We start from the raw sequence: 56688 nt of genomic DNA on the forward strand, positions 1-56688 counted from the left end.
GAACCGCCGCCGTGGCCATGCAGTTCTACGCCTCGCCCGAGCAGATCATGCGCGACCGCTCCGAGCTGGCCCGCAAGGGCATCGCCCGGGGACGCAGCGCGGTGGTCCTGAGTTACCAGGGCGGGGTGCTCTTCGTCGCGGAGAACCTCTCCAGCGCCCTGCACAAGGTCAGTGAGATCTACGACCGGATCGGCTTCGCCGCCGTCGGCCGGTACAACGAGTTCGAGAACCTGCGCCGCGCGGGCGTGCGGATGGCCGACCTGAACGGCCTGAGCTACGACCGGCGCGACGTCACCGGCCGGGCCCTGGCCAACGCCTTCGCGCAGACCCTCGGCGCGATCTTCACCGAGCAGTCCAAGCCGTTCGAGGTGGAGATCTGCGTGGCGCAGGTCGGCGCCACCGCCGCGGACGACGAGATCTACCGGCTCACCTACGACGGCTCGGTCAACGACGAGCCGGGCCGGATGGCGATGGGCGGCCAGGCGGAGGCGATCACCAACGTGCTCAAGGCCGACCACTCGGCGGAGATGTCGTTGAGCGACGCGGTGAAGCTGTCGGTGCGGGCGCTGAGCAGCGTCGGCGGCGAGGGCGGCGCGGCCCGGACCATCGCGGCCGACCAGTTGGAGGTGGCGGTGCTGGACCGCCGCCGGGTCGGCCGGACGTTCCGGCGGATCACCGGGGCGGCGCTGACCGCGCTGCTGGACGGCGGCGCGGCCAAGGCCGAGGAGCCGGCCGCCGCGGGTGGGCCGACGACGCCGACCACGCCGACCGAGGAGGCGCACAAGCCGACCAGCTCCGCCGGGTCCGCGGACCTGGAGGACAAGCCGGGCCAGCCGGCCGACGAGTAGTCCCGTCGCGGTGCGCCGGGGTCCGGGCTTTCCGGGCCCCGGCGTACCCGTTCGCGCGGGTTGCCGCGTCGCGTGGCGGCCGGCTCAGCGGCCGGCCGGATGGGACCCGGGCCGGCCCGGCGGCAGCGCGGTGGGCTGGTCAGGCCCGGCGCAGCAGCGGCCGGACCAGCGCCCAGTAGCCAGCGGCGATGACGTTGAAGATGCCCATCCCGGGCGGCGCCTCGACGTTGGACGGGTCGACCTTCGCGGTCATCATGGCCGCGATGACGCCGTCGGGCACGGTCCGCTCCGCTTGCAGACGGCGGCGGCGGGCGCCTACCCAGGCCCGGTTGGTCCACAGCCAGCGCCAGCCGCGGACCTTCTCCTTCGACCAGCCGCCGAGCAGCGCGGCGGCGAGCATGGCGGCCTCGGAGAGCAGCAGCATCGGTGCTAGCAGCGCCAGCGTCCGCCCCTCGTACGCGGTGAGCAGCGAGAGCAGCCGGTTCCGCTCGACCAGGTAGACCTTGAGCGAGTTGCGGGAGAACTCGTAGTGGTGAACGACCACGGCGTCCGGCACGTACTGCGGGCGCAGTCCGCGCTGCCAGAGGCGGAGGCTGAGTTCGGTGTCCTCGTGGTAGGCGAAGTACTCGGCGGGGAAGCCGTCCAGCTCCTGCCAGAGCTGGCGGGCGATGACGAAGCAGCAGCCGCTCAGCGAGGGCACGGTCGTGCGTACGGCGTGGGCGCTGGCCGGCTCGCCGTTGCCGCCGGCCCAGGAGAGCCCGATGAAGTGCAGCGGGTTGCCGGAGGTGTTGATCAGCTCCGGGTTCTCGGCGAGCCGGATGGAGGCCATGGCGGCGCCGACGCCGGGCTCCCCGGCGACCGCGACGACCTTGGCCAGCGCGTCCGGGGCGACGATCGCGTCGGAGTTGACGAAGGCGAGCCACTCGCTGGTGGCCTCGGCCGCGCCGACCCGGCAGCCGCCGGCGTACCCGGTGTTGGTCTCGGGGCGGACCACCCGGACGCCGGGGAAGCCCTTGACCACGTCGATGCCGTCGCCGGTGCAGCCGTTGTCGACCACGATCAGCTCGATCTCGACGTCAGTGCTGGCCAGCACGGCCCGGGCGGCGTCGACCAGGTACGGCTCGGCGCCGTAGGCCAGCATCACCGCGGAGACCTGGGGGCGGGTCATCGGATGCCTCCGGATACGCCAGTCGCCACGGCGTCGTCGATCGGCCGGGCCGGGGTGGGGACGGGACGGGCGCCGCCGCGCAGCAGCAGCGCCATGGTGCCGGCGACCACGACGGAGCCGACGGCGTAGGCGAGCTCGACACGGAGCGCGACCGGTGCGGGGGCCAGGGTCACCGCGAGCAGGGCGACCACGCCGAGCGTCCACGCGGTGGCCTGGGCCCGGTGCCGGTTCAGGGCGAGCAGGGCCTGGCCGAGCACCATCGCCCAGAGGTAGGCGAGGGTGCCCGCGGCGAGCCAGCCGAAGTCCACCTGGTCGAGCACGTCGGGGGCGTCGAAGAGGGCGCCGACCAGCCACGGGCCGAGCAGCACCGCGCCGACCGCGCCGATCAGCCCGAGCGCGGTGACCACGCCCAGCGACCGGCGGAGCAGGCCGTGGAAGGCGGCCTGGTCGCCGGTGGTGGCGGTGGCGGCGAGGCCGGGCAGCAGCGACGCCTGCATGGAGCCGAACACGAAGAGCGGGATCCGCACCAGCACCAGCGCGGACAGCAGCGCGCCGGCGGTGGCCACGTCGTCCGGGGCGAGCAGCCGGACGTTGATCACGCCGACGTTCACCACGACCTGGGAGAGCAGGCTGGAAACGGTGAGCAGCCCGAGGCCGCGCAGCAGCGCGCCCCACGGCACCGGCGCGCCGCCGCCCACGGCGCGCAGCACCGGGGGCAGGGTGAACAGCACGCTGGCCAGCGGGGCGATCACCAGCACCACCCCGTACCACAGCGGGGAGCTGACGCCGGCGAGCCCGAGCAGCGCGACCATGACGATGCGCAGCCCGCCGTCGACGCCGAGTTGGCCGCCGTACCAGGGGAACAGCGACAGGCCGGAGAGGACGCCGCGGGTGGTGTAGGCGATCGCCATGGCGACCAGCGACCCGATCAGCACCAGCACCATGTCGCCGTCGCCGGCGAAGAGCCGGTCGGCGAGCACGCGGTAGCCGGCGACGGTGGCGAGCACCATCACGGCGAGCACCGCGGCGGCGAGGGCGGCGCCCCGGGCCAGCACCGGGCCGGGCGGCAGCCCTTGGGTGCGGCGGGCGGCGACGACCCGGGCGACCTCCTGCTCGACCGGGATGAACACGCCGATGCCGACGGTGAACACGATCGACCAGAGCACCGACAGCGAGCTGTAGTCGGCCTCGGTGAGGCTGTGGCCGGCGACCGCGAGGTGGACGTAGGAGGCCAGCCCGAGCAGCGCCAGCCCGGCACCGACGGCCACGGTGCCGGGCGGGACGAGGGCGAGCAGGCGCCGCATCACTGGCGGATGAGCGCCAGCGTGAGCACCACGAACGCCCGGCCCAGGTAGACCATCGCCTTGGCGGGGGAGTGGCTGGGTGTGCCGGCCATCCGCTTGCGCATGGCCACCGGCACCTGCCGGATCTTGTAGCCGCGGCGCGCGGTGTGCACCAGCGTCTCGACGGTGTCGCCGAGGTACTCGGCCGGGTACCAGCGGGCGAACATCTCGATCACCCGTCGGTTGGCGGCGCGGAAGCCGGAGGTGGTGTCGGTGAGCTTGGTGCGGGCCACCCGGGACAGCACCACGGAGAGCATGACCATCGCCCAGCGGCGCGGGCCGCGGACGGAGTAGTCGCCCTCGCCGGCGAACCGGGCGCCGATCACCAGGTCGTTGTCGTCGAGCAGGTCGACCAGCTTCGGCACGTAGCGGGGGTCGTGCTGGCCGTCGGCGTCGATCTGGATGGCGACGTCGTAGCCGTGGTCGCGGGCGTACCGGTAGCCGAGCCGCATGGCCCCGCCGACACCGAGGTTGTACGGCAGCTGGGCGACCCGGGCGCCGGCGGCGGCGGCGACGGCGGCGGTGCGGTCGGTGGAGCCGTCGTCGACCACCAGCACGTCGACGCCGGGCAGTTCGCCGCGCACCTCGCCGACGACGTCGGCGATCGAACCGGACTCGTTGAGCGCCGGGATGATGATCAGGACGCGCTTGCCGTTAACCATCGTTGGACACCAGTTCGTCTCGGGCGGCCCGCTCGGCGGCGATCTCGGCGCGCAGCAGGGCGAAGTCTTCGGCCAGGGTGCGGGTCTCCTCCTCCAGGGCGCTGACCTCCCAGCTCAGGTGCACACAGACCAGGAGCAGGAAGACGATGCCGAGGAAGAGCACGAGGCTGACGCCGGAGGCGACGCCGAGCATCCCGGCGACGCTGTCCAGCAGTCGGGGGAAGAGCGACAGCGGGATGACGACCAGCAGCACGCCGAGCCACAGCATGCCGTACTTCTCCCGGAGCTGACGGCGGCGTAGCAGCTCGACGATGGTGCCGAGCAGCAGCAGTCCGGTCAGACCGGTGACGAGGGTGAGCTTCATGCGACCTTCCACGGGGCGGGTGGAGCGGCGGAGGCGAACGCGTCGGCCAGGGTGGTGTGCCAGTCCGGAAGCGGTGGCAGACCCGCGGCGGCCCAACGGCCGTGCCCTAGCACACTGTACGCCGGTCTGGGGGCGGGACGACGAAACCGATCGCTGGTGGTGGGTCGGATCCGGTCCGGGTCGAGCCCGCGCAGCGCGAACACCGCGCGGGCCAGCCCGTACCAGGTGGTCTGGCCGGAGCAGGTGCCGTGGTAGACCCCGGCGGGGGCCCGGGCGGCCAGCGCCGCGTCGCCGAGCGCCACCAGCTGCGCGGCGAGGGCGTACGACCAGGTGGGCTGGCCGTGCTGGTCGTCGACCACGTCGAGGTGCTCGCGCTGCTCGGCCAGCCGGAGCATGGTGGCGACGAAGTTGGGCCCGTGCGCGCCGTAGAGCCAGGCGGTGCGCACCACGTAGCCGGTTTCGGGGAGAAATCGGGCGACGGCCCGCTCCCCGGCCAGCTTCGAGCGGCCGTACGCGTTGACCGGCGCGGTGGGCGCGTCCTCGGCGTACGGGGTGGTGCCGTCGCCGGGGAAGACGTAGTCGGTGGAGACGTGCACCAGCCGGGCGCCGGTGGCCGCGCAGGCCGCGGCGAGGTGTCCGACGGCGTCGCCGTTGACCGCGGTGGCGGCCGCCTCCTGCTCCTCGGCCCCGTCCACGTCGGTCCACGCCGCGGTGTTGACCACCAGGTCGTGCCCGGCGACGGCGGCCCGGACGGCGGCGGCGTCGGTGATGTCGACCTCGGCCCGGGTGGCGGCGGTCACCTTCAGGTCGGGCCGGCTGCCGAGCACCGCGAGCAGGTCCCGGCCGAGCATCCCGCCCGCCCCGGTGACGAGCACCCGGCTCATGTCGGCACTCCGCTGCGCCGAACGTTCCGAGCCCCGGACGCGTCGGTGGATGTCGCAGCATCGACACGGCCTCGGCCGGGGGTCGGAGTGTGAGCAGTGCCGCCATGAGGCACCGTGGCGCTGCGTTGACGATTCGCTCGCTGACGCTCGCTCATGCGGCGGGTGCGGACTTCAGGGGCTCCCACCAGGCGCGGTTCTCGCGGTACCAGCGCACGGTGTCGGCGAGCCCGCGGTCCAGGTCGATGCTCGGGGCGTACCCCAGCTCCTCGCTGATCTTGGTGATGTCCAGCGAGTAGCGGCGGTCGTGGCCCTTGCGGTCGGCGACCGGGACGACCCGGTCCCAGCCGGCGCCGCAGGCCTCCAGCAGCCGCCCGGTGAGCTCCTTGTTGGTCAGCTCGGTGCCGCCGCCGATGTTGTAGACCTCACCGGCGCGGCCCTTCTGCTGCACCAGCGCGATGCCCCGGCAGTGGTCGTGCACGTGCAGCCAGTCCCGCACGTTGCCGCCGTCGCCGTAGAGCGGCACCGTCCCGCCGTCGAGCAGGTTGGTGACGAACAGCGGGATGACCTTCTCCGGGAACTGGTACGGCCCGTAGTTGTTGGAGCAGCGGGTGACCACCACGTCCATGCCGTGGGTGCGGTGGTAGGCCAGGGCGAGCAGGTCGGAGCCGGCCTTGGAGGCCGAGTACGGCGAGTTCGGCGCCAGCGGCCAGGTCTCGGTCCAGGACCCCTCGTCGATCGAGCCGTACACCTCGTCGGTGGAGACGTGCACGAACCGGCCGGTGCCGTGGCGCAGCGCGGCGTCGAGCAGGGTCTGGGTGCCCAGCACGTTGGTGGTGACGAACGGCGCGGCGCCGGCGATCGACCGGTCGACGTGCGATTCGGCGGCGAAGTGCACGATCACGTCGTGACCGGGCACCACCTCGTCGACCAGGGCCGGGTCGCAGATGTCGCCCTGCACGAAGCGGAACCGGGGGTCGTCGCGCACCGGCGCGAGGTTGGCCAGGTTGCCGGAGTAGGTCAGCTTGTCCAGCACGGTCACCGCGGCGGGCTCGACCGCGGGCACACCCGTGGCGCTGCCGAGGGGCACGCCCAGCAGCATGCGGACGTACTCCGACCCGATGAATCCGGCTCCGCCGGTGACGAGGATCCTCACGGGTCCGGAAGTGTACGCGACGTGCCGGCGGGGCCGGGGGACGCGGACCCGGCTGTCCGGTTCGGCCCGGTCCCGGTAGGCTCCCCCGGTGCGCGGAATCCTACTCGCCGGTGGCACCGGATCCCGGCTCTGGCCGATCACCCGGGCAGTGTCCAAGCAGCTGATGCCGGTCTTCGACAAGCCGATGATCTACTACCCGCTCTCCACGCTGGTGATGTCCGGCGTGCGGGAGATCCTGGTGATCACCACGCCGGAGGACCAGAGCCAGTTCCAGCGGTTGCTGGGTGACGGCAGCCAGTGGGGGCTGCGGCTGGAGTACGTCGTCCAGGCCCGCCCGGAGGGCATCGCCCAGGCGTTCGTGCTCGGCGCGGACTTCATCGGCGACGAGGCGGTGGCGCTGATCCTGGGCGACAACATCTTCCACGGCGTGGGCCTGGGCCGGCAGCTCGCCGCGCACGGCGACCTGGTCGGCGGCCGGGTGTTCGCCTACCCGGTGGCCAACCCGGAGGCGTACGGGGTGGTCGAGTTCGACGCCGACGGCAAGGTGCTCTCGATCGAGGAGAAGCCGGCCCGGCCCAAGTCCCGGTACGCGGTGCCGGGGCTGTACTTCTACGACAACCGGGTGGTCGACATCTCCCGCAAGCTCACCCCGAGCGCCCGTGGCGAGCTGGAGATCACCGCCGTCAACGAGGCGTACCGGGAGACCGGCGAGCTGTCGGTGACCGTGCTCGACCGGGGCACCGCGTGGCTGGACACCGGCACGTTCACCTCGATGATGCAGGCCGCCGAGTTCGTCCGGGTGATCGAGGAGCGGCAGGGTATGAAGATCGGCTGTGTCGAGGAGGTGGCCTGGCGGGCCGGCCTGATCGACGACGCGCAGCTGCGCGCGCTGGCCGAGCCGCTGACCAAGAGCGGCTACGGCGACTACCTGCTCGGGCTGCTCGCCGAGCGGGACGGCCAGGCGGTGCCGCGGTGAACGCGGGGAGCGCGAAGCAGCGGCGGGCGGGGGTGGCCCGGTGAAGATCCGGCCGTTGGGCATCGAGGGTGCCTGGGAGATCACCCCGCAGCAGCACGGCGACCCGCGCGGGCTGTTCATGGAGTGGTACCGGTTCGATCGGCTCGCCGAGGCGGTGGGGCACCCGCTGCGGCTGGCCCAGGGCAACCTGTCGGTCTCGGCCCGCGGGGTGGTGCGCGGCATCCACTTCGCCGACGTGCCGCCCGGCCAGGCCAAGTACGTCACCTGCGTCCGCGGCGCGGTGCTCGACGTGGTGGTCGACCTGCGGGTCGGCTCGCCCACGTTCGGGCGCTGGGAGGGCGTCCGGCTGGACGACGTGGACCGTCGCGCGGTGTACCTCAGCGAAGGGCTGGGGCACGGGTTCTGCGCGCTGACCGACGACGCGACGCTGAGCTACCTCTGCTCCACCACTTACAACCCGACCGGCGAGCACGCGGTGCACCCGCTGGATCCGGACCTGGGCATCGAGTGGCCGGTCGACGAGCCGCAGCTGTCCGCCCGCGACGCCGCCGCGCCGAGCCTGGCGCGGGCGCGGGAGAGCGGCCTGCTGCCCGATCACGCGACCTGCCGGTCGTACGTGGCGAGGCTGGGGCCGGACGGTATGCCGCAATCGGCCGGGAATTGACGGTCCCGCGGACCACGACCTGTGGTGTGACAGTGACGAACGGGCCCTCCGGGCGGCTAATGTCTCATCATGGAGCGGCGAATCTTCGGCCTCGAGACCGAGTACGGCGTCACCTGCACCTATCGGGGGCAGCGGCGGCTCTCCCCTGACGAGGTCGCCCGGTACCTCTTCCGCCGGGTGGTGTCCTGGGGCCGGTCGAGCAACGTGTTCCTGCGCAACGGCGCCCGGCTCTACCTCGACGTCGGCTCGCACCCGGAGTACGCCACCCCGGAGTGCGACTCGGTGGTCGACCTGGTCGCCCACGACCGGGCCGGCGAGCGGATCCTGGAGGGGCTGCTCGTCGACGCGGAGAAGCGGCTGCACGACGAGGGCATCGCGGGTGAGATCTACCTGTTCAAGAACAACACCGACTCGGCCGGCAACTCGTACGGCTGCCACGAGAACTACCTGGTCTCCCGGCACGGCGAGTTCGGCCGGCTGGCCGACGTGCTGATCCCGTTCCTGGTCACCCGGCAGCTGATCTGCGGCGCCGGCAAGGTGTTGCAGACCCCGCGCGGCGCGGTCTACTGCCTGTCCCAGCGCGCCGAGCACATCTGGGAGGGCGTCTCCTCGGCGACCACCCGCAGCCGGCCGATCATCAACACCCGGGACGAGCCGCACGCCGACGCCGAGCGCTACCGCCGGCTGCACGTCATCGTCGGCGACTCCAACATGAACGAGGTCACCACGCTGCTGAAGGTCGGCACCGCCGACATCGTGCTGCGGATGATCGAGGCCGGGGTGGTGATGCGCGACCTCACCCTGGAGAACCCGATCCGGGCGATCCGCGAGGTGTCGCACGACATCACCGGCCGGCGCAAGGTGCGGCTCGCCTCCGGCAAGGAGGTCAGCGCGCTGGAGATCCAGCAGGAATACCTGGCCAAGGCGACCGAGTTCGTCGAGCGGCGCGGCGGCGACCAGACCGCCAAGCGGGTGGTGGAGCTGTGGGGCCGGGTGCTGCGCGCGGTGGAGACCGGCGACCTGGAGCCGGTGGCCCGGGAGATCGACTGGGTGACCAAGCTGCGGCTGATCGAGCGCTACCAGCGCAAGCACGACCTGCCGCTGTCGCACCCCCGGGTCGCGCAGATGGACCTCGCCTACCACGACCTGCGCCGCGGCCGGGGCCTCTACGGGCTGCTGGAGCGGCGCGGCGAGGTGGACCGGGTGGCCACCGACCCGGAGATCTTCGAGGCCAAGGAGACCCCGCCGCAGACCACCCGGGCCCGGCTGCGCGGCGAGTTCATCCGGCACGCCCAGGAGAAGCGGCGCGACTTCACCGTCGACTGGGTGCACCTGAAGCTCAACGACCAGGCGCAGCGCACCGTGCTCTGCAAGGACCCGTTCCGGGCGTACGACGAGCGGGTCGAGCGGCTGATCGCCAGCATGTGACGGCGCGCCCGAGCCCCGGTGGCGGTCACCGCCGCCGGGGCGGGGCGGCCGGGTAGGCTGACCGCGCCATGACGACTTCCGAACCTGACGAGAGCGGCCGGCAGCGGCAGAACTTCATCGAGCGCCGCCGCGAGAAGATCCGCGAGGAGATCGCGCGCAACCGGCGCGGCGAGTACACCGTGCCGACCTGGGTGCTCGCGGTAGCGCTGGTGGTGATCGTCGGCGCCTGGCTGGGCCTGATCTTCCTCGCCTGAGCGCCGCCTCCGCCTCCCAGCGCCGCCTCCGCCTCCCACTGAGCCCGCTGGCTTCGCTGCCCGCTGGCGCCGCCGGCGGCTCCGCCAGCCACTGACCCTGCTGACCTGCCGCCGCTGGCCCACCGCCGGCGCCGCCAACCGGTGACCCCGTCGGGCCAGCGGTTGGCCCGACCGGGTCGGGCCGACGGGTACCCGCCGGCCGCCGACGTGGCCGGCCCGGTGCCGCGCCACGCGGCCCGCGACGCCCGCCGGGCGCGGCGCGGACCGGCCGACCGGGAGAGGCGAGGCATGGGCGAGGAACGGCTGCCACGACCGCAGCGGGGCGTACGGGGCGGCGACGACCCCGGACCGCGGGACGTCGTGCGGGACCGGGAGAACCCGGACCTGCTGACCCCGCCGCCCACGGACGCGGGGACCGTGCCGAACCTGCGGTTCTCGTTCTCTGACGCGCACAACCGGATCGAGCGGGGTGGCTGGACCCGCGAGGTCACCCAGCGGGAGCTGCCGATCGCCACCGAACTCAGCGGTGTGGACATGCGCCTGGAGCCGGGCGCCTACCGGGAACTGCACTGGCACAAGCAGTCCGAGTGGGCGTACGTGCTGCGGGGCAGTTGCCGGATCAGCGCCGTCGACCAGGAGGGGCGCACCTTCCTCGACGACGTCCGCTCCGGCGACCTGTGGTTCTTCCCGCGCGGGGTGCCGCACCACATCCAGGCCCTCGACGAGGGGGTGGAATTCCTGCTGGTCTTCGACGACGGCGCGTTCTCCGAGGGTGACGTGGGCTACGTGCCGTTCGCGTACGGGCACTACATCGAGAACCTGGGCAGCGAGCCGCTGGTCTTCCTGGAGATGTTCCGCAGGCCGCGGTTCGCCGACATCTCACTGGCCCAGTGGATGGCGAACACCCCGCACCAGGTGGTCGCCGACACCTTGAACCTGCCCCGCGAGCTGATCGAGGCGCTGCCCCGCGACAAGCGGCCGGTCGTCCGCTGAGCGCGGCCGTGGCGGGGGCGTCCGGTGCACCCGGACGCGGCGGCCTGGGTCCAATGAGCGCGGCCGCGGCCTGGGTCCGGTGAGCGCGGGGGCGGCGGCCGTCCGGTCCGGGGGTCGGGTCAGGCCGCCAGGCGGGCGGCGTGCCGGCCGGCCGCGGCGGCGGCCAGGAAGTACGCGTGGTCGGCGTCCAGGCCACGGCCCATCGTGGACAGCCGGACCGGGGTGGCGCGCAGCGCGGCGTCCAGCCCGTCGGTGGGCACCCGGACGATCCGGTGCCGCGCCGCCAGCGGGGCGAGGGCCGCGTCGACCTCGGCGGCCAGCGCCGGGTCGAGGCCGTCGGGCACCACCAGCTCGGCGGCGGCGAGCGCGACCCGGCCGTACGCGGTGAGGCTGTGGTGTGACACCCCACGGTGCCGGGGACGCGGGTCGGCGGCGGAGATGCGCAGCGACCCGACGGCCCGCCCGCCCAGCGCGGCGACCGCGTTGACCGCCTCGCCGACGGCCACCCCGGAAAAGCCCCAGCGGGTGCCGGTGCCCAGGTTGCCCGGCCCCTGGGCGACGATCGCCAGGTCGGCGCCGAGCACGTGCCGGGCGGCGAGCAGCCCGCTGTGCAGGGTGGCGGCCTCCAGGTCGCCGCCGAACGCCTGCCCGACGCTGATCGTGCCGACCAGGTCGTCCCGCAGCCCGGCGAGGGTGCGGGAGAACCACGCGGGCAGCGCCCCACCATCGGTGAGCAGGTACGCCACCCGCGCGTCGGGGGCGTCGGCGTGGATCCCGGCCAGGATCGCCGGCAGCGCCGAGTGCAGGTCGGCGGTGACCACGGGCAGGCCGGCGACGTCCTCGGCGGCCGCGAGCACCGCCCGGTGCGGCGAGGCCTCCTCGTCCACGCCGAGCAGGATCGGCTGCAACGGGGTGTAGCGGGCCTTGACCAGGTGACCGGCGTCGCGGTTGTCCAGCGCCTGCGGCGGGTCCGGCGGCAGCCGGTCGGGCAGCGCCACCACCAGTGCGTACCCGCCGGTGCCGAGCCCCATCAGCAGCGCGCCGGCGTTGAGCAGCACCCGGTCGCCGGGCTCCGGCCGGCCGACCAGGTCGGGGTAGGCCAGCGCCCGCATGGTGGTGCCGTCCGGCAGGTCGACGTCGAGCTCGACCGCCCCGGCCCACTGCCGCCGCAGCGCGCTCACCGTTCCCGACCGCCATCGCACCATGCCCGGCACGGTATCGGGCCGGGCATCCGGCACCGGGGCGGGGACCCGCCCGGCGTGACGCCCGGCGGCCGGCACGGGGCTTGGCCCGCCGTGCCGCGCCCGGCCGGCCAGCGCGAAGCCGCACGTGGTGTCCGTCCGGCCATACCGGGTGGGCATCACGCCGGCGGCCGGATCGGTTCCGGATCGAGCCGCCGGCCGTCGGACCGGCCCGGCGCCGCCCGGTGCTCCGCCGGCCTCGGCCGGGCCGGACGGACGCCCGCGCCGTCAGTCCGGATCGGTGCCGCCCGGTGCTCCGCCGGCCTCGGCCGGGCCGGACGGGTCGGGGGGAGCGTCGCGGGCGGTGGCCCGGGTCGGGTCGAGGAAGACGTAGCGGATCTCCGGGTAGCGGGCGGTCAGCCGCCGCTCGGCGGCGTCGGCGGCGGCCTCGATCTGCGCGCCGGTGGCCGTGTCGTCGAAGTCGACCTTGGCGGCGACCAGGATGTCGGCCGGGCCGAGCTGCATGGTCAGCAGCGTGTCGACCCGCCGCACGGCGGGCAGGTCGGTCAGCTCGCGGTCGATCTCCCGGCGCAGCCGGGCCGGCACCGACCGCCCCACCAGCAGCGACAGGTTGCGCAGCGCCAGCGTCACGGCGACCACCAGGAGCAGCACGCCGATCAGGATCGAGGCGATCCCGTCGTACAGCTCGTCGCCGGTCAGCTCGGACAGCGCGACCCCGGCGGCGGCCAGCACCAGCCCGACGAGGGCCGCGCTGTCCTCCAGGAAGACCGCCTTCACGGTGGTGTCCGCGGTCAGCCGCAGGTAGCGGCGCGGGGTGGTGCGCCAGCGCCGGGACTGGGCGCGGACCTGGCGCGCGGCCCGGGCCAGGGAGACCGACTCGATCACGAACGAGACCGCCAGCACGACGTACGAGACCAGGTAGTCGCCGCTGTGCTCGTGCACGAGGATCGTGGTGACGCCGTGGGTGACGGCGAAGCCGGCCCCGGCGACGAAGGTGAACACGGCGGCCAGGAACGCCCAGACGTAGCTCTCCTTGCCGTAGCCGAACGGGCGGCGGGCGTCCGCCGGCCGGGCCCCACGGCGCAGCGCCAGGTAGAGCAGCGCCTCGGTGGTGGTGTCGGCGACCGAGTGGACCGCCTCGGAGAGCATCGCCGCCGAACCGGAGATCAGCCCGGCGACCAGCTTCGCCGCCGCGATGGCGAGGTTGGCGGCGCCGGCGACGACGACCGTGCCGACGCTCTCGGTCCGGACGGTCGGCGCGGTCACCAGGTCACCCTATGGGCGTCGACGACCTCCCGCCGGGCGATGCGGCGGTGGCCGGCGGAGCTCCCCGGCGCGTGGGTGCGCGTCGCGGACGCGCGGGCTGCTAGCGTTACCGCGTGTCGCGGACCCGCACCGAGCGCCTGGTCAACCTGGTGATCTGCCTGCTGTCCACGCGACGGTTCCTGACCGCCGCGCAGATCGCCGCGACCGTGCCCGGGTACGAGCACGACCCGGACGACGCCCGCGACCACGAGGCGTTCCAGCGCAAGTTCGAGCGGGACAAGGCCGAGCTGCGCGAGCTGGGCGTGCCGCTGGAGACCGGGACGGCGAGCGTCTTCGACGCCGAGCCCGGCTACCGGATCGCCCGCCGGGAGTACGCCCTGCCCGACATCCCCCTCGAACCGGACGAGGCCGCCGCGGTGGGCATCGCCGCCCGGCTGTGGCAGCACGCCGGCCTGGCCGCCGCCGCCTCCTCCGGGCTGGCCAAGCTGCGCGCCGCCGGTGTCGACGTGGACCCGCAGGCCACCCTCGGCCTGGAGCCGATGGTCACGGTCGACCCGGCGTTCGCGCCGCTCACCGCCGCCGCGCGGGACCGCCGCGAGGTCAGCTTCGACTACCGGGTGCCCGACCGGGACGCGCCGAGCCGGCGCCGGCTCCAGCCGTGGGGCGTGGTCTGCTGGCGCGGCCGGTGGTACGTGGTCGGGCACGACCTGGACCGGGCGGCCACACGCTGCTTCCGGCTCTCCCGGGTGGTCGGCGCGGTCCGGGTGACCGGCGAGCCGGGCGGCTACCAGCCGCCGGCCGGGGTCGACCTGATCAGCCACGTGGCCCGCTGGTCGGGTCCGGTGGAGCGGGCCGGCCGGGCCACCGTGCTGGTCACTCCCGGGCGCGCCGCGGGGCTGCGCCGCTGGGCGGTGAGCGTCACCGCCACCGGCGGCGACGCCGACCGGCTGGTGCTGCCGTACGCCGACCCGGACTCGCTCGCCGGCCAGCTGGTCGGCTACGGCCCGGACGTGCGGGTGCTCGACCCGCCGGAGGTGCGCGAGGCGGTCATCCAGCGGCTCAAGGAGATCGCCACCCGGCACGACGAGCTGGCCGGCGCCGGAGGTGCCCGATGACCCGCCCCGCCGCCAGGGGCGGCTCCCGGGCCTCGGCCGACCGGCTCGCCCGGCTGCTCAACCTGGTGCCCTACCTGCTGGCCCGCCCCGGCATCGAGATCGCCGAGGCGGCCGGTGACCTGGGCGTCACCGAGCGGCAGCTGCGCGAGGACCTGGAACTGCTCTGGGTCTGCGGGCTGCCCGGCTACGGGCCCGGCGACCTGATCGACATGGCCTTCGACGGCGACCGGGTCACCATCACCTACGACGCCGGCATCGACCGGCCGCTGCGGCTCACCCCGGACGAGGCGCTGGCCCTGGTGGTGGCGCTGCGGATGCTCGCCGAGACGCCCGGGGTGGCCAACCGGGAGGCGGTGGAGCGGGCGCTCGCCAAGATCGAGAACGCGGCGGGTGACCTGGTGGCCGCGCCGGTCGAGGTCCGGCTGCCCGCCGACACCCGCCAGGTGCAGGAGCTGCGGACCGCGGTGGAGAGCGGCCGGGCGCTGCGGATCACCTACTACACGGCCGCCCGGGACGAGACCACCGAACGGGTGGTCGACCCGCTGCGGATGCTGATGGTCGGCGGGCGCGCGTACGTGGAGGCGTGGTGCCGCCGGGCGGAGGCGGTGCGGCTGTTCCGCTCCGACCGCATCGACGCGGTCACCGAGCTGGACGAGCCGGCCGTGGTGCCGCCGCAGGCCCGCCCGCACGACCTCACCGACGGGGTGTTCCGCCCCTCGCCGGACCTGCCGCTGATCACCCTGCGGGTGGGCCGCAGCGAGCGGTGGATCACCGAGTACTACCCGTGCGAGTCGGTGGCGGCCGGCGACGGCGACCAGTGGCTGGTCTCGCTGCGGGTCACCGACCTCGGCTGGGCCCGCCGGTTCGTGCTCGGGCTCGGTCCGGAGGTCACCGTGGTCGCCCCGGTCGAGCTCGCCGAACAGGTACGCGCGGCGGCCGCCGCCGCGCTCGACGCGTACGCCGCACCGGCGCCGAGCCCCGCGCCCGCGCAGCCGGCGGGCGGACCCGACACGCCCCCGGCGCCGTCCGCCGGTCCGGCGGTGACGGCGGGCGCCCAGTAGGCTGACCGCCGTGGTGACGTGGATCGTGCTCGCGCTGGTGCTGGTCGCGCTCGTCGGGTTCGCCCTGGCCGTCCGGACGGTGCTGGCCCGGCTGCCCCGGCTGCGCCGCGCGGCGCTGGCCCTGCAACGGCGGGCGACCGAGGCGGAGGCGCTGCGGGAGAGCGCGGAGAGCCTCCAGCAGCGCGCCGAGACGCTGCAGGAGCAGCTCGACACCGCCCAGCGGCGGTTGGAACTGATCAAGGCGAAGCGCGGCGACTGATCGACCATCGTTGTCGTCCCTGCGCGATCCGGCCGGGTTGCGCGCAGGAACGATCGGGCGGGGGCGGTTGACGGGACACTCGGGGTTGGTCAACACTTCACCGGCCGGGACGAACCACCACCGCCCGGCGGGTGGCAACGGCCTTCGGCGCACGTACGATGGGCTGCGACACACCCCTTGCCAGACACACAGAGCGACTGGAGCTTCCCATGGGTGCCCTCAAGCCGTGGCACATCGCCGTACTCGTGGTCGTGCTGATCCTGCTCTTCGGCGCGAAGCGGCTCCCCGACGCGGCCCGTTCGCTGGGCCGTTCGCTGCGGATCATCAAGGCCGAGACCAAGAGCCTGCACGACGACGACCGCGACCTGGCCGAGAAGGCCGACGCGCAGGCCGGCTACCAGCCGCTGCCGCCGCACGCCGGGCAGCAGGCCCCGCAGCAGGCGCCCTACCAGGCCCCGCCGCAGCAGCAGCCGGGCGTTGACCCGGTGCACCGCGTCCGCGACAACTGACCGAAGGGCCCGCAACCGTGGCCTTCGGTCTCCGTAAGCGCGGTCCGAGCAGCTTCCAGCGGGCCGCCGACGGCTCGATGACCCTGATCGAGCACGTCCGCGAGCTGCGCAACCGCCTGTTCAAGGCGTCGCTGGCGATCGTGGTCGGCTTCGGCTTCGGCATCTGGCTCGCCGGCCCGGTGCTGAACGTGCTGAAGCGGCCGTACTGCGACCTGCCGCAGGCGCAGACGACCAACGGCGCCTGCGACTTCGTCCAGCTCGGGCCGGCCGACCTGTTCCTGCTCAACCTCAAGATCGGGCTCTGGGTCGGGCTGATCCTCGCCGCGCCGGTCTGGCTCTACCAGCTCTGGGCGTTCATCGCGCCGGGCCTGCACCGGCACGAGCGGCGCTACGCGTACGTCTTCACCGGGCTGGCGGCGCCGCTGTTCGCCGCCGGCGCGGTGCTGGCCTACTTCGTCACCGCGAAGGGCCTGGAGTTCCTGCTGGACATTTCCGGCAGCGAGATCAACACCACCCTGGACATCACCCGGTACGTCTCGTTCGTCACCAACCTCATCCTGCTCTTCGGGGTGGCGTTCGAGTTCCCGCTGCTGGTGCTGATGCTCAATTTCGTCGGCATCGCCAGTGCCAGGCGGTTGCTGGGCTGGTGGCGGGTGGCGGTCTTCGTCTTCTTCGCCTTCTCCGCGGTGGTCACCCCCACCCCGGACCCGTTCGGGATGACGGCGCTGGCCATCTGCCTCTGCGCGCTCTACTTCGCCGCCGTCGGTGTCGCGTTCCTCAACGACAAGCGCCGGGGACGCGGCAAGGAGGTCTACGCCGGCCTCGCCGACGACGAGGTGTCGCCGCTGGAGTTCGACCGGGAGCCGGTGGAGGCGGGGGAGCGGGTGGACGGCACCGCGCCGATCACCGCCCCGGAGCCGATCGCCGCGCCGGCGCCGATCGACCGCCGCTACGACGACATGACCTGACCCGGGTCGCAGCCACGACGGAAGCCGCCCCCGGTGGGCGGCTTCCGTCGTCTCGTACCGGGGTCAGCGTTGGCGGGCCCGTTCCCGCGCCAACCGGTGCGCCACCCGGGGCATCCGCAGGAACGCGACCAGACCCACCCCGCCCACGATGTTGCCGAACACCGACCAGGCGAGCGCGCCGAGCCAGTCCAGGTAGCCGAAGGGCGCCCGGCCGGCGGTGAGCGCGGCGAACATGAAGATCGAGTCGAGCACGCTGTGGAAGAGTTGCCCCGCGGCGAGCAGGGCGCCGAACAGCAGCGCCGCGACCAGCCGGACGCCGAGGCTCTCGGTGGCGTACTGCATCCGGGTCATCAGGGTGATCACCATGCCGGCGAGCACCGCCAGGGCGAACGAGCGCAGGTTGACGCCGAGCCGCGCGTAGTGGGTGGCGGTGCTGATCGCGGTGTCCCGCAGCTCCGGGTAGCCGCGGGTGATCAGCCAGGCGACCAGCCAACCGCCGGCCAGGTTGCCGGCGAGCGCGACGGACCAGAGCCGGAGCAGGGCGCGCGGGCGGCCGTGCCGGGCGGCCACCGCGGTCACCGGCACCAGGAAGTTCTCGGTGAACAGTTCGCTGCGGGCCAGCAGCAGCGCGGCGAAGCCGATGCTGAACGCGGCGCCGGCCAGCAGCGGCTCCCCGGTGACCCGCGCGACGAGCAGGTACGCCAGCACGCCGGTGCCGACGTCCACGCCGCCGAGCAGGCCCGTGACGGCCAGGGACGGCCAGGGCCGGGCCAGCCGTACCGCGCCCTCCGCGACGAGCCGGCCGAAGGCCTCCTCGACCTCCGGCTCCGGCCGGGCGGGCTCCGGGAACCGGTTGGGGCGCTCGTCGGGCATGCCGGCGTGTCCCCGGTGGCCTGACCGTTAAGCGTGGCGTCGGTGACACCGTCCGGACAGCCGGTGACGACCTGCCGGCCGAGGCCGGCGGGGTTGCCGGTGGCGGTACGGTGCTCGCCGTGACCGCTGACGATCACCCCTCCGTGGCCCCCGACGGTCCCGTCGCCGTGCTGGCCAACCCGACCGCCGGCCGGGGCCGGCACCGCGGGCTGCTGCCCGGGCTGCTGGACCGGCTCGCCGCCACCGGCCGGCCGGTGCGGCTGCTCGAGGCGCACAGCGCCGACCAGGCCGAGGCGGCCTGCCACGCGGCCGTCGCCGACGGGGTGGCCGCGCTGGTCGCGGTGGGCGGCGACGGCACCGTGCACCGGGCGTTGCAGGCGGTCGCCGGGACGCCGGTCCCGTTCGGTCCGGTGCCGGCCGGCACCGGCAACGACTTCGCGGTGGACACCGGGTTCCCGGCCGACCCGCTGGCCGCCGTCGAGGTGATCGCCGACGCGCTGCGCGCCGGCCGCACCCGTCCGGTCGACCTGGCCCGGCTGACCGGCGCCGACGGCACCCGGCGTTGGTACGGGGCGGTGCTGGCAGCCGGCTTCGACGCGATCGTCAACGAGCGGGCCAACCGGATGCGCTGGCCGCGCGGCCCCCGCCGGTACGACCTGGCGATCCTGGTGGAGCTGGCCCGGCTGCGGCCACGCCGGTACAAGCTGCGCCTCGACGGCGAACCGCAGGAGGTGGACGCGGTGCTGGTGGCGGTGGGCAACGCGCCCAGCTACGGCGGCGGCATGCGGATCTGCCCGGACGCGGACCTCACCGACGGGTTGCTCGACGTGGTGGTCGGCGGGCGGTTCGACCGGCTCACCCTGATGCGCGTCAAGCCGAGCATCTACCAGGGCACCCACGTGCGGCACCCGCTGGTGCGCAGCTACCGGGTGCGCGAGGTGGAGCTGGCCGCCGAGGGCATCACCACGTACGCCGACGGGGAGCGGGTGCTGGACCTGCCGGTCACCGTCACGGCTGTGCCGGCGGCGCTGCGGCTGCTGCGCTGACCCGCACCGCGCCGACGCTGGCCGCGATCACCAGCCCGATCGCCAGCACCTCCGGCACCGTGAGCGCCTGATCCAGCACCAGCCAGCCGGCCAGCGCGGCGATGGCCGGGCCGAGGCTCATCAGCACGGCGAAGGTGTGCGTGGGCAGCCGGCGCAGGGCGAGCAGTTCGAGGGTGTACGGCAGCACCGAGGAGAGCACGGCGACGGTGGCGCCCAGCGCCAGCACCGTCGGGTCCAGCAGCGCCGTCCCCGAGCCGAGCAGCCCGGCCGGCAGGGTGAGCAGCGCGGCGACGGCCAGCGCCAGGGCCAGCCCGTCGGCGCCCGGGAAGCGCTGCCCGACCCGGGCGCTGAGGACGATGTACGCCGCCCACATCGCGCCGGCGGCCAGTGCCAGCCCGGCGCCGACCGGGTTGAGCCGGTCGAAGCCGCCCTGCCCGAGCAGGGCCACCCCGGCGGCGGCGAGCCCCGCCCAGCACCAGCTGGCCAGCCGGCGGGCGGCCAGCACCGACAAGGTCAGCGGACCGAGCACCTCCAGGGTCACCGCCGGGCCCAGCGGGATGCGCTCGATGGCCTGGTAGAACAGCGAGTTCATGCCGGCCAGGGCGACCCCGAACGCGGCGGCGGCCGCCCAGTCCCCGGGGCGGTGGCCGCGCAGCCGAGGCCGACACACCGCCAGCAGCAGTACGGCGCCGATGGTCAGCCGCAGCGTGACCGCCCCGGCCACCCCGGAGCGCGGGAAGAGCAGGGCGGCCACGGCCGAGCCGAACTGCACCGACAGCGCCCCGCCGAGCACCAGGCCCACCGCCCGCAGGCCGCCGCGCGGGCGCGGCGCCGCGGCGGCGGGAGCGGGCGGCCCGGAGCGCAGGGTGTCGGTCACGTTCCCCAACGCTAGGAGGTCGCCGCGCGGCGCGGAAATGCCGGTTCGCCCGCGCTTATGCTTGGCGGTCATGACCGTGGAGCTGCGCCACCTGCGGGCCTTCCTGGCCATCGCCGAGGAGGGCAGCATCACCCGGGCCGCGGCCCGGCTGCGGCTCACCCAGCCCGCCCTCTCCCGCACGCTGCGCCAGCTGGAGAACCACCTCGGGGTACGCCTCGCCGACCGCTCCACGCACCACCTGGCGCTCACCCCCGCCGGTCGGGCGCTGCGCGACCGCGCCGCCGCGGCGGTGGCCGCGGTCGACGACGTGCTCGACCCGGCCCACCTGGGCGGCCGGGCGATCCGGCTGGGGCACGCCTGGTCGGCGCTGGGCGGGCACACCGTGACCCTGTTGCGTCGCTGGCGGCAGCAGCACCCGCACACCCCGCTGGAACTGCTGCGCATCGACGAACGCACCGCCGGGCTGGCCCGGGGCCGGGTCGACGTGGCGGTGCTGCGTCAGCCGGTCGACCTGCCCGGGATCCGCACCCAGCGGCTGCTCGACGAGCCGCGGCTGGCTACCGTGCCCGCCGACAGCCCGCTCGCCGGCCGGGCCGCGCTCACCCTGGCCGACCTGGTCGACCAGCCGATCGCGGTGAACGCCGCGACCGGCACCACCACCCTGGAGTTGTGGCCCGCCGGTCGGGCGCCGGCCACGGTGGTGCCGGTGGCCAATACCGACGACTGGCTGGCGGCGATCAGCGCCGGCCGGGCGGTCGGGGTCACCACCGCGGCGACCGCGGCGATGTATCCCAACCCGGCGGTGGCGTACCTGCCGCTGACCGACGCGCCGCCGGTCACCGTGCTGCTGGCCTGGCGCGAGCCGCCCGGCCACCCGGCCGTCGCCGACCTTGTCGCGCTGGCCCGGGACACCGTCCGCGGCTGAGCCGGCGTGCGGGCCGTTGGCGGGGCTGAGCCGCCGCCCGGATCGCGCCGCCGGGGTCGAGCGGCGTGCGGGCGTTCGCGAGGGCCTGAGGCGGCCAGTGGGGTGGGTCAGGCCGGCAGGGCCAGGTCGAGCACGGCGCCCAGGCCGTTCTCCCGACCGGCCTCGGCCGCCGGGAGCACCAGCACGGCGCAGCCGGCCGCCACCGCACCCGCGTCGGCCGGGGTGTCGCCGACCATCAGCGCCTGCTCCGGGTCGACGCCGAGCATCCCGCAGGCGCGCCAGAAGATCGCCGGGTCCGGCTTGCAGCGCCCCACCTCGTACGACAGCACGAACGCGTCGACCAGGTCGGCCAGGCCCCAGGCGGCGAAGTGCGGCCGGATGTCGAAGCCGATGTTGCTGACCACGGCCACCCGTACCCCGGCCTCGCGCAGCGCGCCCAGGGTGGGTCGGGCGTCCGGGTAGGGCACCCAGCCGTCGGGCACCAGCAGCCGCTCGTAGAGTGCCTCGGCGAAGCCGTCGATGCCGGCGTCCACCGTCTCGGCGAGCCCCGTGTACGCGCCGCGGTGGGCGTGCGGGTAGAGGTCGCGGTCGGCCCACAGCTCGGCCAGCCGGGGCGGCACCCGGGCCGGCAGCGGGCCACCCGCCCGACCGGCGGTGAGCAGCCGGTCGGCCAGCGCGGTGGCCCGGGCCCGCTCCAGGGCGACCCCGCAGGTCGCGGCGGCGGCCAGCACCCACTCGCGGGCCTCCTCGACCTGGGCCAGGGTGCCGTGGAAGTCGAACAGGACCGCCTTCACGGGCCGGCGGGACGCCCTCGGACCGGCGGCGGCGCTGCCCGGGGCGGGGGTCTGGGGCGGTTCGGCATGCTCCGGCACGTGCTGCACCCTACCGACCGGCTCCGACGGCCCCGATCGGGCGGCCTTGTCCGGTGTCGGCCGCCGGCACGCATTAATCTTGGTGCCATGTCGAGCCCCGCCGAGCGGTACGCCGCGGCGCGCCGCCGGGCCGCGCAGGCCTCCCAGTTCCCGGCGCTGGACGAGTTCGCCCTTGACCTGGGGTTCGATCTCGACGACTTCCAGCGCGAGGCGTGTCAGGCGTTGGAGCGGGGCAGCGGCGTGCTGGTCTGCGCCCCCACCGGCGCGGGCAAGACAGTGGTGGGGGAGTTCGCCGTGCACCTGGCGCTGCGCGGCACGCCCGGGCAGCCGGCCGAGGGAACCCGGCGCAAGTGCTTCTACACCACGCCGATCAAGGCGCTGTCCAACCAGAAGTACCACGACCTGGTGGACCGCTACGGCGCCGAGCAGGTCGGCCTGCTCACCGGCGACAACGCGATCAACGGCGACGCGCCGGTGGTGGTGATGACCACCGAGGTGCTGCGGAACATGCTCTACGCCGGCTCGGCCACCCTGGAGGGCCTGGCGTACGTGGTGATGGACGAGGTGCACTACCTCGCCGACCGGTTCCGTGGCGGCGTCTGGGAAGAGGTGATCATCCACCTGCCCGCCTCGGTGACGCTGGTCTCCCTGTCGGCCACCGTCTCCAACGCCGAGGAGTTCGCCGACTGGCTGGTCACCGTCCGCGGCGAGACGGCGGTGGTGGTCAGCGAGCACCGGCCGGTGCCGCTGTGGCAGCACATGCTGGTCGGCAAGCGGATGTTCGACCTGTTCCACGACGCCGACGCGGCCCGCAAGCACGACGTGCACCCGGAACTGCTGCGCTACACCCGGGACACCATGCGCCGGCTGGAGCTGGGCGAGGGGCGCAGCGCCGGCCCGGGCGGCGGGCGGCGCGGGCCCCGCTGGCGCGGCCCGATGCGCCCGGACATCGTCGACCGGCTGGACCGGGAGGGGCTGCTGCCGGCGATCCTGTTCATCTTCAGCCGGGCCGGCTGTGACGCCGCTGTGCAGCAGTGCCTGGCCGCCGGGCTGCGGCTCACCTCGCCGGAGGAGCGGGCGGAGATCCGCCGGGTGGTCGAGTCGCGGGTGACCGCGATCCCCGGCGAGGACCTGTCGGTGCTGGGCTACTGGGAGTGGCTCGACGGCTTGGAGCGCGGGCTGGCCGCCCACCACGCGGGCATGCTGCCGGCGTTCAAGGAAGTCGTCGAGGAGCTGTTCGTCCGCGGCCTGGTCAAGGCGGTCTTCGCCACCGAGACGCTCGCGCTGGGCATCAACATGCCGGCCCGCTGCGTGGTGCTGGAGCGGCTGGTCAAGTACAACGGCGAGGCGCACGTCGACCTGACCCCGGGGGAGTACACCCAGCTCACTGGCCGGGCCGGCCGGCGCGGCATCGACGTCGAGGGGCACGCCGTGGTGGTGTGGTCCCCGGAGACCGACCCGCGGCACGTGGCCGGCCTCGCCTCGACCCGCACGTACCCGCTGCGGTCCAGCTTCCGGCCCTCGTACAACATGGCGGTCAACCTGGTCGGCACGGTCGGCGCGGAGCCGGCCCGGGCGCTGCTGGAGTCGTCGTTCGCGCAGTTCCAGGCGGACCGGTCGGTGGTCGGCCTGGCCCGGCAGGTGCAGCGCAACACCGAGAGCATCGAGGCGTACGGCGCCGACGCCGCCTGCCACCACGGCGACTTCGACGAGTACTTCGGGCTGCGGGTGGCCATCGCCGACCGGGAACGCGCGCTCGCCCGGCAGGGGCAGAGCCAGCGCAAGGCCGCCGCGGTGGCGTCGCTGGAGCGGCTGCGGGTGGGTGACGTGATCCGGGTTCCGTCGGGCCGGCGGGCCGGGCTGGCGGTGGTGCTTGACCCGGCGACCGGTGGGTTCGGCGAGCCCCGCCCGCTGGTGCTCACCCAGGACCGCTGGGCCGGGCGGGTCAGCCCCGGCGACTTCACCACCCCGGCGGAGGTGCTCGCCCGGATCCGGGTGCCCAAGCACTTCAACCACCGCTCGCCGGCCGCACGGCGGGATCTCGCCGCCGAGGTCAGCGGCACCGGGCTGGACCGGCACGGCGGGCGCCGCGGCCGGTCCCGGCAGGCGGTCGGCGAGGACCACCGGCTCAGCCAGCTCCGTGCCGAGCTGCGCCGGCACCCCTGCCACGCCTGCCCGGACCGGGAGGAGCACGCCCGCTGGGCGGAGCGGCGGCGCCGGCTGGAGCGCGACACCGAGGAGCTGCGGCAGCGGGTGGCCGGCCGGACCGGCTCGCTGGCGCGTACCTTCGACCGGATCGTCGCGCTGCTCACCGCGCGCGGCTACCTCGCGCCGGACGGCGCGGTGACCGACGCCGGACGGATGCTGGGCCGGATCTGGACCGAGGCCGACCTGCTGGTCGCGGAGTGCCTGCGGCGTGGGGTCTGGGACGGGCTCTCCCCGGCCGAGCTGGCCGCCGCGGTCTCCGTGGTGGTCTTCGAGGCGCGCCGCGACGTCGACGAGCGGGCCTCGCTGCCGCGCGGCGGGGTGTCCGAGGCGGTGGACGCCACGCTGAAGCTGTGGAGCGAGATCGAGGCCGACGAGGCGTCCCGGGGGCTGGCGGTGACCCGCGAGCCCGACCTGGGCTTCGCCTGGCCGATCTACCGTTGGGCCCGGGGTGAGGCGCTGGCCAAGGTGCTGGCCAGCGGCCACGAGATCGACGGGGAGATGCCGGCCGGCGACTTCGTCCGGTGGGCCCGGCAGGTGGTCGACCTGCTCGGCCAGCTCGCCGACTCCGGTGGCGCGTCGGCCGACCTGCGGTCCACCGCCCGGCAGGCGATCGGCGCGGTCAACCGGGGCGTGCTGGCGTACCACGCCGCCGCCTGACCGGCGCGGGGCCCGAGCCGGGTCAGGAACGGCCGGCGAGGGCGTCGACCAACCGGCGGGCGGAGCCGGCCAGGTTCCACCGCTGGGCCAGCTCCAGCAGCCGGTCCGGGTCGGCGGGGGCGGTCGGCAGATCGGTGGGCAGGTCGGGCAGCGGCACGTCGAGCGCGACCTTGACCACCTTCGGCGCCACCGCCAGGTAGTCCCGGGCGGCGGCGAGCTTGGCGCGCAGGCCGGGGGCGAAGCCGGAATCCGGGTCGTCCAGGGCGGCCAGGATGCCGGCGATGTCACCGTAGCGGGTGACCAGCCGGGCGGCGGTCTTCTCGCCGACGCCGGGCACGCCGGGCAGGCCGTCGCTGGGGTCCCCGCGCAGCGCGGCGAAGTCGGCGTACCGGTCGGCCGGCACCCCGTAGCGGGTGCGCACCGCGGCGTCGTCGCAGTCCTCCAGCTTGGCCACGCCCCGCCCGACGTAGAGCAGCCGCACCGGGCGGGCGTCGTCGACCAGCTGGAACAGGTCGCGGTCGCCGGAGACCACCTCGACCGGCGCGGGCTGGGTGACCGACAGCGTGCCGAGCACGTCGTCGGCCTCGTAGCCGGCCGCGCCGACCGTGGTGATGCCGATGGCGTCGAGCACGTCGAGGATGACCGGCACCTGCGGGGTGAGCGTGTCCGGCACCACCTCACCGCCCTCCGGGGCGAGCCGGTGCGCCTTGTACGACGGCAGGAGCGCCACCCGCCAGTCGGGCCGCCAGTCGTGGTCGAGCGCGCAGACCATCCGGTCGGGCCGGCGGGTGCGGATCAGGGTCGCGAGCATGTCGAGGAAGCCGCGCACCGCGTTGACCGGGCTGCCGTCCTCGGCCCGGGCGGCGGACTCGGGGATGCCGAAGTAGGCCCGGAAGTAGAGGCTGGGCGAGTCGACGAGCAGGATCGGGGGTTGCTGTGCCACGTCCGACAGCCTGGCACAACCCACCGACGATCGGGGGGACGGCCCGCCCGGGTCAGCGCCGGTCGTCCGGCCGGTAGACGGTCTCCCGGCGGGCCACGTGCTGCAGGGCGTAGCTCACCACCAGCAGCAGGATCGCGGCGATCACCTCGATCCACGCGGTGGCGCCGTCGGCGACGGTCAGGCCGACGACCAGCAGCAGCAGGCCGACCAGCGCCAGCACCCCGGACCAGAGCAGCCGGCGGCGGCGCGCCGCGGCGCGGTCCCCGTCGTTGGCTGCCACCGGCACCGGTCCTTCCGTCCGTCGGCGCCCGCCCCGGACGCCTGAGCTCAGGCTATCGAGGGTCCGGCGGCGGCACGCCGGAACCGGGATGCGGCCCGGCCGGCGGCGGGCGCAGACTGCTCGACGTGGCATTCCTTCCCGGCCTGAGCCTGGCCCGCCGGTTCCACGACGTGGCGGTGGCCCCGATCCTGCGCCGCCACTGCCCGGGCCTGCGGTACGCGGCCGGACTGCTCGACGGCGGTTCGGAGCTGCTCGGCCTGGACACGGCCCGCTCGACCGACCACGACTGGGGACCCCGGGCCCAACTCTTCGTCGCGGCGCGCGACGCCGGCCGGATCCCCGAGGTACGCGCCGCGCTGGACGCCGAGCTGCCGGCGGAGTTCCTCGGCTGGCCGGCCCGGTTCGTCGGCGCGGACGCCCGGCTGGGGGTCGCCGACCGGGCCGGCACCCGGCACGGGGTGAGCGTCCACGAGCTGGGCGACTGGTGGCACGCCCGGCTGGGGTTCGACCCGGCGGCCGGGGTGGGCGTCGCGGACTGGCTGGCCACCCCCACCCAGCGGCTGGCCGAGCTGACCGGCGGCGCGGTCTTCCACGACGGCCTCGACGGCGCGCTCACCGCGGGCCGGGCGGCCCTGACGTGGTATCCGGACGACGTGTGGCGGCAGGTGCTGCGCGCCGGATGGACCCGGATCGCCCAGGCGGAGCACCTGCCGGGCCGCTGCGCCGAGGTCGGCGACGAGCTGGGCAGCCGGACCGTCACCGCCGGGCTGGCCCGGGACCTGATGCGGCTCGGCCTGCTGACCCGGCGCCGGTGGCCGCCGTACGACAAGTGGCTCGGCACGGTCTTCAGCCGGCTGCCGGACGCGGCGCCGGTGGTCGCGGCGCTGTCCGACGCGCTCGGTCCGGGAGACTGGCCGCGGCGCCAGGACGGGCTGGTGCGCGCCCTGGAGGCGGTGGCCGACTGGACCGACGCCACCGGGCTGGCCGACCCGGTGCGCGCCCGGGCCAGGCAGTTCCACCGCCGGCCCTTCCTGGTGCTGGACGCCGGTCGGGTCGCCGCCGCGCTGCGCGCCGCCATCGTCGATCCGGCGCTGCGGGAGCGTCCGCCGCTCGGCGCGGTCGACCAGTACGTGGACAGCGTCGACGTGCTGACCCATGCCCGCCGGGCCCGCCGGGTGTCCGGCGCGCTGGACTGACCCGGGTGGCGGGTCAGCGGCCGGCCGGAACCGGGACGGCGGGTTGGTCGTCGGTGTCCCGGTCGTGGTCGGTGAGGTCGCGCAGCCGGCGGACCGGGGAGAGCAGCAGCACCAGCGGCGCGCCCACGACCGCGCCGGCGAAGATCAGCAGCGTGGCCCGGGCGCCGAGGCCGACGGCCAGGGCACCGGCGACCAGCCCGCCGACCGGGATCGCGCCCCAGGAGACGAACCGGACCGTGGCCATCACCCGGGAGAGCAGGTCGGGCGGGCTGGCGATCTGCCGGTAGGTCCGGGTGGTCACGCTGAGGACGACCACCCCGACGGAGAAGACCACGTTGCCGACCGCGAAGGCCGCGTACGCCGGCCAGCCGGTGCCCAGCGGGACGACGAACGCGCCGCCAACGGCGACCACGCCGGCGATGACCAGTGCCCGGGCGGTGCCGAGGCGGGCCGTGATCCGAGGGGTGAGCGCGGCGCCGAGCAGCGAGCCGACGCCTTCGACGGCGAGCAGCACGCCGACCAGCCCGGCCGGGGCGTGCAGCTCGCGGACCAGGTAGAGCGGGTAGAGCGCGTGCTGGGCGCCGCAGACGAAGTTGATCGCGGTGGCGGCCCACATGCTGGGGCCCATCACCGGGTGGTGCGCGACGAAGCGCCAGCCCTGCCGGATCAGCTCGCCCATCGGCGGCGACCGGTCCGGCGCGTCCGCGCGGCGGGCGGGCAGGGTCCGCAGCAGCACCGCCGAGACCAGGTAGCTGACCGCGTCCAGCAGCAGGGTCGGCACCGCCCCCAGCGCCTGCACGGCGAGGCCGCCGAGCGAGGGGCCGCTGAGCTGGGAGGCCGCGTAGGTCGCGGAGGTGAGGCTGTTGCGGGCGTGCAGGTCCTCCCGCTCGACGATGCTCGGCAGGAAGGTCGAGTTGGCCACGTCGAAGAGCACGTTGGCGAAGCTGATCACCAGCGCGGTGACCACCAGGTGGGCGACCGTGAGGTGGCCCCACCACCAGGCGAGCGGGATCGACGCGACGGCCGCCGCGCGGGCCAGGTCGGCGCCGACCTGCGCGCCGCGCAGCGGCAGCCGCTGCACGATGACGCCGGCCGGTAGGCCGATCACCAGCCAGGCCACGTAGTTGGCCGCGGCGATCAGGCCCATCTCGAACGCGCTGGCGTCCAGCACGGTGAGCGCGGTCAGTGGCAGCGCCACCGCGCCGACCGCCGACCCGACCTGGCTGGTCGTGCCGGCGGTCCACCAGCGCCAGAACACCCCGGCTCGCTGCCCGACGCCCATGCCGTCCGCCCCCGTTTCAGCCGAGCCAGTGAGTTCCGAACTGAAACGGACTATAGTCGGGGGACGGATACCGGTGAAGGGGTGGGGTGTGCGGCGGGCCGACCTGGCGGACGCGGACTGCGGCATCGCGCAGGCGCTCGGCGTGCTCGGCGACTGGTGGACCTTCCTGATCGTGCGCGACGTCGCCGGCGGGACCACCCGCTTCGACCCGCTCCAGCGGGCGCTCGGGGTGAGCCGGCGGGCCCTGGCGGAGCGGCTGGCCGGGCTGGTCGAGCACGGGGTGCTCCAGCGGCGGGCGTACTCGCAGCACCCGCCGCGCTTCGACTACCTGCTCACCGCCAAGGGCGAGGCGCTGCTGCCGGTGCTGATCGCGTTGCAGAACTGGGGGACCCACCACGTGATGGGCGATGGCGACATCACCGCCACCGCGGCCGCGGACTCGGCCGAGGCGCGGCGGGTGCACGAGTTGGTCGGCCGGCGGTTGCCCGAGGTGCTGCTGCCCGGGCCGGACGGCCGGCCGGTGGCTCCGGCCGGGGACGACCGGTGGACCGTCCTCTACTTCTTCCCCGGCGCGTTCCCACCCGGGGTGCCGGCGCTGCCGCCGGGCTGGGGCGAGATCCCGGGCGCGCCGGGCTGCACGCTGGAGTCGACCACGTACGCCGCCCGGGCCGCCGACTTCCACGCCGAGGGAGCCCGGATCGTCGGGGTGAGTACGCAGCGCCCCGACCAGCTGGCCGACTTCGTGGCGTACGCCCAGCTGCCCTTCCCGCTCCTGTCCGACCAGGACGGCCGGCTCGCGGCCGGGCTGCTGCTGCCCACCTTCCGGGCCGGCGGGGTCGAGCGGTTCAAGCGGCTGACCCTGCTGGTCGACCCGCGGGCGGTGGTGCGCGCGGTGCAGTTCCCGGTGACCGACCCGGCCGGCTCGGTGGACGAGATGCTCGACCTGCTCCGCGGCCGGTCCGCCGCGGCCGGGCCGGCCGACGAGCGGGCGGTCGGGGCGGGCTGACCGCCGCCCGCCGGCGTCCGCCCGTTCCCAGGCCGGTTTGGCGGGGTACCGGGGCCCCGCCGGTGCGCGGGGCCCCGGGCGTCGGTCAGGCGGGCAGGCGCCAGACCTGGTTGGCGCCGCCGAAGCAGTCCCAGATCTGCAGCCGGGTGCCGTCGGCGGAGCTGTTGCCGGTGGCGTCGAGGCACTTGCCGGCCTGCGGGTTGCGCAGCGTGCCGTTGGCCTGGGCCTGCCAGACCTGGGCCCCGGTGCCGTTGCAGTCCCACAGCTGCACCTTGGCGCCGTTGGCGGTGGAGCCGCTGGTCACGTCGGCGCACTTGCCGAGGGCGCGCAGGGTGCCGTCGGCGCCCACCGTCCAGCGCTGCGCGTTGGTGCCGTTGCAGGTCCAGAGCTGGATCGCGGTGCCGTTGGCGGTGTTCGCCGCCGCCACGTCGACGCACTTGCCGGCGATGCCGGTGATCGGGCCGGTCCGTCCGGTCGGCGGCGGGGTGCCGCCCATGACGGTGTCGTAGATGGCGCCGACCAGCGAGGTCGAGTCGTTACGGTCCTGGGACAGCTCCCAGTTCATCATCCCGCCGGCGTTCGCCAGCGCCCACTGGGTCTTCCGCTTGACCGTCGGGACGCCGTTGTAGCACTGCTGCACGCCGCCGACCGTGGTGCAGTCCCGGTTGGCGTTGGCCGGGTCCATGCCCACCAGGGCCGAGTACGTGTGGTAGCCGGGCCGGCTGTAGAAGGGCACCCCGAGCACCGCCTTGGCGGCCGGCAGGCCGCGCGCCTTCCACCCGTTGACGGCGTTGATCGACCAGTCGTAGTTGGCGTGCGGGCTGCCCCCGTCGTACGCCATGATGTTCAGCCAGTCGACGTGGCCGAACACGGCGGTCGGCACGCCCTGCACGTAGTAGCCCTCGGACACCACGGCCGCGGTGAGCAGCTTGCCGCGGGGGCGCAGGGCGCCGCTGAGCTGCTGCATCAGCAGGCTGTAGTTGTTCGCCGACGCGCCCGGGTCGGGGTACTCCCAGTCCATGTCGACGCCGTCCAGGTTGTACTGGTTGACGAAGGTGACCACGTTGTTGACGAACGCGGTGCGGGTGCCGGCGTTGGCGGCGAGCGCCTCGAACGCGGAGTCGTCGCCGTCGTTCCAGCCGCCGATGGCGATCGACACCTTGACGTTGTTGCCATGCCCGAGCGAGACCAGCTGGGACAGCTTGCCCGGGTTCTCCACCGGGCGCAGGCTGCCGTCGGCGTTGGGCAGCACGAACGCGTAGTTGATGTGGGTGAGCTTGGCGTACTGGACGCCGGTGACGCTGCCGCTCCACGACGGCAGGTAGCCGACGCTCTTGAAGTTGTTCGGCAGCACCGCGGCGGCGGCCGGGGACGGTGCGGCGAGGGTCAGGCCGGCGCCGGCGGTGACCAGCGCGAGCAGGCCGGCGGCGAGGGCCGACCGGGGACGGGGACGTGGTGAGGACATCGCGGGCCTTCCCGTGGGCGGGCGGTGGCGACCGTACGCCGTACCGGTGCCCGGCGGGCCGGGCGCCGGCGCGGCGTACGGAAGGGAGGGTGCGCATCCTCGGCGGAGCCCAAATCCTAAAGAGTGTTAACGGATTGCGTCAACGATGGTTCTCGATGAATGAGAGAGCGCTTTCCCGGATGTGGGGCGACTGAGGCGCCGCCCGAACGAGCGTTAAGCTGGCCGGGTGGGAACCGACGAGCTGTACCCGCCGGACCGGCTGGCCGCCGCGCAGCGCGCCACCGCCGCCGCCGGCCTGGACGCGCTGCTGCTGACCCCCGGCTCCGACCTGCGTTACCTCACCGGCTACGACGCGCACGCGGGGGAGCGGCTGACCTGCCTGGTGCTGCCCGCCGAGGGCGAGCCGACGCTGATCGTGCCCACCCTGGAGCGTCCCGCCGCCGAGGCGTCGCCGGCCCCGGCCACCGGGGTGCGGATCGTCGACCACGCCGACGGCACCGACCCGTACCCGCTGGTGACCGCCGCCCTCGACGGGCCGGTGGCGGCGGTCGGGCTGGCCGACCGGATGTGGGCCGAGCAGGTGCTCGCGCTGCGCGCCGCGCTGCCCGGCGCCACCCAGCGGCTCGCCGGCGAGGTGCTGCGCGAGCTGCGGATCCGCAAGTCTCCGGCGGAGGTCGCCGCGCTCGCCGAGGCCGGCGCCGCGATCGACGCGGTGCACCAGCGGATGGGGGACTGGCTGCGCCCGGGGCGCACCGAGTCCGAGGTGGCCATCGACATCGCCGCGGCGATCCGCGCCGCCGGGCACGTCACCGTGGACTTCGTCATCGTCGCCGCCGGGCCGAACGGCGCCAGCCCGCACCACGGCACCTCCGACCGCCCGATCGGGGCCGGTGAGCCGGTGGTGGTGGACATCGGCGGCACCATGCCGTCGGGCTACCGCTCCGACTGCACCCGCACCTACGTCGCCGGCGGCCCGGCCCCGGCCGAGTTCACCGAGTACTACGCGGTGCTGCACGCTGCCCAGCGCGCGGCGGTAGCCGCGGTGCGCCCCGGGATCACCGCCGAGGCGGTCGACGCCGCCGCCCGCGAGCCGATCGCCGCCGCCGGCTTCGGCCCCGCGTTCCTGCACCGGACCGGGCACGGCATCGGCCTGGACGGGCACGAGGAGCCGTACGTGGTGGCCGGCAACCCCCGGCCGCTGGAGCCCGGCATGGCGTTCTCCATCGAACCCGGCATCTACCTCGCGGGCCGACACGGCGCCCGGATCGAGGACATCGTCGTCTGCACGACGGACGGCGTCCACCGGCTCAACACCACCCCCACGGAGCTCATCGCGCTATGACAGTCGACCGGATCCTCCCCACCGACGAGGCCCACGACCTGCTGGACCTCGCCACCGAACTCGCCGACCGGGAGCTCGCGCCGCGGGCCGCCGGGTTCGAGGAGCGCGCCGAGTTCCCCCGCGAGGTGCTGCGCACCCTCGGCCGGGCCGGCCTGCTCGGCCTGCCCTACCCGGAGGAGCACGGCGGCGCCGCGCAGCCGTACGAGGTCTACCTCCAGGTGCTGGAGATCCTGGCCAGCCGCTGGCTCGCGGTCGCCGAGGCGGTCAGCGTGCACACCCTGTCCTGCTACCCGGTGGCCGCCTTCGGCAGCGACGAACAGCGCAAGCTGCTGCCCGACATGATCGGCGGCGAGCTGCTCGGGGCGTACTGCCTCTCCGAGCCCCAGGGTGGCTCGGACGCCGCCGCGCTGAGCACCCGGGCGGTCCGCGACGGCGACGCGTACGTGGTCTCCGGCACCAAGGCGTGGATCACCCACGCCCGGGTGGCCGACTTCTACAACATCTTCTGCCGCACCGGCGGGCCCGGCCCGAAGGGCATCTCCTGCCTGCTCGCCGACCGCGGCACGCCCGGCATCCACCCGCAGGCGGCCGAGCGGACGATGGGGCTGCACGCCTCCCCGGTGGCGCAGATCGCCTTCGACGACGCCCGGGTCCCGGCCGACCGGCTGATCGGCGGTGAGGGGATGGGCTTCACCATCGCGATGTCCGCCCTGGACTCCGGCCGGCTGGGCATCGCCGCGTGCGCCGTGGGGCTGGCCCAGGCGGCGCTGGACTACGCGGTCGGCTACGCCAAGGAGCGGCGGCAGTTCGGCCAGGCCATCATCGACTTCCAGGGGCTCGGGTTCAACCTCGCCGACCTGGCCACCCAGATCTCCGCGGCCCGGGCGCTGACGCTGGCCGCGGCCCGGCTGCGCGACGCCGGCCGGCCGTACTCGATCGAGGCGGCCAAGGCGAAGCTCTTCGCCACCGACGTGGCGATGCGGGTGACCACCGACGCGGTGCAGGTGCTCGGTGGCGCGGGCTACGTGGCCGACCACCCGGTGGAGCGGTACATGCGGGAGGCGAAGGTGCTGCAGATCGTCGAGGGCACCAACCAGATCCAGCGGCTGGTGATCTCCCGCGCCCTGGCCAAGGGCTGACCCGGTCGACCGTGGGTGGCGGCGCCGGTGCGGTGGGTCGACCGTACCGGCACCGGCGCGGCCGTCCGGCGGCCGCGTCGTCGCCGTCCGGCGGTTTTCCCGGTAGGTTGCACGCCGTGGAGGAGATCGACCGCGCCATCGTCGCAGCACTGACCGCTGACGGCCGGCTGTCGTACACGGATCTGGCGGAGAAGGTGGGCCTGTCGGTCTCCGCCGTGCACCAGCGGGTGCGCCGGCTGGAGCAGCGCGGGGTGATCAAGGGGTACGCCGCGCGGGTCTCCTTCGAGGCGCTGGACCTGCCGCTGACCGCGTTCGTGGCGATCCGGCCGTTCGACCCGTCGCAGCCGGACGACGCGCCGGAGCGGCTGGCCCACCTGCCGGAGATCGACTCCTGCTACTCCGTGGCGGGGGAGGACTTCTACCTGCTGCTGGTGCGGGTCGCCAGCCCGGCGGACCTGGAGCGGGTGCTCCAGGAGATCCGCACCGCGGCGAACGTCACCACCCGGACCACTGTGGTGCTCTCCACCCCGTACGAGGGGCGGCCGCCGAAGGTCAGTGCCGAACTCCCGACGCGGGCACGGTCCCGGGTGCCGGGAGAGGTGGCTGGTTCCAACGCCGGATGACCTGCCGGCCGTGCTCGTGGCCGAGGGTGCTGACCGTGGCGGTGTCCAGGCGCAGCCGACCGCCGGCGGCGGGGGGCAGGCCGATCCAGCGGGCGCCGGCCACCCGGAGGCTGTGCCCGTGCGCGACCAGCGCCACGTGACCCTTGTCGAGCAGCGGAGTGACCCGGGCGAGTACCCGGTCGAGCCGGGCGCCCACCTGCTCGGGTGACTCGCCGCCGGGGCAGCCGTCGGTCCACAGGTACCAGTGCGGGTGGTCGCCGCGGATGTCGGCGCTGGTGCGGCCCTCGTACTCGCCGTAGTTCCACTCGGCGAGGTCGTCGTCGGTCGCGGTGACGGTGAGGCCGGCCAGTTGGGCGGTGCGTACCGCGCGCTGCCGGGGGCTGCTCAGCACCGCGACGAACCGCCGGTCGGCCAGGAACGCGCCGACCATCCGGGCCTGTCGCTCGCCGTCCGGGGTGAGCGCCAGGTCGGTGTACGAGGTGTGCCGGTGACTCGCGCTCCAGGTGGTCTCGCCGTGCCGGATCAGCAGGATCTCGCCCATTCGTCCAGTTAACCAGTCACCGGTCTCCCTCGTTCACCTAGTGTCCTAGGACGGCCTAGTGGGTGTGCGGTGGGCGACCCACGTTTCCGCTCACCGGGCCCGGGCATGCTCCGGATCGAGGGGCCCGTCCGGCCCCTGATCGGCCGGAGCAGAGGAGGCGACATGGGCTTCACCGACAAGGCGAAGAGCAAGGTCGAGCAGCTGACCGGCGCCGCCAAGGAGCGGATCGGCGACGTGACCGAAAACCAGCGGATGCGCGGGGAGGGCGGCTCGCAGCAGCGCGACGCCCAGACCCGGCAGGCCGGTGAGCAGGCCAAGGAGGCCGGTAAGAAGCTGCGGGACGCCTTCACCAGGTGACCCCGCCCGGCGTGGCGGCCCCCGGCGTCATGCCGGGGGCCGCCACGCGTTCAGGGGTGGAAGCCGGCACCGAGCGCCCGGCCGCGGCCAGCGGCACGGGCGGGGCCGCCCGGTCCGGGGTTGATCCACTCCGGTTCCGGGATGTCGCGGTGTCGACGGGGCTCCGATACCGCGATGTGCGGGCAGGGGAGTGGATCAACCCGCCAGGCCGGCGTTCGCGGGACGGCAGAGACGGGTCACCCCCGCCGTCGGGTGGTGACGGCGGGGGTGACGGGACGCGCGGCGGTCAGTCGTTGCGGTGGTCGGCCCACCACTGCTGGCCGGACTCCGGCAGGGTGTCGATCGGGTCGTAGTAGGCGTAGCGCTTGTTCAACGCCTCCAGGTCGGCCGACTCGATGCTGGTGCGGTAGTTCTTGGTCCAGTACGAGATGCCGCGTTCGCGGTCGTACTCGGTGAGCATGTGCACCCAGCGCTTGCCGACGAAGGGGACGTCGCAGACGATCCGCGGGGTGGCGTAGCCGGGCAGGTAGCCCATGATGTCGTGCTGGAGCTGCTGGGCGTGCCAGACCGGGACCCGCCAGTGCTCGGCGTTGGGGATCATGTCGCACATGTAGAAGTAGTACGGCAGGATGCCCGCCTCGCCCTGCAGGGCGAAGCAGAGGTCGAGCAGCTCCTTGCTGGTGGCGTTGACGCCGCGCATGAGCACGCCCTGGTTGCGTACGTCGCGGACGCCGACGTCGAGGGCGGTCTGGGCGGCCTTGGCGACCAGCGGGGTGAGCGACTGGGCGTGGTTGACGTGGGTGTGGATGGCGAGGTTGACGCCGCGGCGGGCGGCGGTGCGGGCGACGCGTTCGAGGCCCTCGACGACGTCGGCCTGGAGCCAGTGCTGCGGCAGGCCCATGAGGGCCTTGGTGGCGAGCCGGATGTCGCGGATGGTCTCGATCTCGAGCAGCCGCATCAGGTAGGACTCGAGGTTGCGCCAGGGCACGTTGGCCACGTCGCCGCCGGAGACGACGACGTCGCGGACGCCGGGGTGGGCCTTGAGGTAGGTGATGTGGGCGTCGTAGCGGTCGACGGGCTTGAGGGTGAGCTTGAGCTTGTCGACGGCGGGGGTCGAGTTGCCGACCAGGTCCATCCGGGTGCAGTGGCCGCAGTACTGCGGGCAGGTGGAGAGCAGTTCGGCGAGGACCTTGGTGGGGTAGCGGTGGGTGAGGCCCTCGGCGACCCACATGTCGTGTTCGTGCAGCGAGTCGCGGCTGGCGTAGGGGTGTGAGGGCCAGTCGGTGCGCCGGTCGGAGGCGACCGGGATCATGTAGCGCCGCACGGGGTCGGCGAGGAACGCCTCGGTGCTCATCGGCGCGAACGGGACCATGGTGTTGAGCATCTGCGGCGGCACCAGCATCGACATGGTGGCCAGGGCTGCCTGGTCGGCGGCGAGGTCGTCGTAGAAGGTCTCGTCGACGAGGTCACCGAGGACGGCGCGCAGTTGCTTGATGTTCTTGACGCAGTTGACGCGCTGCCACTGGGCGGATTCCCACTGCTCGCGGGTGACGTGGCGCCAGCCGGGGAAGCGGGTCCAGTCGGGTTCGACCAGGGGTGCGCGGCGGTATTCGTAGGGCTGTCCGGCGGTGGGGACGGTGGCCGGCGCGGGGCGGGGCGCTGGGATGGTCTGCACCGGTTGGGTCTGGGTCACGGCCCCTCCTCGTACGTGCGATGATCGGCGGCCTCGAAGGCTACTGGAAAATATCCGGTGAAGAAATTAGTCTGCCGGAAGTTTTCCCGCTACGCGAGCCCTGACCGGGGGTTCGGGCGGTTGGACAGGGGAGGTCGGCGTGACGTCACCGGTGGGTCTGCACCGCGTTGTGGAACCGGCGGGGGTGCTGCCGCAGGCGGCGTGGCGGCTGGACGCGTCCCCGGAGATCGCGCCGAACGAGGTGCGGATCCGGGTGGAGCGGCTGAACCTGGACGCGGCGAGCTTCCGGCAGCTGTGGGAGAAGCACGGCGGCGACGGCGACGCGGTACGCGCCGAGGTGCTGGAGATCGTCTCCACCCGGGGGAAGATGCAGAACCCGGTGACCGGGTCGGGCGGGATGCTGATCGGCACGGTGGAGGAGGCCGGGCGGCGCTCGCCGCTGGGGCTGAAGCCGGGGGAGCGGGTGGCGACCCTGGTGTCGCTGACGCTGACCCCGCTGGTGATCACCGACGGGTTGGCCCGGTGGGACGGGCGCAGCGAGCAGGTGCCCTGTGACGGGTACGCGGTGCTGTTCGCCCGGTCGATCGCCGCGGTGCTGCCCGATGACCTGGACCCGCAGCTGTCCCTCGCCGTGCTGGACGTGTGCGGGGCGCCGGCGCTGACCGCGCGGGTGGTGGCGCGGTACGTGACCGACCGGGCGCGCGAGGGGGACGCCCGGCCGGTCAGCGTGGCGGTGATCGGTGGGGCGGGCAAGAGCGGGTCGCTGTCGTTGGCGGCGGCGCGGCGGGCGGGCGCCGCCCGTACGGTCGGGGTGGTGCCGGTGGCGGCGGAGCGGGACACGCTGACGGCGGCCGGCCTGGCCGACGCGGTGGCGCTGGCCGACGCCCGGGATCCGGTGGCGTTGTCGCAGGCGGTCACGACGGCGCTGGGGGTGCCGGCGGACGTGACGGTGGTCTGCGTGGACGTGCCGGGTTGTGAGCATGGGGCGGTGCTGGCGACCGCTGACGGCGGCACGGTGATCTTCTTTTCGATGGCGACGAGTTTCTCGGCGGCGGCGTTGGGCGCGGAGGGTCTGGCGGCGGACGTGACGATGCTGGTGGGCAACGGCTACGTGCCGGGGCACGCGGAGTTGGCGTTGGGTCTGCTGCGGGGCGAGCCGGGGGTCCGGGCGCTGTTCGAGTCGCGGCTGGCGGCAGACTGAGTGCCATGACGAACCCCTCGACCCTGTACCGCGGTGGGCTGCTGCACTGCCCGGCCGATCCGAGCGCGACGGCCCTGCTGGTCGCGGACGGCAAGATCACCTGGCTGGGGACGGACGCGGACGCGCCCGGCGCGGACCGGGTGGTGGACCTGGACGGGGCGTTGGTGACCCCGGCGTTCGTGGACGCGCACGTGCACGCCACGGACACGGGTCTGGCGCTGTCGGGGTTGGACCTGTCGGGGGTGCGGTCGGCGGGGGAGCTGCTGGACGCGGTGGCCGGGTTCGCGGCGGGTCTGCCGGCGGACGCGGTGGTGCTGGGGCACGGCTGGGACGAGTCGGCGTGGCCGGTGTCGGGGTTGCCGGACGCGGGGGAGTTGGACCGGGCGGCCGGTGGCCGGCGGGTGTACCTGTCGCAGGCGTCGATCCATTCGGCGTTGGTGTCGCGGGCGCTGCTGGCGGCGTGTCCGGAGGCGGCGGCCGCGGCCGGGTACGACGGGTCGGGGTGGCTGCGCCGGGACGCGCACCATGTGGTGCGGGCGGCGGCGTTCGCGTCGGTGACCCGGGCGCAGCGGGTGGCCGCGCAGCGGCGGGCGTTGGCGCACGCGGCGTCGTTGGGTATCGCGGCGGTGCACGAGTGCGGTGGGCCGGAGATCTCCGACGAGGAGGACTTCACCGGGCTGCTGGGGATCTCCGGTGCGGGGTTGCCGGAGGTGTACGGCTACTGGGGTGAGCTGGGTGGCGCGGCGCGGGCGCGGGAGTTGGGCGCGGTGGGCGCCGGTGGTGACCTGTTCGCCGACGGGGCGTTGGGGTCGCGGACGGCGCACGTGTCGGGGGAGTACCTGGACGGCGACGGCGGCTGCGGGCACGGCTACCTGAGCGTGGAGCAGGTGCGTGACCATCTGGTGGACTGCGCGGCGCACGGGTTGCAGGGCGGGTTCCACGCGATCGGGGACGCGGCGATCGGCACGGTGCTGGCGGGGTTCGCGGCGGCGGCCGAGCGGGTGGGCACGGATCGGTTGCGGGCGGCCCGGCACCGGGTGGAGCACGCGGAGATCATGAACAAGCGGTTGATCGCCGGGTTTGTGGAGTTCGGGATCGTGGCGAGCATGCAGCCGGCGTTCGACCGGTTGTGGGGCGGCGCGGGCCGGATGTACGAGTCGCGGTTGGGCCTGGACCGGTCGTTGGCGTCGAACCCGATGGGGTCGATGCACGCGGTCGGGGTGGCGTTGGCGTTCGGGTCGGATTCGCCGGTGACGCCGCTGGACCCGTGGGGTTCGGTGCGGGCGGCGGCGGCGCATCACAACCCGGCGCAGCGGATGAGTGAGCGGGCGGCGTTCGCGGCGCACACCCGGGGTGGTTGGCGGGCGGTGCACCTGGACAACGAGGGGGTGCTGGCGCTGGGCGCGCCGGCGACGTTCGCGGTGTGGTCGACGCCGGCGGGGGTGGACCGGGGGTTGCCGGTGTTGCAGGCCGACGACCCGGAGACGCGGGGTCCGCAGGATCCGACGCCGTTGCCGGTGTGCCGGCGCACGGTGCTGCGCGGTGAGGTGATCTATGAGGAAGGGTCTGCGTGAGCGAGCGAACCATCGGTACGGCGCGGGTGGCGCCGGCGCCGGGCGTGGCGGGGTGACGGCGTGACGGGCAAGCTTGACCTGGATCCGGCGCTGGTGGCGCGGGCGCGGGAGTTGGCGCGTCGCGCCGGGCAGCCGGTGGTGGAGCTGGCGCGCAGCCACACCACGGTGTCGGTGGAGCGGGCGGTGTTGCGGCTGGCCGGGGTGACCGGCGCGGACCCGGACGGCATTCCGTGGGTGAACCGGCTCGTCGACGCGGTGGTCGCCGACGTGGGGTTGGGGCACGGGGTGGCGGGGCCGGTGTTCGACGCCCTCGCGCGGGAGCAGATCAGCGACGTCACGTTGCTGGCGCAGAAGGCCGCGGCCGGGTCGGTGCGGTTCCAGCAGCCGACCGGGAAGGCGGCCACCGCGGCGCGGCGGGCGGCGCGGAAGGCGGTCGCCGCGGGCATCCGGCGGATCGACCGGCGGCGGGCCGAGCGGGAGCGGCTGGTGAAGCGGTACGGGGATCCGCGGCGGCGGCCGTGGATCTACCTGATCGTGGCGACCGGTGACATCTACGAGGACATTCCGCAGGCGCAGGCGGCGGCGCGGGCGGGCGCGGACGTGATCGCGGTGATCCGGTCGACGGGTCAGTCCCTGTTGGACTACGTGCCGGAGGGGGCGACCCGGGAGGGGTTCGCCGGCACGTACGCCACGCAGGAGAACTTCCGGTTGATGCGGGCGGCGTTGGACGTGTCGTCGAAGGAGCTGGGCCGGTACGTGCGGCTGACGAACTACGCGTCGGGGCTGTGCATGCCGGAGATGGCGACCCTGGCGGGCCTGGAACGCCTGGACATGATGTTGAACGACTCGATGTACGGGATCCTGTTCCGTGACATCAACCCGGTGCGCACCTTCGTGGACCAGCGGTTCTCCCGGCAGGTGCACGCCCGGGCGGGGATCATCATCAACACCGGGGAGGACAACTACCTCACCACCGCCGACGCGGTGGAGGAGGCGCACACGGTGACGGTGTCGCAGCTGCTCAACGAGTACTTCGCGCACGAGGCGGGGCTGGCGGACTGGCAGTTGGGGCTGGGGCACGCGTTCGAGATCAACCCGGATCTGCCGGAGTCGTTCCGGTTGGAGTTGGCGCACGCGCTGCTGGCCCGGGAGTTGTTCCCGGACGCGCCGTTGAAGTGGATGCCGCCGACGAAGCACATGACCGGGGACGTGTTCCGCGGCAACCTGCTGGACGGGTTCTTCAACCTGGTGGGCACGATGACCGGGCAGGGCATCCTGCTGGTCGGGATGATGACCGAGGCGGTGGTGACGCCGTGGTTGTCCGACCGGGACATCGCGTTGCAGAACGTGCGCTACGTGCTGGGCGCGGCTGGCGGGTTGCACGAGGACTTCGTGCCGGCGCCGGGCGGGTTCATCCAGCAGCGGGCGAACCGGGTGCTGGGCGAGGCGGTGGAGCTGTTGGAGCGCATCGGTGAGCAGTCGCTGTTGACCGCGATCGCCGAGGGCACGTTCGGGATCATGAAGCGGCCGGCGGACCGGGGCAAGGGTCTGGACGGGGTGGCCCGGCACGAGGCGGACTACTACAACCCGGCCACCGAGATCCTGGAAGGGGACGCGGCGTGAGCGGCGTCGAGGTCGGCGCGGCGGCGCCCGGCGGCGGGGCCGCCGAGAAGAAGATCGTCCGGCCGTACGGGGACACCACCGGTGACGGCATGGTGCAGGTGTCGTTCACGTTGCCGGTGCCGCACGACAAGCGGGCCGAGGGCGCGGCGGTGCAGTTGGCGAACAAGATGGGCATCGACCCGGCGATGCTGGTGCACGCCAAGCAGATGGGTGACGGGTTCACCTTCTTCGTGGTGTACGGGCGGGTGAACCACCTGGTGGATCTGGCCGCGGTGCAGGTGGTGGAGCGGGACTTTCCGCTGCTGAGCGCCAAGGAGGTCAACGCGGTGGTGAAGCAGCGGTTGCGGCGCAAGCTGTCGGTGGTGGGGGCGTGCATCGGCACGGACGCGCACACGGTCGGCATCGACGCGATCCTCAACGTCAAGGGCATCGCCGGGGAGAAGGGCCTGGAGTACTACCGGGAGTTGAAGGTCGCCAATCTGGGCGCGCAGGTCAGCGTGCCGGAGTTGGTGGAGGCGGCGCGGGTGGAGAAGGCCGACGCGGTGCTGGTGTCGCAGGTGGTCACCCAGCGCGACGCGCACCTGCACAACACCCGGGAGATGTCCGCGGCGTTCCGGGAGGCGATGCCGGCCGGGAAGCGGCCGCTGCTGATCGTCGGCGGGCCGCGGTTCGACGAGACGATGACCGAGGAGCTGGGGGTGGACCGGATCTTCGGCCGGGGCACCACCCCGGGCGAGGTGGCCAGCTACCTGGTACACGCGCTGATCACGAACAGGAAGGCGGCGAGGGCATGACTGATTCCCGGGTCGGGTTGACCGTGACGCACCGGCGGTACGTGCCGTACTCGCACGCCCACTACGCCGGGAACCTGGTCGACGGGGCGTACGCGCTGGGGCTGTTCGGGGACGTGGCCACGGAGGTGTGCATCCGCACCGACGGCGACGAGGGGTTGTTCGCGTCCTACTCGGACGTGCAGTTCACGGCGCCGATGAAGGCCGGGGACGTGTTGGAGGTGACCGCGACGGTGACCCGGGTGGGTACCCGCAGCCGCACCATCGACTTCGTCGCCCGGGTGGTGTGCCGGGGCCGCCCGGACCGGGGCGAGTCGGCGGCGGAGGTGCTCGCCGAGCCGATCGTGGCGGTCACCGCGACCGGCACGGTGGTCGTGCCCGCCGCGTCGTGACCCTGGCGGTCTGCGCCGACGTCGGGTCCACGTACACGAAGGTGGCGGTGGTGGACCTGGACGCGGCGGCGCTGGTCGCGGCGGCGTCGGCGCCGACCACGGTGGGCACGGACGTGCTGCACGGCCTGGACGCGGCGGTCGCCGCGGCCACCGCCGGGCGCCGGGCGCGGGACGCGCCGTGGTACGTGTGCTCGTCGGCCGGGGGTGGGCTGCGGCTGGCGGTGGTCGGCTACGAGCAGTTGGTGACCGCGCAGGCCGGCCGGCGGGTCGGCCTGTCGGCGGGCGCGAACGTGGTGCACGTGGCCGCCGGGCGGCTGGGGGCGGCGGAGCTGACCGGGTTGCGGGCGGCCCGCCCGGACGTGGTGCTGCTGGTCGGCGGCACCGACGGCGGGGACGCCGACACGCTGACCCACAACGCGACCCGGCTGGCCCGGGCCCGCTGGCGGCGGCCGGTGGTGCTGGCCGGCAACGTCGACGTGCGCGACGAGTTGCACGCCCTGCTCGCCGGGGCGGGGGTGCCGGTCACCGTGGCGGAGAACGTGCTGCCGCGGATCGGGGTGTTGGCGCCGGCGGGTGCCCGGGCGGCGATCCGGGAGGTGTTCCTGCGGCACGTCATCGGCGGCAAGCGGCTGTCGCGGGGGTCGCGGTTCGCGCGGCTGGTGCGCGCGGCCACCCCGGACGCGGTGCTGACCGGGGTGGAGGTCCTCGCCGACGCGACCGGTGGGGACCTGGCGGTGGTGGACGTGGGTGGGGCGACCACCGACGTGTACTCGGTGCTCACCCCGGACGAGCGGGACAGCGGGCCGGGCCGGGAGGTCGCCGGCACGCTGTGGCGGGCCCGCACCGTGGAGGGGGACCTGGGCATGCGGTGGTCCGCGCCGGGGGTGGTGCGGGCCGCCGCGGAGGAGCGGCTGCTCGACCCCGGTGAGCAGGAGACGTTGGCGGCGGCCGCGGCGGCGCGGGCCGCCGAGCCGGGCCTGCTGGCCGCGACCGACGCGGAGCGGGCCGCCGACCGGCGGATCGCCGCGCTGGCCGCGACGGTGGCGTTGCGCCGGCACGCCCGTGGCGGCGCCACCGGGGAACGCGGTGGGCGGGATCTGCGGGACGTGCGGCTGCTGGTGGGCTCGGGCGGGGTGCTGCGGCACGCCCCGGCCGACGACGCGGAGCGGGTGCTCGCGGCGGCGTTGACCGACCACGCCGGCGGGTGGCCGCTGCCGCGGGCGGCGCGGCCGGTGGTGGACGTGGACTACGTGCTGGCCGCCGGTGGGCTGCTCGCCGGCGACCATCCGCAGGTGGCGGCGGCGTTGCTGCGCCGGCACCTGGCCGTCGACTGAGGACGGCGCTGCCGGTGGCCCGGGCCGGCGCCGCCGGTCCGGCGGGCAGCTCCTCCCGCCGGACCGGTCGCGGGTCGCGTCACAGCGATCCGGTGCGCCACGGCCCGGTGATGGCGAACGTGATGCCGGGGCTCTGGGCGTTGACGAACAGCCAGTTGCCGTTCTTCGGTTCGAACGTCGACCCGCACCACTCCGAGCCGGAGTAGTTGCCGGCGGCGACGGTCTTGCCGGGCACCCCGCCGGCGGGAATCACCACCTGGTTCAGGGCGAACGGGAAGATCACCCCGTCGGTGGTGAGGCCGTGCAGGTACTCGCCGGAGTCACCGTCCTCGCACAGCACGATGCCGCCGCGGGGGCTGACGCAGATGTTGTCGGGGTTGTTCAGCACCGCCGCGTCGGGGGAGGCGAACAGCACCCGCATCCGCTCGGCGGCCGGGTCGTACTCGAAGACCTGTCCCTGACCGGCGGGGCCGCCGCTGGTGGAGACGATGTAGATCCGCTCGTTGCCGTACCAGGCGCCCTCCAGGCGGCGGAACACCGCGGCGCCGAGGGCCGCGCCCTGCAGGGCGGGGCGGGTTTCGCCGGGGGCGTAGTCCGGGTTGGGGATGTCCACCCAGGTCAGGTCCCGGTACTCGACGCCCGTGCCGTCGCCGTAGGTGGAGTAGGACGAGCCGTCGGCGGTGGGGACGACCAGCATCTGCAGCACCCCGCCGGTGGACAGCTCGCCCGGGGTGTGCGGCAGGTACCGGTACAGGCCGGAGGGGGTGGCGTCCTCGGTGAGGTAGACGATGCCGGTGCGCGGGTCGACGGCCACGGCCTCGTGGCTGAACCGGCCCATCTGCTTGAGCGGGCGGGGGTCGCCCTTGCCGGTGTGCGGGACTTCGAAGACGTAGCCGTGGCGGGTGCCGTCGGGCCCGATCTCGGTGGTCTCCTCACAGGTGAGCCAGGTGCCCCAGGGGGTCGGGCCGCCAGCGCAGTTGCGGATGGTGCCGCCCAGGCTCGCCCAGGAGCCGGTGAACTCGCCCGCGTCGGGGTCGAACACGACGGTGGTGGTGCCGCCGGTGGCCGCCGGGTTGTAGGCGGGGGTGGTGAAGGCGCCGGTGTAGCCGCCGCGTTCGTGGTTGCGGACCAGGGAGATCCGGCCGTCGGGGCGGCGGAAGGCGGCCATGCCGTCGTGCGCGCCCGGGGTGGGGATGCCGTCGGACATCGGGTCGCCGGTCCAGCCGTAGCTGAGGTACTCGAAGCCGCGGGGCAAGCGCAGCAGCTCCAGCCCGGTGCTGTGGTCCTTCACCGGGTACAGCGGCCCGTAGTCCGGGCTGGCGGGCAGTTTCGCCATCGGGGCGGCGCCGGCGGTACGGGCGCCGAGAGCGTCGAGCGGGCCGAGCGCGGCCAGCGCCGCGGCGGTGACTCCGCCGCGGAGCACGTTGCGCCGGTCCAGGCCGGAACGGGGGACTGCGGTCACGGTTACCTCCTGGGTTCCACACGTGGTCGCACCGACGCTAGGAGCGGCCGGTGCCGGCCGTCACCCGCTGCGACATGAATCTGCGCTGAACGGACGTCGCCGCCGGCGCCGTGCCGTCGACTGAGGACGCCCGGCGCGACACGCCGAAGCGCGACACACGACAGGCCGGGGGTGGGTTGACAGCGCCCGGGGGGCAGCACGTACCGTCTTTGAGTCCTACCACGGGAAGCGGCTGCTGTTCGCTTCGTCCCTTCGTCCGCTGGCCGAGCGACCTGCTTCGGTCGCGGCGGCCAGGTCCAGCGGGCGGGGGTCGGCGGGGCGGCGCGAACCGGCCGCGGTTACCGGTGTACGGGCAGGGTGAGGTGCACGGCCAGTAGACAACGGCCCGGCGGGGGCAGCCAGTCCGCGTCCGGTCGGTCCGAAGGTCGGCGTGCCACATCCTCGCCCCACCGGCCGGGAAGGGCCTGGGAGCATCGGGGCGCGGCGTGAGCCGCGCCCCGATTTCGTGTCCCGGTCAGCGCTTCGTGGGGCGGGCGCGCACGTGCAGCCGTTCACCCTGCGGCCCGAACAGGGTGAGCAGTTCGGTGGGCTCGGGCCCGGGGTTGAGCACGCAGTGCGGCACCCGGGTGTCGAACTCGGCGACCTCGCCCGGCTGGAGGATCAGGTCGTGCTCGCCGAGCAGCAGCCGCACCCGGCCGGAGAGCACGTACAGCCACTCGTAGCCCTCGTGGGTCTGCTGTTCGGGTTCGGCGGGGGCGTTGGGGGGCAGGATCTGCTTGAACGCCTGCAGACCGCCCGGGCGGCGGGTCAGCGGCACGAACGTCACCCCGTGCCGGACGATGGGGCGGGCGTGCACCCGGGGGTCGCCGGTCTCCGGCGCGCCGACCAGCTCGTCCAGCGGCACCTGGTGGGCGCGGGCCAGCGGCAGCAGCAGTTCCAGGGTGGGCCGGCGTTGCCCCGACTCCAGCCGGGACAGGGTGCTCACCGAGATGCCGGTGGTCGCTGCCAGATCGGTCAGGGTCGTGCCACGCTGCTTGCGCAGGGCCCGCAGCCGGGGCCCCACCGCCGCCAGCACCGCCGCCTCGTCGTTTGCCATAACAGCAACGTTACTTGTCGAATCCGCGACGCCGGTGGAGCGTGGTGACCCGCACGAGGCGACGAGGGGGAGCAGATGGACGACAGGTACGACGTGGTGGTGGTCGGCGGCGGCGCCGCCGGGCTGGCCGGGGCGCTGGCGCTGGGCCGGGCCCGCCGCTCGGTGCTGGTGGTCGACGCCGGTGAGCCACGCAACGCGCCCGCCGAGCACATGCACAACTACCTGGGCCGCGACGGCACCGCCCCGGGTGAGCTGCTGGCGGCGGGCCGGGCGGAGGTCACCGGGTACGGCGGGCGGATCGTGTCCGGCCGGGTGCTGTCCGCCGCCCGCGACGGGGCGGAGTTCACCGTCACCCTCGACGACGGGCGTACGGTGCGGGCGCGGCGGCTGCTGGTCGCCACCGGGCTGGTCGACGAGCTGCCCGAGGTGCCGGGGCTGGCGCAGCGGTGGGGCCGGGACGTGCTGCACTGCCCGTACTGCCACGGCTGGGAGGTCCGCGACCGGCGGATCGGGGTGCTGGCCACCGGGCCGTTCGGGGTGCACCAGGCGCAGCTGTGGCGGCAGTGGAGCGAGCACGTGCTGCTCGTGCTGCACGGCGCGGCGGCGCCCGGGGCCGAGGAGACCGAGCAGCTGGCCGCGCGGGCCATCCCGGTGGTGGACGGGCCGGTCGCCGGGCTGGAGGTGACCGGGGACGCGCTGACCGGGGTGCGGTTGGCCTCCGGTGAGCTGGTCGAGCTGGACGCGCTGGTGGTCGCGCCGCGGTTCACCGCCCGCGCCGGGCTGCTGACCTCGCTGGGCCTGGAGCCGGTCGAGGTGGAGATGGGCGGGCACGTGTTCGGCAGCCAGATCCCCGCCGACGCCAACGGCGCCACCGCGGTGCCGGGGGTGTGGGTGGCCGGCAACGTCGCCGACGTACGCGCCCAGGTGATCACCTCGGCGGGGGCCGGCCTGACCGCCGGCGCGGCGATCAACGCCGACCTGGTCGCCGAGGACACCCGCGCCGCGGTGGCCGACTACCGGCACCGGCGGGAAACCATGTTCACCGAGGCCGCCTGGGAGGAGCGCTACCGGTCCCGGCCGGCGGTGTGGAGCGGGCGACCCAACCCGCAGCTGATCGCCGAGGCGACGCAGCTGCCGCCGGGGCGGGCGCTGGACGTCGGCGCCGGCGAGGGCGCCGACGCGGTCTGGCTGGCCGGGCGGGGGTGGCAGGTGACCGCGGTGGACATCTCCGCCACCGCGCTGGAGCGGGCCGCCGGGCACGCCGACACCGCCGGGGCGGCCGTCGCCGGGCGGATCGAGTGGGTGCACGCCGACCTGCTGGCGAAGCCGCCCGCCGCGGACTCCTACGACCTGGTGTCGGCGCAGTTCATGCAGCTGCCGCCGGAGCAGCGGCAGGAGATGTTCGCCCGGCTGGCCGCCGCGGTGGCCCCCGGCGGCACCCTGCTCATCGTCGGGCACCACCCGTCGGACCTGCGCGCCAGCGCCCACCGCCTGCACTTCCCGGAGATGATGTTCACCGCCGAGGAGGTGGTGGCGGCGCTGGACCCGGCCCGCTGGCAGGTGCTGGCCGCCGAGACGCGGCCCCGGACGATGGTGAACCCGGAGGGGCGGGAGATCACCATCCACGACGCCGTCCTGGTCGCCCGTCGGCGCTGACCCCGGCGGCGACCGGCCCCGGCTCCGGGATCCGGTCCGCCCCGTCGCCGCCCTGGCGTCCGAGCCCGCTCCGTCGCCGCCCTGGTGTCCGGTTCCGGCCCGGCGGCGGGACCGGACGCCGCCGGCCGGCCCGGACCCTGGGACGGCGGGTGGGGTGCGGGTGCTGCCTCACCCGCCCGGTCGCCGGGCGCGGAAACGCGGCGTCGGGCGGGTAGCCTTCAGCACCGTGATCGAGATGAGGCGCCGGTGACGACCCTGGACTCCACGCACGCCGAGCCGGCCGCCCGGCCGGCCGCCGCGGCCCGCCCGCTGCCGCTGCGGGTGGCCGCGCCGCTGGCGATCGCCGCCGGTGTGGCGCTGCTGCTGGCGTTCCCCCCGTACGGGGTGTGGCCGCTGGCGCCGGTCGGGGTGGCGCTGCTGGCCGCCGTGGCGCACCGGCGGCGGCTGCGCGCCGGCGCCGGCCTGGGCTTCCTCACCGGGGTGGCGCTGTTCGCGCCGCTGCTGTCCTGGACGAACCTGCACACCGGCTACCTGCCGTGGGTGCTGCTGTCCCTGCTGCAGGCCGGCTACCTGGCGCTGCTCGGCGCCGCCACGGCGTGGGTGTCCCCGCTGGCCGACCGGTGGCGGTGGGCGTGGCCGGCGCTGACCGGCCTGCTCTGGGTGGGGCAGGAGGCGCTGCGGGACCGCACCCCGTTCGGCGGGTTCCCGTGGGGACGGCTGGCGTTCAGCCAGGACACCTCGCCGCTGCTGCGGCTGGCCGCGTTGGGCGGGGCGCCGCTGGTGACGTTCGCGGTGGCGCTGGCCGGTGGGCTGCTGGTGGCCGCGGCGTGGCGGCGCCCCGACGTGCGGCGGTGGTGGGCGCCGGCCGCCGCGCTGACCGCCGGCGCGGTCGCCGTGGTCGCCGCCGGGCTGCTGGTGCCGGTCGGCGCGGCCGGCGGCGGACCCGCCGTCACGGTGGCGATCGTGCAGGGCAACGTGCCCCGGCTCGGGCTGGACTTCAACGCCCAGCGGCAGGCGGTGCTGAACAACCACGTCGACGCCACCATCGAACTGGCCGCCCGGGTGGCCGACGGCCAGCAGCGGCAACCGGACCTGGTGGTGTGGCCGGAAAACTCCAGCGACATCGACCCGCTGCGCAACCCCGCCGCCGGAGCGCGGATCTCCGCGGCCGCCGACGCGATCCGGGCGCCGATCCTGGTCGGCGCGGTGCTGCTCGGCCCGCAGCCCGGGCAGGTCCGCAACGCCGGCATCCTGTGGCGCCCCGGTGCCGGCCCCGACCTGGAGCAGCTCTACACCAAGCGGCACCCGGTGCCGTTCGCCGAGTACGTGCCACTGCGCGACCTCGCCCGGATGGTCAGCAAGCAGGTCGACCGGGTCCGCAACGACTTCGTGCCGGGCAGCGAGCCGGGCGTGCTGCGCGCCGGGCCGACGGTGCTCGGCGACGTGATCTGCTTCGAGGTCGCCTACGACGAGGTGGTCCGCGACACCGTCACCGGCGGCGCTCAGCTGCTGGTGGTGCAGACCAACAACGCCACCTTCGACGTCGCCGAGGCCCGCCAGCAGCTGGCCATGGTGCGGCTGCGCGCCGTGGAGCACGGCCGGCCGGCGTTGATGGCCTCCACGGTCGGAGTGTCCGGGTTCGTCTCCCCGTACGGGCGGGTAAGCGACGCCACCGGGTTCAACACCCGCGCCGTCGTGGTCCGGCAGCTGACCCTCGCCGACGGGCGGACCCTGGCCACCCGGGTCGGGCTGTGGCCGGAGGCGGCGCTGACCGCCCTGGCGGTGGCGGCCCTGGCCGGCGCGGCGGTGCTGCGCCGGCGGCGCGTCGGGTAGCGGCCAGCCGGCCCCGGGCGGCGGAAGGGGGTGACAGTGCGGTGGTGGGCGAGGCGACCGACGTCCGACGGTCGGGCCCGGGTGCGCCCGGGCTGGGGCGGGTGCTGGTGGTGATCCCGACCTTCAACGAGGCCGAGAACGTCACCCGGATCGTGGCTCGGGTGCGTCGGGTCGCGCCCGAGGTGGAGGTCCTCGTCGCCGACGACAACAGCCCCGACGGCACCGGCGCCATCGCCGCCGCCCTCGCCGGCGCCGACCCGCGGGTGCACGTGCTGCACCGCGACGGCAAGCGCGGCCTCGGCGCGGCCTACCTGGCCGGCTTCGACTGGGCCCGGCGGCGCGGCTTCGACGCGGTGGTGGAGATGGACGCCGACGGCTCGCACGCCCCCGAGGACCTGCCGGCGCTGCTGGCGGCCGCCCGGGACGCGGACGTGGTGATCGGGTCGCGGTGGACCCGTGGGGGGCGGGTGGTGAACTGGCCGCTGCGGCGGCTGCTGCTGTCGCGCTGCGGCAACCTGTACGCGCGGCTGGCGTTGGGCATGCCGGTCTCCGACGCCACCGGCGGCTACCGGGTGTACCGGCTCGACGCGCTGCGCCGGCTGGACCTGGCGTCGGTCTGCTCGCAGGGGTACTCGTTCCAGGTGGAGTTGTCCCGGCTGGCGCACCGGGCCGGGGCGCGGATCGTCGAGGTGCCGATCACCTTCGCCGAGCGGGAGCGCGGCAGCAGCAAGATGAGCCCGTTGATCGTGGCCGAGGCGCTGTGGCGGATCACCGGCTGGGCGGTGCAGGACCGCCGGCTGGCGGTGCGGCGTGGCCTGTACGGCACCCCGACCGGTCAGGTGCGGTGGCCCTGAGCGTGGCCGTGTCATGCTGGACGGGCGGGTCGTGCGGACGGGATGGGGTGACATGCGCCGGGGACTGAGGTTCGTACCGTTGGCCCTGCTGCTGGCGGTGGTGCTGGAGCTGGCGGTTTTCGTGCTGCTCGGGCGGGCCGTCGGGTTCGGCACCGCGGTGCTGGCGGTGTTCGCGGTGTCGCTGGTGGGGCTGGTGTTGTTGCGCCGGGAGGGGATGCGGGCGTGGCGGGGGTTCCGGGCCTCCGCGCAGGCCGGGCAGCCTCCGGGTCGGCAGGTCACCGACGGGCTGGTGGGGCTGGGCGGCGCCCTGCTGCTGGCCACCCCGGGCCTGGTCAGCGGGGTGGTCGGGCTGCTGCTGCTGGCGCCGCCGGTGCGGCGGCTGGCCCGCGCCGGGGTGCAACGTGCCGCCGAGCGCCGAGTGTCGTCGATGGTCGCCGGTGACCTGTTCGGGCCCCGCCGGGTGCGGGTGCGCCGGGGCGCGCCGCAGCCGCAGCCGCGGCCGGCGGAGCAGCCGACGGTGGTCGACGGCGGCCGCGCCATCGAGGGAGAGATCGTCGAACCGGGCCGCTGAACCCGGCCCCGGTACAGAAACGACGGCGCCCCGGGAGGGTTCTCCCGGGGCGCCGTGGTGTCGGTGCGGGTCAGGCGCGGCCGCGGCGGGTGCGGACCTCCTGCAGCCGCTCGGCGAGGATGTCCTCCAGCTCGGCGATGGAGCGCCGCTCCAGCAGCATGTCCCAGTGGGTACGCGGCGGCTTGGCCTTCTTCTGCTCCGGCTCGCTGCCGTCGACCAGCCGGGCGACGCTGCCGTCGAACTTGCACTCCCAGGTCGTGGGGACCTCGGCGTCGACGGCGAACGGCACCTCGAACTGGTGGCCCTTGGCGCAGAGGTACTCGCGGGTCTGCCGCGGCGCGAGCTCCGTGTTGCGGTCGGACTCGTAGCTGACCGCGCCCAGCCGGCTACCGCGCAGCATACGCTCGCCCATGATCGACTTCCCCTCGTTCGTGGTGCTGTCTTCAGGTGTAACGGTCCGTCTCCGCCGGGCCATTCCCGCCCCGGGCGCTGCCGCTGCTCGGGTCGAGCCTGAACAAGGGTAGCCGGCCATGACAGCCGCCCGGCGGGGTCGTCCCCGGCCGGGTGGAAACGGTGGAGTGTTTTCGCTGCCAACGGGGATGTTAGCCGCCCGAACAGAGCGGAGGGTGCGATGGCTGGTGACGCGCCGGTGGCGAACCGACCGCCCGCCGGGCGGACCTTCTTCGGCCATCCGCGGGCCCTGGCCACGCTCTTCCTCACCGAGATGTGGGAGCGGTTCAGCTTCTACGGCATGCGGGCGATCCTGGTGCTGTATCTCACCGCGGAGCTGGCCGACGACGGGCTCGGCCTGGCCGAGTCCACCGCCAACGCCGTGTACGGCACGTACAACGCGATGGTCTACCTGATGGCGCTGCCCGGCGGCTGGGTCGCCGACCGGCTGATCGGGGCGCGGCGCAGCGTGCTCTGGGGCGGGGTGGTCATCGCGGCCGGCCACTACGTGATGGCGGTGCCGGCGCGGTGGAGCGTGTTCGCCGGGATGACGCTGATCGTGTTCGGCACCGGGCTGCTCAAACCCAACATCTCCACCATGGTCGGCGACCTGTACGACCGGGACTCCCCGCGCCGCGACGCCGGCTTCTCGATCTTCTACATGGGCATCAACCTCGGTGCGTTCATCGCGCCGCTGATCACCGGCTTCCTCGGTGAGAAGATCAACTGGCATCTGGGTTTCGGGGCGGCGGCCGTCGGCATGACCTTCGGCGTGCTGCAGTACGTGCTGGGCGGGCGCAACCTCGGCGAGGCCGGCGCCCGGCCGGCCGACCCGCTGCTCGGCGCGGACCGCCGCCGGGCGTTGACCCGGGTCGGGCTCGCCGCCGCCGCAGTGCTGGTCGTGGTGGTCGTCCTGGCCGTGGCCGGGCTGTTCACCGTCGACACCGTGGTCAACCTGCTCGCCGCGGTCACCGTGCTGGTCACCATCGGCTACTTCGCCCGGATCATGCTCGACCGGGAGCTCAGCGTCGCCGAACGCAGCCGGATGAAGGCGTACGTGTGGCTGTTCGTCTTCGCCGCGGCGTTCTGGCTGATCTACGACCAAGCCGGGTCGGTGCTGAACCTCTTCGCCGCCGAGCGCACCGACCGGAACGTGGCCGGGTTCACCTTCCCCGCGTCCTGGCTGCAGTCGGTCAACCCGATCCTGATCATCATCGGGGCGCCGCTGTTCGCGCTGCTCTGGCTGCGGCTGGGGCACCGGGTCTCCACCCCGGTGAAGTTCGCCGTCGGCCTGGTGCTCAACGGCCTGTCGTTCGTGCTGATGGCCGCCGCCGCGCGGGCCGCCGTCGGTGGCGACCTGGTCTCACCGTGGTGGCTGGTCGCGGTGTACGCCATCCAGGTCGCCGGTGAGCTGTCGCTGAGCCCGGTCGGGCTGTCCGCCACCACCAAACTGGCGCCGGTGAAGTACGCCAGCCAGATGATGGGGTTGTGGTTCCTGGCCACCGCCGTCGGCGACGCGATCGGCGGGCAGGTGGCCCGGCTCGCCGACACCTGGTCCGAGCCGGTGTACTTCCTGACCTTCGGGCTGGCGTCGGTGGCGCTCGGCCTGGGCGCGGTGATGTTCGCCCGGCAGATCCGCGACCTGATGGCCGGCATCCACTGAACCGGCGACCGGGACCGGGACGTGGCAGGGTGCGGCGAGCGTTTCGGCCGACGCCGCTCCGGCGTGCTGCCCCGCCGACCGGCCCGGACGCCCAGCCGGGCCCGCCGTGCTGCCGGCCCGGCGGGCGGGCCGGCCGGCCGCCCGGGGGTCAGGGCGTCGGGGGCAGCGGCAGCGGCAGCCCGGGCAACCCGTCGATGCTGCGGGCGACGTGGTCCTTCTTGGCGAAGTAGTCGCTCAGCGAGGCGTCGTCCTCGCGGGCGAAGCGGCGGGCGTGCAGGTCCCGGTCGGCGTCGTAGGACATGAACGGCACCGCGTAGCCGCAGGTGTCCCGGATCAGTTCGGCGCGCACCACGATGATCGCCCGCAGCCCGTGCACGCTGGTGTCGATGTCCGGGAAGTGCGCCGCCAGGTCCCGCCAGCGCGGGTCGTCGCGGAACACCGGCTCACCGCGCCCGTGCACCCGGACGATGTTCGGCGGGCCCTGGAAGGCGCACCACATCAGCGTGATCCGGCCGTTCTCCCGCAGGTGCGCGATGGTCTCGGCGTTGGAACCGGCGAAGTCCAGATAGGCCACCGTGTGCGCGTCGAGGACCGCCCAGGAGCCGCGCAGCCCCTTCGGCGACAGGTTGATGGTGCCGTCACCGGCCAGCGGCGCCGTCGCGGTGAAGAACAGCGGCTGCTCCTCGATGAAGGTCCGCAGCCGGCCGTCGATGCGTTCGTACGTCTTTCCCACCCCGGCATCATCTCCCGCCGTCGCACCCGGTCGGCCGCCCGCCCGGCGCCGTCCCACCCGCTGGCCGCGCCGCGGACCGCTCCGTCGACCGGTCAGCCGGTCAGCCCAGCCGGGCCGGGCGCGGATCGCACCAGCCGGTCAGGTGGGCGTCCCGCCCGGCCGCCGCGTCCAGGATCCGCCGCGCCCACACCGCGGCCATCGGCAGGTAGTCGAACGCGTAACCGGGACCGGTGCGGTCCATCAGGTCGACGAACTTGACCAGCTCCACCAGCGCGGCGACCGGCTTGGCGACCCGCCACGCCTCCCGCAGCTCACCGAGGGAGGCCAGCTGCCGCCAACCGTCCAGATAGGCGTCGACCTGCCGGCGCGCCTCCGGCTCGGCCACCTGGTGCAACCAGCCGGCCAGGTCGAACAACGGGTGCGCGATCCGGGCGAAGCTCCAGTCGAACAGCAGCGGGCCGTCCGGGCGGTCCGCCGCGTTGTCCGGGTGCAGGTCGCCGTGGGTCAGACTCGGCGGCAGGTCGAGGTCGTCGAGTTCGGCGCAGCGGTCCTGCAACCACATCGCCACCCCGGTCAGCCCGACCGGGCCGGTGCCCGCGCGGTCCCACACCTCGGCGCGGCGGGTCAGCGCCGGCACCCGGTCGGCCAGGTCGTCCAGGGTCAGCACCGGGCAGCCGGCCGCCTCCAGCGGCCCGGTCCGCCCCACCGTGGCGGCCTGGACGCGGGCCAGCAGGCGCAGGGCGGCCGCGCCGTCGCGGGCCGGCGGTTGGGCGCCGAAGTCGGCGCTGAGCCACCAGCCGTGCTCGGCCGAGTGGGCCAGCACCTGCGGCACCGCCCGCGGCCAGCTCCGGGCGAGTTCGGCGATCACCCGGGGTTCGGCCACCAGGTGCGGCAGGGCCGCCTTGAGGAACACCGCCCCGTCGGTGGTCGGGGCGCGCAGCACCGTCGACGTCGTCCAGTGCCGGATCTGGCTGACCGGGCCGGTGCGGCGGGCGCCCCGCCCGGCCAGCACCCCGTCCAACCAGCCGGTGGCAGCGGCGAACCAGCCGGGCCGGTACCAGGCCGGGCGGCCCGCCGGCGCGGACCGGTCCAGCCAGTGCCGCACCGACGCCGCGCCGAACGCGGTCGCGTCGTGCCAGCCGTAGCCGGCGGTCGGCTCGCCGTCGACCGGCTCAGCCACGAACAGGGTGGTGTCCAGCGGTTCGAGCAGCGCCACCCGCAGCCCCGTCTCGGCGGCGACGGCGCCGGGCAGCTGGCTGCTCGGCGGCGGCCACGACGCGGTCAGTCGCAACCGGGGCAGGACCAGCGCGCCGTCCCGCCGGCGGCCCAGCACCCGGCGCGGCCCGGCCGTGACGATCACGTCGATGTCGACCGCCGTGGCGGGGGCGCTCACGCCGGCGCTCCGCTGCGTTCCGTGCCGCCATGAGGCACCACCGCGCTGCGTTGCCGGTTCGCTCGCTGACGCTCGCTCATGTGGCGCTCCCGGCCCGGGGTCGCGACGGGACCACCGGCTGGACGCCGGCCGGCTCCCGCCGGTGGCGCAGCGACTCCACGCCGACCAGGTCGTCGGCGACCGCGTCCGGGGCGTCGGTGTCGAACCGGGCGATCGCCCGGATCCGCGCGGCGGCGGCCACCAACACTGCGATGACCAGGCCGCAGAGCAGGAAGACGAACGCGATGCCGCGCCCCTCGCCGACCCCGATCAGCCGCCCGACGCTGCCGGCGAGCCGCCCGTCCGGCATCAGCATCGGCTCGAACAGCGCGGTCGCGGCGGGCGCCACCACCGCGAAGCCCAACGGCAGGGTGGACCAGGAGATCATCTGGTTCAGGGCGGCGGCCCGGCCGTGGTAGCGCTGTGGGATCTTCACCTGCACGATCGCCCGGTAGATGCCGGTGGTCAGGGTCAGTCCGGCGGTCAGCCCGAACGTGCCGGCCGCGACCAGCAGCGGATCCGGACGCAGCGCGATCACCACGCAGGCCACCGCCATGGCCAGGATGGACAACAGCACCCCGCGCATCGGCCGGCGGGCGGGACCGCCCCACAGGGCGACGGTCAGCCCGGCCACCGTCGCGCCCAGCCCGGAGACGAACGACACCTGGGCCGCGTCGGTGAGCGTGCCGAAGGACAGCACCAGCGGGCTGACCAGGATCAGCGGCGGCGCCAGGAAGATGTTGAGCACCAGGAAGAACAGCAGCATCGCCCGGAAGTGCCGGTGCCCCCACGAGTAGCGGAAGCCGTTGGCGATCTCGGCGGTCAACGTCTCCCGCCGGTGCCAGCCCATCCGTGCCGGCCAGCGGACCAGCGCCACGACCAGCACCGCCGCCGCGTAGCTGACGATGTCGATCACCAGGATGCCGTCCAGACCGACGGTGGCCAGCAGGCCGGCGGCGAACAGCGGCACGAACAGCGTCCCGACGCCGTTGACCATCTCCACCACGCCGATGGCGTGCCGCAGGTACCGCTTGGGCACCAGTTGCGGCACCGACGCCACGTACGCCAGGCGCTGGAACGCGGTGGCCACCGACAACCCGACCAGCAGCGCGTAGATGTGCCAGATCTGCAGGGTGTCGGTCCACAGCAGCACGCCGAGCGCGATCTGCACCGCCCAGGCGGCGACGTCCCCGGCGAGCAGCACGGCCCGCCGGCTGGACCGGTCCACCACCGCGCCGGCCAGCGGGGCGACCACCAGGCCGGGCACCAGCGCCAGCGTCACGAACAGCGCCAGCTGGGCCACCGACCCGGTGGTCAGGTAGATCCAGATCGGGATGGCCCACTGGGTGAACGCCGACCCGATCAGCGACACCAGTTGGCCGGCGGCCACGCCGAGGAACCGGCCCATGCTCGGCTCGGCCGGGCGGCGGCTCGGGCCCGCGTCCGCCGGCGGGCCGTCGTCACCGGGCCCGCCCGGCCCGGCCGTGCCGCGGCGGTGCACGCCGTGCAGCCACCAGTCGCTGTCCGCGCCGCGGGCCGGCCGGGTCAGCTGCGCGCCGTCGTCGGCGTCCAGCACCAGGT

Annotated in this window: 54 protein-coding genes (1 of these 54 running past the window's edge); 31 read left to right on the top strand and 23 right to left on the bottom strand. The window is 74.6% G+C overall.

Annotated features, from left to right (window positions below; all coding sequences use genetic code 11):
• Window positions 1-11: 11 nt before the first annotated feature.
• Entirely contained in the window at window positions 12-848 is an 837-nt protein-coding gene (gene prcA, locus GA0070609_RS11195) for a proteasome subunit alpha (RefSeq protein WP_088993753.1), read from the top strand.
• Between the two features lie 139 nt (window positions 849-987).
• Here prcA and GA0070609_RS11200 read toward each other — a convergent pair whose 3' ends face one another.
• From GA0070609_RS11200 to rfbB, 6 genes are all read right to left on the bottom strand, one after another.
• On the bottom strand, window positions 988-2016 hold the full coding sequence (locus GA0070609_RS11200) for a glycosyltransferase family 2 protein (protein WP_088993754.1): 1029 nt from the start codon (window positions 2014-2016) through the stop codon (window positions 988-990).
• Window positions 2013-3320 carry an MATE family efflux transporter gene (locus GA0070609_RS11205; protein WP_231928621.1) on the bottom strand — a complete coding sequence of 436 codons (1308 nt, stop codon included), beginning with the start codon at window positions 3318-3320 and terminating at the stop codon, window positions 2013-2015. Before GA0070609_RS11205 ends, GA0070609_RS11200 begins: the two co-directional genes overlap by 4 nt.
• Window positions 3320-4021, bottom strand: a complete 702-nt coding sequence (locus GA0070609_RS11210; protein ID WP_088993755.1) for a glycosyltransferase family 2 protein — start codon at window positions 4019-4021, stop codon at window positions 3320-3322. The genes GA0070609_RS11205 and GA0070609_RS11210 overlap by 1 nt, the downstream gene beginning before the upstream one ends.
• Window positions 4014-4385: a DUF2304 domain-containing protein gene (locus GA0070609_RS11215; RefSeq protein ID WP_088993756.1), complete on the bottom strand. Its 372-nt coding sequence runs from the start codon at window positions 4383-4385 to the stop codon at window positions 4014-4016. The genes GA0070609_RS11210 and GA0070609_RS11215 overlap by 8 nt, the downstream gene beginning before the upstream one ends.
• Complete coding sequence (rfbD, locus tag GA0070609_RS11220) at window positions 4382-5269, bottom strand: dTDP-4-dehydrorhamnose reductase (protein ID WP_088993757.1); 888 nt, start codon at window positions 5267-5269, stop codon at window positions 4382-4384. Before rfbD ends, GA0070609_RS11215 begins: the two co-directional genes overlap by 4 nt.
• Window positions 5270-5420: 151 nt before the next feature.
• Window positions 5421-6422: a dTDP-glucose 4,6-dehydratase gene (rfbB, locus tag GA0070609_RS11225; protein ID WP_088993758.1), complete on the bottom strand. Its 1002-nt coding sequence runs from the start codon at window positions 6420-6422 to the stop codon at window positions 5421-5423.
• An 88-nt stretch (window positions 6423-6510) separates the two neighbouring features.
• Here rfbB and rfbA point away from each other — a divergent pair, with 88 nt between their 5' ends.
• From rfbA to GA0070609_RS11250, 5 genes are all read left to right on the top strand, one after another.
• A complete protein-coding gene (rfbA, locus tag GA0070609_RS11230) occupies window positions 6511-7398 on the top strand; it encodes a glucose-1-phosphate thymidylyltransferase RfbA (RefSeq protein ID WP_088993759.1) in 888 nt (295 codons plus the stop codon).
• Window positions 7399-7438: 40 nt separating this feature from the next.
• Window positions 7439-8062 (top strand): dTDP-4-dehydrorhamnose 3,5-epimerase family protein, encoded by a 624-nt coding sequence (locus GA0070609_RS11235; RefSeq protein ID WP_088993760.1) that lies wholly within the window; start codon window positions 7439-7441, stop codon window positions 8060-8062.
• A 69-nt stretch (window positions 8063-8131) separates the two neighbouring features.
• Window positions 8132-9490, top strand: coding sequence for a Pup--protein ligase (gene pafA, locus GA0070609_RS11240; protein WP_088993761.1), 1359 nt, complete (start codon window positions 8132-8134; stop codon window positions 9488-9490).
• Between the two features lie 68 nt (window positions 9491-9558).
• On the top strand, window positions 9559-9744 hold the full coding sequence (locus tag GA0070609_RS11245) for a hypothetical protein (protein ID WP_088993762.1): 186 nt from the start codon (window positions 9559-9561) through the stop codon (window positions 9742-9744).
• Between the two features lie 288 nt (window positions 9745-10032).
• Window positions 10033-10737: a cupin domain-containing protein gene (locus GA0070609_RS11250; RefSeq protein ID WP_088997657.1), complete on the top strand. Its 705-nt coding sequence runs from the start codon at window positions 10033-10035 to the stop codon at window positions 10735-10737.
• Window positions 10738-10856: 119 nt separating this feature from the next.
• Here the strand turns inward: GA0070609_RS11250 and GA0070609_RS11255 are convergent, their stop codons facing one another.
• Together GA0070609_RS11255 and GA0070609_RS11260 are read right to left on the bottom strand one after the other, a co-directional pair.
• Window positions 10857-11942, bottom strand: a complete 1086-nt coding sequence (locus tag GA0070609_RS11255; RefSeq protein ID WP_088997658.1) for a DUF3866 family protein — start codon at window positions 11940-11942, stop codon at window positions 10857-10859.
• Between the two features lie 264 nt (window positions 11943-12206).
• Window positions 12207-13205 carry a cation diffusion facilitator family transporter gene (locus tag GA0070609_RS11260; protein ID WP_088993763.1) on the bottom strand — a complete coding sequence of 333 codons (999 nt, stop codon included), beginning with the start codon at window positions 13203-13205 and terminating at the stop codon, window positions 12207-12209.
• 113 nt (window positions 13206-13318) lie between these two features.
• On the opposite strand from GA0070609_RS11260, the gene GA0070609_RS11265 reads away from it, so the two are divergent.
• From GA0070609_RS11265 to tatC, 5 genes are all read left to right on the top strand, one after another.
• Window positions 13319-14320, top strand: coding sequence for a helix-turn-helix transcriptional regulator (locus GA0070609_RS11265; RefSeq protein ID WP_088993764.1), 1002 nt, complete (start codon window positions 13319-13321; stop codon window positions 14318-14320).
• Window positions 14317-15381 carry a helix-turn-helix transcriptional regulator gene (locus GA0070609_RS11270; protein WP_231928622.1) on the top strand — a complete coding sequence of 355 codons (1065 nt, stop codon included), beginning with the start codon at window positions 14317-14319 and terminating at the stop codon, window positions 15379-15381. The genes GA0070609_RS11265 and GA0070609_RS11270 overlap by 4 nt, the downstream gene beginning before the upstream one ends.
• Before the next feature lie 10 nt (window positions 15382-15391).
• Entirely contained in the window at window positions 15392-15640 is a 249-nt protein-coding gene (locus GA0070609_RS11275; protein ID WP_088993765.1) for a DUF5320 domain-containing protein, read from the top strand.
• 209 nt (window positions 15641-15849) lie between these two features.
• The gene (gene tatA / locus GA0070609_RS11280) at window positions 15850-16149 is read left to right on the top strand and encodes a Sec-independent protein translocase subunit TatA (protein ID WP_088993766.1); all 300 of its coding nucleotides are present in this window, start codon (window positions 15850-15852) and stop codon (window positions 16147-16149) included.
• 17 nt (window positions 16150-16166) lie between these two features.
• Window positions 16167-17117 (top strand): twin-arginine translocase subunit TatC, encoded by a 951-nt coding sequence (gene tatC / locus GA0070609_RS11285; RefSeq protein ID WP_088993767.1) that lies wholly within the window; start codon window positions 16167-16169, stop codon window positions 17115-17117.
• 63 nt (window positions 17118-17180) lie between these two features.
• Here the strand turns inward: tatC and GA0070609_RS11290 are convergent, their stop codons facing one another.
• Entirely contained in the window at window positions 17181-17990 is an 810-nt protein-coding gene (locus GA0070609_RS11290) for a formate/nitrite transporter family protein (protein ID WP_088993768.1), read from the bottom strand.
• Between the two features lie 110 nt (window positions 17991-18100).
• Here GA0070609_RS11290 and GA0070609_RS11295 point away from each other — a divergent pair, with 110 nt between their 5' ends.
• Window positions 18101-19036: a diacylglycerol kinase gene (locus tag GA0070609_RS11295; protein WP_088993769.1), complete on the top strand. Its 936-nt coding sequence runs from the start codon at window positions 18101-18103 to the stop codon at window positions 19034-19036.
• Here the strand turns inward: GA0070609_RS11295 and GA0070609_RS11300 are convergent.
• Window positions 18999-19913 carry an EamA family transporter gene (locus GA0070609_RS11300; RefSeq protein WP_231928623.1) on the bottom strand — a complete coding sequence of 305 codons (915 nt, stop codon included), beginning with the start codon at window positions 19911-19913 and terminating at the stop codon, window positions 18999-19001. The two genes, GA0070609_RS11295 and GA0070609_RS11300, sit on opposite strands and share 38 nt — an antisense overlap.
• 70 nt (window positions 19914-19983) lie before the next feature.
• On the opposite strand from GA0070609_RS11300, the gene GA0070609_RS34845 reads away from it, so the two are divergent.
• Window positions 19984-20838: a LysR family transcriptional regulator gene (locus GA0070609_RS34845; protein ID WP_088993771.1), complete on the top strand. Its 855-nt coding sequence runs from the start codon at window positions 19984-19986 to the stop codon at window positions 20836-20838.
• Between the two features lie 107 nt (window positions 20839-20945).
• On the opposite strand, the gene GA0070609_RS11310 is transcribed toward GA0070609_RS34845, so the two are convergent.
• Window positions 20946-21710 carry an HAD family hydrolase gene (locus GA0070609_RS11310; RefSeq protein ID WP_088997659.1) on the bottom strand — a complete coding sequence of 255 codons (765 nt, stop codon included), beginning with the start codon at window positions 21708-21710 and terminating at the stop codon, window positions 20946-20948.
• 87 nt (window positions 21711-21797) lie between these two features.
• On the opposite strand from GA0070609_RS11310, the gene GA0070609_RS11315 reads away from it, so the two are divergent.
• On the top strand, window positions 21798-24575 hold the full coding sequence (locus GA0070609_RS11315; RefSeq protein ID WP_088993772.1) for a DEAD/DEAH box helicase: 2778 nt from the start codon (window positions 21798-21800) through the stop codon (window positions 24573-24575).
• Between the two features lie 22 nt (window positions 24576-24597).
• On the opposite strand, the gene GA0070609_RS11320 is transcribed toward GA0070609_RS11315, so the two are convergent.
• Together GA0070609_RS11320 and GA0070609_RS11325 are read right to left on the bottom strand one after the other, a co-directional pair.
• Window positions 24598-25527, bottom strand: coding sequence for a 5'-3' exonuclease (locus GA0070609_RS11320; RefSeq protein ID WP_408630662.1), 930 nt, complete (start codon window positions 25525-25527; stop codon window positions 24598-24600).
• 43 nt (window positions 25528-25570) lie between these two features.
• Window positions 25571-25798 (bottom strand): hypothetical protein, encoded by a 228-nt coding sequence (locus GA0070609_RS11325; protein ID WP_088997660.1) that lies wholly within the window; start codon window positions 25796-25798, stop codon window positions 25571-25573.
• Window positions 25799-25923: 125 nt separating this feature from the next.
• On the opposite strand from GA0070609_RS11325, the gene GA0070609_RS11330 reads away from it, so the two are divergent.
• Window positions 25924-26994: a DUF4037 domain-containing protein gene (locus tag GA0070609_RS11330; RefSeq protein ID WP_088993774.1), complete on the top strand. Its 1071-nt coding sequence runs from the start codon at window positions 25924-25926 to the stop codon at window positions 26992-26994.
• Window positions 26995-27007: 13 nt separating this feature from the next.
• Here the strand turns inward: GA0070609_RS11330 and GA0070609_RS11335 are convergent, their stop codons facing one another.
• Window positions 27008-28276, bottom strand: coding sequence for an MFS transporter (locus GA0070609_RS11335; protein WP_088993775.1), 1269 nt, complete (start codon window positions 28274-28276; stop codon window positions 27008-27010).
• An 88-nt stretch (window positions 28277-28364) separates the two neighbouring features.
• Between GA0070609_RS11335 and GA0070609_RS11340 the strand changes: the two genes are divergently transcribed.
• Window positions 28365-29282, top strand: a complete 918-nt coding sequence (locus GA0070609_RS11340; protein WP_088993776.1) for a winged helix-turn-helix transcriptional regulator — start codon at window positions 28365-28367, stop codon at window positions 29280-29282.
• An 85-nt stretch (window positions 29283-29367) separates the two neighbouring features.
• Here the strand turns inward: GA0070609_RS11340 and GA0070609_RS11345 are convergent, their stop codons facing one another.
• On the bottom strand, window positions 29368-30747 hold the full coding sequence (locus tag GA0070609_RS11345; RefSeq protein WP_088993777.1) for a glycosyl hydrolase family 18 protein: 1380 nt from the start codon (window positions 30745-30747) through the stop codon (window positions 29368-29370).
• Between the two features lie 226 nt (window positions 30748-30973).
• On the opposite strand from GA0070609_RS11345, the gene GA0070609_RS11350 reads away from it, so the two are divergent.
• From GA0070609_RS11350 to GA0070609_RS11360, 3 genes are all read left to right on the top strand, one after another.
• Window positions 30974-32089: a M24 family metallopeptidase gene (locus GA0070609_RS11350; protein ID WP_088993778.1), complete on the top strand. Its 1116-nt coding sequence runs from the start codon at window positions 30974-30976 to the stop codon at window positions 32087-32089.
• Window positions 32086-33228, top strand: coding sequence for an acyl-CoA dehydrogenase family protein (locus tag GA0070609_RS11355; RefSeq protein ID WP_088993779.1), 1143 nt, complete (start codon window positions 32086-32088; stop codon window positions 33226-33228). Before GA0070609_RS11350 ends, GA0070609_RS11355 begins: the two co-directional genes overlap by 4 nt.
• Before the next feature lie 116 nt (window positions 33229-33344).
• The gene (locus GA0070609_RS11360; protein WP_088993780.1) at window positions 33345-33851 is read left to right on the top strand and encodes an Lrp/AsnC family transcriptional regulator; all 507 of its coding nucleotides are present in this window, start codon (window positions 33345-33347) and stop codon (window positions 33849-33851) included.
• Here the strand turns inward: GA0070609_RS11360 and GA0070609_RS11365 are convergent.
• Window positions 33781-34392, bottom strand: a complete 612-nt coding sequence (locus tag GA0070609_RS11365) for a histidine phosphatase family protein (RefSeq protein ID WP_088993781.1) — start codon at window positions 34390-34392, stop codon at window positions 33781-33783. The genes GA0070609_RS11360 and GA0070609_RS11365 overlap by 71 nt on opposite strands.
• Window positions 34393-34554: 162 nt before the next feature.
• Here GA0070609_RS11365 and GA0070609_RS11370 point away from each other — a divergent pair, with 162 nt between their 5' ends.
• Window positions 34555-34749: a CsbD family protein gene (locus GA0070609_RS11370; protein WP_088993782.1), complete on the top strand. Its 195-nt coding sequence runs from the start codon at window positions 34555-34557 to the stop codon at window positions 34747-34749.
• A 286-nt stretch (window positions 34750-35035) separates the two neighbouring features.
• On the opposite strand, the gene GA0070609_RS11375 is transcribed toward GA0070609_RS11370, so the two are convergent.
• The gene (locus GA0070609_RS11375) at window positions 35036-36442 is read right to left on the bottom strand and encodes a KamA family radical SAM protein (protein WP_088993783.1); all 1407 of its coding nucleotides are present in this window, start codon (window positions 36440-36442) and stop codon (window positions 35036-35038) included.
• A gap of 139 nt (window positions 36443-36581) precedes the next feature.
• Between GA0070609_RS11375 and kdd the strand changes: the two genes are divergently transcribed.
• Genes kdd through GA0070609_RS11405 form a run of 6 tightly spaced genes read left to right on the top strand, consistent with a single transcriptional unit; the run spans window position 36582 to window position 43357 of the window.
• Window positions 36582-37643: an L-erythro-3,5-diaminohexanoate dehydrogenase gene (gene kdd, locus GA0070609_RS11380; protein WP_088993784.1), complete on the top strand. Its 1062-nt coding sequence runs from the start codon at window positions 36582-36584 to the stop codon at window positions 37641-37643.
• 5 nt (window positions 37644-37648) lie between these two features.
• Window positions 37649-39217 (top strand): amidohydrolase, encoded by a 1569-nt coding sequence (locus GA0070609_RS11385; protein WP_088993785.1) that lies wholly within the window; start codon window positions 37649-37651, stop codon window positions 39215-39217.
• A 60-nt stretch (window positions 39218-39277) separates the two neighbouring features.
• Complete coding sequence (gene kamD / locus GA0070609_RS11390) at window positions 39278-40840, top strand: lysine 5,6-aminomutase subunit alpha (protein WP_088993786.1); 1563 nt, start codon at window positions 39278-39280, stop codon at window positions 40838-40840.
• Complete coding sequence (gene kamE, locus GA0070609_RS11395) at window positions 40837-41634, top strand: lysine 5,6-aminomutase subunit beta (protein WP_088993787.1); 798 nt, start codon at window positions 40837-40839, stop codon at window positions 41632-41634. The genes kamD and kamE overlap by 4 nt, the downstream gene beginning before the upstream one ends.
• Window positions 41631-42023: a 3-aminobutyryl-CoA ammonia lyase gene (kal, locus tag GA0070609_RS11400; protein ID WP_088993788.1), complete on the top strand. Its 393-nt coding sequence runs from the start codon at window positions 41631-41633 to the stop codon at window positions 42021-42023. The genes kamE and kal overlap by 4 nt, the downstream gene beginning before the upstream one ends.
• Window positions 42020-43357, top strand: coding sequence for a glutamate mutase L (locus GA0070609_RS11405; RefSeq protein WP_088993789.1), 1338 nt, complete (start codon window positions 42020-42022; stop codon window positions 43355-43357). Before kal ends, GA0070609_RS11405 begins: the two co-directional genes overlap by 4 nt.
• Window positions 43358-43436: 79 nt before the next feature.
• On the opposite strand, the gene GA0070609_RS11410 is transcribed toward GA0070609_RS11405, so the two are convergent.
• Window positions 43437-44819 (bottom strand): alkaline phosphatase PhoX, encoded by a 1383-nt coding sequence (locus GA0070609_RS11410; protein ID WP_088993790.1) that lies wholly within the window; start codon window positions 44817-44819, stop codon window positions 43437-43439.
• Window positions 44820-45333: 514 nt separating this feature from the next.
• Window positions 45334-45915, bottom strand: coding sequence for a helix-turn-helix domain-containing protein (locus tag GA0070609_RS11415; protein ID WP_088993791.1), 582 nt, complete (start codon window positions 45913-45915; stop codon window positions 45334-45336).
• Between the two features lie 75 nt (window positions 45916-45990).
• On the opposite strand from GA0070609_RS11415, the gene GA0070609_RS11420 reads away from it, so the two are divergent.
• From GA0070609_RS11420 to GA0070609_RS11435, 4 genes are all read left to right on the top strand, one after another.
• Complete coding sequence (locus GA0070609_RS11420) at window positions 45991-47571, top strand: bifunctional NAD(P)/FAD-dependent oxidoreductase/class I SAM-dependent methyltransferase (RefSeq protein WP_088993792.1); 1581 nt, start codon at window positions 45991-45993, stop codon at window positions 47569-47571.
• A gap of 246 nt (window positions 47572-47817) precedes the next feature.
• Complete coding sequence (gene lnt, locus GA0070609_RS11425) at window positions 47818-49404, top strand: apolipoprotein N-acyltransferase (protein WP_088993793.1); 1587 nt, start codon at window positions 47818-47820, stop codon at window positions 49402-49404.
• 44 nt (window positions 49405-49448) lie between these two features.
• A complete protein-coding gene (locus GA0070609_RS11430) occupies window positions 49449-50258 on the top strand; it encodes a polyprenol monophosphomannose synthase (RefSeq protein WP_088997661.1) in 810 nt (269 codons plus the stop codon).
• 52 nt (window positions 50259-50310) lie between these two features.
• Window positions 50311-50829 (top strand): FxsA family protein, encoded by a 519-nt coding sequence (locus GA0070609_RS11435; RefSeq protein WP_088993794.1) that lies wholly within the window; start codon window positions 50311-50313, stop codon window positions 50827-50829.
• A gap of 70 nt (window positions 50830-50899) precedes the next feature.
• Here the strand turns inward: GA0070609_RS11435 and GA0070609_RS11440 are convergent, their stop codons facing one another.
• Complete coding sequence (locus GA0070609_RS11440) at window positions 50900-51241, bottom strand: RNA polymerase-binding protein RbpA (RefSeq protein ID WP_046564157.1); 342 nt, start codon at window positions 51239-51241, stop codon at window positions 50900-50902.
• 219 nt (window positions 51242-51460) lie between these two features.
• On the opposite strand from GA0070609_RS11440, the gene GA0070609_RS11445 reads away from it, so the two are divergent.
• Entirely contained in the window at window positions 51461-52942 is a 1482-nt protein-coding gene (locus tag GA0070609_RS11445) for a peptide MFS transporter (protein ID WP_088993795.1), read from the top strand.
• A 148-nt stretch (window positions 52943-53090) separates the two neighbouring features.
• Here the strand turns inward: GA0070609_RS11445 and GA0070609_RS11450 are convergent, their stop codons facing one another.
• From GA0070609_RS11450 to GA0070609_RS11460, 3 genes are all read right to left on the bottom strand, one after another.
• Window positions 53091-53675: a pyridoxamine 5'-phosphate oxidase family protein gene (locus tag GA0070609_RS11450; RefSeq protein ID WP_088993796.1), complete on the bottom strand. Its 585-nt coding sequence runs from the start codon at window positions 53673-53675 to the stop codon at window positions 53091-53093.
• Between the two features lie 100 nt (window positions 53676-53775).
• A complete protein-coding gene (locus GA0070609_RS11455; protein ID WP_088993797.1) occupies window positions 53776-55068 on the bottom strand; it encodes an aminoglycoside phosphotransferase family protein in 1293 nt (430 codons plus the stop codon).
• A 76-nt stretch (window positions 55069-55144) separates the two neighbouring features.
• Window positions 55145-56688, bottom strand: partial view of a non-ribosomal peptide synthetase/MFS transporter gene (locus GA0070609_RS11460; protein ID WP_088993798.1) — the 3' portion only. 4087 nt of this gene lie beyond the right edge of the window; 1544 of the gene's 5631 nt are visible here — the last part of the coding sequence; its start codon lies off the right edge, out of view; it ends in the stop codon at window positions 55145-55147.

Source organism: Micromonospora echinaurantiaca (assembly GCF_900090235.1).
Lineage (GTDB): Bacteria > Actinomycetota > Actinomycetes > Mycobacteriales > Micromonosporaceae > Micromonospora > Micromonospora echinaurantiaca.

Excerpts from the sequence above, each read along its gene's own strand:
- kal (WP_088993788.1), top strand. The coding sequence starts at position 41,631 with ATGACTGATTCCCGGGTCGGGTTGACCGTGACGCACCGGCGGTACGTG.
- pafA (WP_088993761.1), top strand. The coding sequence starts at position 8,132 with ATGGAGCGGCGAATCTTCGGCCTCGAGACCGAGTACGGCGTCACCTGC.
- GA0070609_RS11315 (WP_088993772.1), top strand. The coding sequence starts at position 21,798 with ATGTCGAGCCCCGCCGAGCGGTACGCCGCGGCGCGCCGCCGGGCCGCG.
- GA0070609_RS11435 (WP_088993794.1), top strand. The coding sequence starts at position 50,311 with ATGCGCCGGGGACTGAGGTTCGTACCGTTGGCCCTGCTGCTGGCGGTG.
- GA0070609_RS11255 (WP_088997658.1), bottom strand. The coding sequence starts at position 11,942 with ATGGTGCGATGGCGGTCGGGAACGGTGAGCGCGCTGCGGCGGCAGTGG.
- GA0070609_RS11445 (WP_088993795.1), top strand. The coding sequence starts at position 51,461 with ATGGCTGGTGACGCGCCGGTGGCGAACCGACCGCCCGCCGGGCGGACC.
- GA0070609_RS11440 (WP_046564157.1), bottom strand. The coding sequence starts at position 51,241 with ATGGGCGAGCGTATGCTGCGCGGTAGCCGGCTGGGCGCGGTCAGCTAC.
- GA0070609_RS11200 (WP_088993754.1), bottom strand. The coding sequence starts at position 2,016 with ATGACCCGCCCCCAGGTCTCCGCGGTGATGCTGGCCTACGGCGCCGAG.
- GA0070609_RS34845 (WP_088993771.1), top strand. The coding sequence starts at position 19,984 with ATGACCGTGGAGCTGCGCCACCTGCGGGCCTTCCTGGCCATCGCCGAG.
- GA0070609_RS11215 (WP_088993756.1), bottom strand. The coding sequence starts at position 4,385 with ATGAAGCTCACCCTCGTCACCGGTCTGACCGGACTGCTGCTGCTCGGC.
- rfbD (WP_088993757.1), bottom strand. The coding sequence starts at position 5,269 with ATGAGCCGGGTGCTCGTCACCGGGGCGGGCGGGATGCTCGGCCGGGAC.
- GA0070609_RS11245 (WP_088993762.1), top strand. The coding sequence starts at position 9,559 with ATGACGACTTCCGAACCTGACGAGAGCGGCCGGCAGCGGCAGAACTTC.
- GA0070609_RS11250 (WP_088997657.1), top strand. The coding sequence starts at position 10,033 with ATGGGCGAGGAACGGCTGCCACGACCGCAGCGGGGCGTACGGGGCGGC.
- GA0070609_RS11270 (WP_231928622.1), top strand. The coding sequence starts at position 14,317 with ATGACCCGCCCCGCCGCCAGGGGCGGCTCCCGGGCCTCGGCCGACCGG.
- GA0070609_RS11210 (WP_088993755.1), bottom strand. The coding sequence starts at position 4,021 with ATGGTTAACGGCAAGCGCGTCCTGATCATCATCCCGGCGCTCAACGAG.
- tatA (WP_088993766.1), top strand. The coding sequence starts at position 15,850 with ATGGGTGCCCTCAAGCCGTGGCACATCGCCGTACTCGTGGTCGTGCTG.
- GA0070609_RS11385 (WP_088993785.1), top strand. The coding sequence starts at position 37,649 with ATGACGAACCCCTCGACCCTGTACCGCGGTGGGCTGCTGCACTGCCCG.
- GA0070609_RS11370 (WP_088993782.1), top strand. The coding sequence starts at position 34,555 with ATGGGCTTCACCGACAAGGCGAAGAGCAAGGTCGAGCAGCTGACCGGC.
- GA0070609_RS11420 (WP_088993792.1), top strand. The coding sequence starts at position 45,991 with ATGGACGACAGGTACGACGTGGTGGTGGTCGGCGGCGGCGCCGCCGGG.
- GA0070609_RS11355 (WP_088993779.1), top strand. The coding sequence starts at position 32,086 with ATGACAGTCGACCGGATCCTCCCCACCGACGAGGCCCACGACCTGCTG.
- GA0070609_RS11415 (WP_088993791.1), bottom strand. The coding sequence starts at position 45,915 with ATGGCAAACGACGAGGCGGCGGTGCTGGCGGCGGTGGGGCCCCGGCTG.
- GA0070609_RS11290 (WP_088993768.1), bottom strand. The coding sequence starts at position 17,990 with ATGCCCGACGAGCGCCCCAACCGGTTCCCGGAGCCCGCCCGGCCGGAG.
- GA0070609_RS11205 (WP_231928621.1), bottom strand. The coding sequence starts at position 3,320 with ATGCGGCGCCTGCTCGCCCTCGTCCCGCCCGGCACCGTGGCCGTCGGT.
- GA0070609_RS11365 (WP_088993781.1), bottom strand. The coding sequence starts at position 34,392 with ATGGGCGAGATCCTGCTGATCCGGCACGGCGAGACCACCTGGAGCGCG.
- GA0070609_RS11345 (WP_088993777.1), bottom strand. The coding sequence starts at position 30,747 with ATGTCCTCACCACGTCCCCGTCCCCGGTCGGCCCTCGCCGCCGGCCTG.
- GA0070609_RS11335 (WP_088993775.1), bottom strand. The coding sequence starts at position 28,276 with ATGGGCGTCGGGCAGCGAGCCGGGGTGTTCTGGCGCTGGTGGACCGCC.